We start from the raw sequence: 57,671 nt of genomic DNA on the forward strand, positions 1-57,671 counted from the left end.
AACGCTCCTTCTTCGAATACCATGCGCTGACGCGGCAACAGGCGCGGGCGCCGGGTTCGGTGCCCGATATCTATCACTTCGACGAAGGCCAGGCGCTGATCATCATGGAGTATCTGTCGCCGCACATTATCCTGCGGCGGGCGCTGATCGAAGGCCGGCAATTGCCCAACATCGCGACAGACATCGGCTTGTTCATGGCCCGCACGTTGTTTCGCGGCTCCGACCTGCATATGGCGACCAAGGACCGCAAGGCCGATCTGGCAATGTTCGCCGACAATGTCGAACTCTGCGACATCACCGAGAACCTGGTTTTCTCGGATCCGTATTTCGATGCCAAGATGAACCGGCACACCAGCCCGCAGCTCGATGGCATTGTCGCCGAGCTGCGCGCCGACCGCGACCTCAAGGTCGAGGCGCAGCGCATGAAGCACATCTTCGCTGCCAATGCCGAGACGCTGCTGCATGGCGACCTGCATTCCGGCTCGATCATGGTCACCGACACCGAAACGAGGATGATCGACCCCGAATTCGCCTTCTACGGGCCGATCGCCTTCGACGTCGGCATGCTGCTCGCCAATTTCTGGATGGCGTTCTTCTCGCAGCGCGGCCATGAACAGGACGGAAGCCGCGACGCCATGCGTGACTATCTGCTCGGCGTTACGGTCGAGACATGGTCGGTGTTTCGCGCCGAGTTCTCGCATCTGTGGCGAACCGAGCGTACCGGCATGCTCTACCAGAAGAGCCTGTTCGAAGATCAGGGCGACAGGCTTGGCGCCGAGCAGGCGCTAGACCACATGCTGCATTCGATCTGGACCGATCTGCTCGGCTTTGCCGGCGTCGAGGTTCACCGGCGAATTCTCGGCCTTGCCCACAATGCCGATTTCGAGACCATTGCCGATCCGGATCTGCGCGCCAGATGTGAGGCAAAGGCGCTGAAATTCGGCCGTCACCTCGCCGTCAACCGGCGCCAGATCCACAGCATCGACGAGGTCAACCGGTTGGCCGCGCTGATCGAACGGGAGAGCAGGATTTGAACGTCGGCGACCGCCACTACCGCACCATCTGGCCGAGTGACGACGGGCGTTCGGTGGAGATCATCGACCAGCGCTGGCTGCCGCATGATTTCCGCATCGAAAAGATCGATACCGTCGCCGGCATCGCCACGGCAATCCGCGACATGTGGGTGCGCGGGGCGCCGCTGATCGGCGTCACCGCGGCCTATGGCGTCGCCATGCAGATGGCCGACGATCCGTCGGATGCTGCACTCGACGCCGTCTGGGCAACCTTGCACGAAACGCGCCCGACGGCGATCAATTTGCGCTGGGCGCTGAACGAAATGCAGCGCTTCCTGCTGACGCTTCCCCTGGCAGAACGTGCCGCGGCTGCCTATCGGCGTGCCGGCGAGATCGCCGACGAGGATGTCGGCCTCAACCGCGCCATCGGCGCCCATGGGCTCGAAATCATCAAGGCGATCGCGGCGCGCAAGCAGCCGGGCGAACCGGTCAATATCCTGACCCACTGCAACGCCGGCTGGCTGGCCACGGTCGACTACGGCACCGCCACCGCGCCGATCTATCTGGCGACGGAAGCCGGCATTCCAGTCCATGTCTATGTCGACGAAACACGACCCCGCAACCAGGGTGCCCAATTGACCGCCTGGGAGATGGCCGGCCACGGCGTGCCGCATACGCTGATCGTCGACAATGCCGGCGGCCATCTGATGCAGCGCGGCCAGATCGACATGGTCGTCGTCGGCACCGACAGGACCACCGCCGACGGCGATGTCTGCAATAAGATCGGTACCTATCTCAAGGCGCTCGCCGCCGACGACAACGACGTGCCGTTCTATGTCGCGCTGCCGTCGCCGACGATCGACTGGACCGTGGGCGACGGGCTGGCCGACATCCCGATCGAACAGCGCTCGCCCGACGAGGTCTCACTGGTCTGGGGCAAGACCGCTTCCGGCGAGATCGCCCAGGTCCGCGTATCGCCGGAAGCCACGCCGGCGGCCAATCCGGCCTTCGACGTGACGCCGGCGCGGCTGGTCACCGGCTTGATCACCGAACGCGGTGTCGCTACGGCCTCGCGCGAAGGCCTGAGGGCGATGTTTCCCGAGCGCGGATGATCCGCTTTGCCGAGAGGGCGCTCCGGATTTGCCTGATCTCACGATTTCTTGAACACGGCACGGTTAAAAACGCCCGTTGCCTGTCCCACATGGACGGCCGTATGCGTAGCGGCGGGGCGGCGCCCAACGCTCGAAGCCGGGGTTGCCCACGGCTCGGCGAGTGAACCAGCGGGATACCGCGATGTCATTCAGACCGTTGCTTGGTGACGGACGGGTTCGGAGCCAGGACGAGAAGTCGGAGCCCCTGCAAACCGCGTCATGGGTCAGCTCCTCGATCGTCTTCGACAACCGGCGGTGGGCGTGCCGGGAGGCGGAGCTCCGCTGGACAGCCCCTCATCATCTGATCGTGCTGACCGAAGAAGGCGGCACGTCCCATACATCCATCCGGCACGAGGCACGATCCCTTTACGACGGAATGGATCGTCCCGGAGCCCTCACCTTCGTCCCGGCAGGCGCGGAACGACAGGGCTTCTATCGCGATGTAAACCTCTCCTATTCAGCCCTGTGGATCGATCCCGATATCGGGCTTCCCGGATGCGAACGCCTGAGGAACCTGCCTATACTGGTAAACAAGAAAGACGCGGTCGTCGCCACGCTGCTGAGTTCGCTTCGTGACGAGATGGCACTCGGCCACAAGCCAGACACTGCCTATGTCGAGCATCTGGTCGCCCTCGTCAGTCTCCGCGTGGCCAACCTGAGCCGGGAGCAACCGCGGTTTGTACGTCACGGCTGTCTCAGCCGCCGGGCACTTGGTCGCGTTCGGGATTACATCGATGCGCATATGAATTCCGACATTTCGCTAAGCGAGCTGGCAGCCGCCGCGGGCATGGCCGTCGACAGTTTTGCGCGTCGCTTCAAGGCGACGACCGGCCTTGCACCCTACGCCTATGTGATCGAGGAACGGGTGCGGCGAGCGGAGGCGCTGCTGCGCGAAACGGGTTTGTCGATCGGTGTCATTGCCTTTCGGCTCGGCTTCTCAAGCCAGAGCCACTTCACCACGACCTTCCGACGTCTGAGGGGCATGACGCCTCGTGCCTATCGGGTGAATTCTTCTCCAGAATCCTGATAGTGCCGCCGGTTTCTTGAAAGAAAGCCGCCGCCCGCACTCCCACCTCCAGTGTCGTTGGGTGACAGAACCCGAGGGTTCGCTCGGGTCAAGTTGCCGTCTGCGCTTCATTGCGGCTGGGAGATCATGCATGGCCAAAACGGACAACAGGAGCGGGCCGACGCGTCGGATGGTATTGGAAGGCGGTGTTGCGACCGGGGTGCTCCTGGCTACCGGACTACCGGTTGACGCCGAGCCGGTCGAGACCGTCACGGCGGCTGCATCGTCCTCGCCGCTACCGACGATGACGATGTCGTTACGGATCAACGCGAAGGATCTTGCCGTCGAGCTCGACCCGCGGACGACGCTGCTCGACGCCCTGCGCAACCATCTCGGCCTCACCGGCTCGAAGAAGGGCTGCGACCACGGCCAGTGCGGCGCATGCACGGTGCTCGTCGATGGGCGCCGGATCAATTCCTGCCTGACGCTTGCCGCAATGCATGAAGGCGACGAGATCACCACGGTCGAGGGCCTTGCCGAGGGTGACCGGCTGCATCCGGTCCAGGCCGCCTTCGTCGCCCGCGACGGTTTCCAGTGCGGCTACTGTACGCCAGGCCAGATCTGCTCGGCGGTTGGCATGCTGGGCGAGGCGCGGGCCGGCTGGCCAAGCCATGCGAGCGCCGACGTGGCAGCGGCTTCCGTCGCTCTCACCGATGCCGAGATCCGCGAGCGGATGAGCGGCAACATCTGCCGTTGCGCCGCCTATCCGAACATTGTCGCTGCAATCCGCGACGCGGCAGAGGAGGCATGAGCAATGCAGTCCTTCACTTATGAACGTGCGGCGAGTGCTGAGCAGGCGGCGGCCGCGGTTGCGGCCCGGCCGGACGCCAAGTTCATCAGCGGCGGCACCAACCTGCTCGACCTGATGAAGCTCGAGATCGAGCGCCCAGCGCATCTCGTCGACATCAGCCGGCTGCCACTTGATCGGATCGAGGAGACGGCGGAAGGCGGGCTTCGGGTCGGCGCCCAGGTCCGCAATAGCAATCTCGCCGCCGACCCGCGGGTAAGGTCGCGCTACCCGATGCTCACGCAAGCGCTGCTGGCGGGAGCGTCCGGACAGATACGCAACAAGGCCTCGACCAGCGGCAATCTCCTGCAGCGCACGCGCTGCCCCTATTTCTACGACCGCAACATGCCCTGCAACAAGCGCCAGCCGGGTTCGGGCTGCGCGGCACTTCAGGGCTTCAACCGCATGCACGCCGTACTCGGCGCGAGCGAAGCCTGCATCGCGGTCCATCCTTCTGACATGGCGGTCGCCATGTCCGGGCTCGACGCCAGGATCGAGACCGTCTCGCCCGGCGGCGAGACCCGTACGATCCCGATCGGCGATTTCCATCGATTGCCCGAGGCGACGCCCCAGGTGGAGACCGTGCTCGGCCACGGCGAAATAGTCGTTGCGGTTGCCCTGCCGCCACCACCGCCCGGCCAACAGGTTTACCGCAAGGTACGCGACCGTGCTTCCTACGCCTTCGCGCTGGTGTCCGTGGCAGCAATCGTCGAGAAAAGCGGCGACCGTATCCGAAGCGCTCGGATCGCCATGGGCGGCGTGGCAGCGAAACCCTGGCGCGCGACGGAGGCGGAGCGCGCGCTGGCAGGCGCGGCGGCGTCCGACGGTGCCTTTAGCGACGCGGCCGAAGCCGCGCTCGCCGGAGCCGTCGGGCATGGCGCCAATAATTTCAAGATCCCGCTGGCGAAACGGACGATGCGGCACACGCTCGCTGCTGCCGTCGAGAGTGCGTGAGGTGACACGATGACCGAGACGACGACCCCGAACAGCGGTTCCCAGATGCAGGCGACGAGCAGGAGATCAATATGAAACTCACGCGACGCGCCGTTGCCGCCGCGGGTGGCGGCCTTTTTGTTTCTGCCGCCGCAGCTTGGGGCGCCACATCCGACCCGGGAGCTCGTCACGGGCTCGAGGCCGCCGTCGACGCCTTCTTTGCCGGCTGGGCCTCTGGCGACTGGACGGCATTCCTTGATTGTTGCGATGAGACGATGACCTTCCAATTCCCTGTCGGCGAGCAACGAGGCCGACACGGACCGCCGGAAGGCAAGCGGGCACTCGCAGCCTGGACCGCCGCGCATCAAGCGCAGGGAAACAGGATCACGAAATCGACCGTCGATCTAAAGCTCTTCGCCGCCGACTGGGTCATTGTCTGCGATCGCGGGAGCGGGACAATCGGTGGCGCGCCCTACACTGGCCTGCATGCGATCTTCATGCGAGCCGGCCCAACAGGGAGGCTGGTCGAGTTTCGCGAGTATTTCGGCGAGATCGCCGCGTGAGTTCCGGCCGCCGCGCGACGAACATAAAGGTGCGAGGAAGCGGCGGCGTCGCGGCCTCGATGCTTCCGAACTCCAGATGAAAAATCTTTAGGTGACTTATGAACGAGACCATACCCGGACTGCCCGGCTCCGCCACCCATTCAAGGGTGAAACCTCGTGCCGATGTTGGCATCATCGGGCGGCCGATCGACCGCATCGACGGTCCGCTCAAAGTGACGGGCGGCGCCACATACGCTTACGAGAATGAGCTGGATGGTACAGCCTATGGCTACATTCTCGGCGCCTCCGTCGCCAAGGGCCGCATCGCCGAGATCGACACGGCCGAAGCCGAACGGGCGCCGGCAGTGCTGCTCGTCATGACGCACCGGAATGCGCCGGCCCAGCCGGATTTCGGCCCAACGGTCACGCCAACGGTGCCGGAGGTCTTCACGCGCCCCCGGCCCGCGCTCAACAGCGATCGGGTACGGTATTACGACGAGCCGGTCGCGCTGGTCGTTGCGGAGACGTTCGAGGCTGCACGCGCTGCTGCGGGCCTCATCAGAGTACGCTACGACGAGGAGCCGGGCCTCTACGATCTACCGGGATATATCGCCGACGCCTACGCGCCAAAGCGGACCAATGCCGGCTTCGAGACCGACAGCGTGGTCGGCGACTTCGAGCGCGCCTTTGCGACGGCGCCGATCAAGATCGATTCCACTTACGGGACCCCCTTCGAACATCACAATCCGATGGAGCCGCATGCGACGCTTGCTGCCTGGTCAGGCAACGAGCTGACGATCCGTACATCGGCGCAGACCCTCGCGAACTTCCGGGCCGGGGTCGCCAGCACGCTTCGCATCCCGCTCGAGCGAGTGCGCATCGTCAGCCCCTTCATCGGCGGAGGCTTCGGCTCCAAGCTGATTGCCCATGCCGACACGATCCTGGCCGCACTTGCAGCGCAGGTGCTGCAGCGCCCCGTGAAGATCGCGCTGACGCGACAACAGATGTTCGCCAATGCCGGTCATCGCGCAGAGATGGTCCAACAGGTACGTCTCGGCGCGGACACTGACGGGCGGCTCACCGGGATCGCACACGATGTCTGGTCCGCAACGTCCAGCTTCGAGGAGTACTGCGAACAAACGGCAGTTTTTGCGCGCTCGCTCTACGCGGCGCCGAACCGTCTCACCCGCCATCGCCTGGTTCCGCTGGACATCAACCGCGGCGAATGGATGCGCTCTCCCGGCGAAGCGCCCGGCATGCTGGCTTTCGAATGCGCCATGGATGAGCTCGCCGAGCGCGCCGGTCTGGACCCGATCGAACTCAGGATCCGCAACGAACCGGCACAGGATCCCGAGCGCGGCGTGCCGTTCTCCACCCGCAATCTCGTCGCCTGCATGGAGGAAGGCGCCCGCCGTTTCGGCTGGGAGCGGAGAAACCCGACACCGGGCCGAACTCGGGAGGGCCGCAAGCTTATCGGCCACGGCATGGCGGCGGCGATCCGTCCGAACTATATCGGCGCGGCGACGGCGCGGGTTGCGATCGACCGGGACGGTCGGGTGACGGCGCGGCTCGACATGACCGATATTGGGACCGGCACCTATACGATCCTGACCCAGATTGCCGCCGAGAGCCTCGGCCTGCCGATCTCGTCCGTCAAGGTGGAGCTCGGCGACAGCCGCTTCCCGCGTACCGCCGGCTCCGGCGGGTCCTGGGGCGCAGCAAGCGCGGGTTCGGCCTTGTATAATGCGTGCAACGTCCTCAAGAAACAGATCTTGGAGGCGGCGCAGTCGAACGAAGCCTCGCCGTTGCGCGGCGCGAACGCCACCGAGGCAAGCTTTGCCGACGGCGAGGTCAGGGTCGGCCAGCGATCGGCGAGCCTGGCCGATCTTATCCGAGGGATCTCTCCCGACGGGCTCGAAGCCGAAGGCTCCGTAGCCGCGGGCGCCACCACCCAGTCATACAAGACCTATTCGCAGCATTCCTATGGCGCGCATTTCGCAGAGGTCGCTGTCGATTGCGATACCGGTGAAATCCGCATGCGCCGGATGCTGGCTGTGATCGGCGCGGGCCGTATCCTCAACGCCAAGACCGCGCGCTCGCAAATCATCGGCGGCATGACCTGGGGGATCGGTGCAGCGCTGATGGAGCAGACGGTGCTCGACCCGCGCTACGGCCATTTCGTCAATCACGATCTTGCCGAGTATCATGTGCCGGTCAATGGCGATGTCCCCGATATGGAGGTCGCCTTCCTCGAGGAAGACGACGACAAGGCCAACCCGCTTGGCGCAAAGGGTCTCGGCGAGCTCGGCGTGTGCGGTGCGGGGGCTGCTGTCGCCAACGCCGTTTACAACGCGGCCGGCGTGCGAGTGCGTGAATTTCCCATCACCTTGGACAAGGTGCTGCCTGCCTTACCGGTGATCGCCATTTGACGCTCTCCTCCCTCGCCCTCAACGGTGACCAGGTCGAAACGGATCGCTATTTCTGCGCCATCGACGACGACGCCGGTGGTTGACAGCGCTTTCCGGCCCTTCCATACAAACGCCGTCAATGTTCTCAGGGCGGGGTGAAAGTCCCCACCGGCGGTAAGGGTCTCGGCCCAAGCCCGCGAGCGCTCTCCGGTTAGCCGGAGGGGTCAGCAGATCCGGTGTGATTCCGGAGCCGACGGTCACAGTCCGGATGGAAGAGAACGAAATGGAAGACGGTCCGCTTTCGCGGTTCGGACTCCGTATCGTGCGTCCTGATTCTGGTTCGAAACGGAAGGATGGACCCATGAATCAGCATTCCCACAACGACTATGAAACGATCCGCGTTGCCGTCATTCGCGCGCGTTGGCATGCCGATATCGTCGACCAATGCGTTGAAGCATTCGAGGCGGAACTGGCGGTTCTCGGAGAGAAACGCTTTGCCGTCGATGTCTTCGATGTGCCTGGCGCTTATGAGATTCCCCTGCATGCAAAGACGCTTGCCGTGACCGGCCGCTATGCCGCTATCCTCGGCGCCGCGTTCGTCGTCAATGGCGGCATCTACCGGCACGAGTTTGTTGCAAGCGCGGTCATCGACGGCATGATGAATGTGCAATTGTCGACTGGCGTGCCGGTGCTTTCGGCGGTGCTGACGCCGCACAACTACCATGACAGCGCGGACCATCACCGCTTCTTCTTCGAACATTTCAAGGTCAAGGGCAAAGAGGCGGCCAGTGCCTGCGTGCAACTGCTGGCAGCACGCGAACACATCGCGGCGTGAAACCTCCACCGCCGGGTGGAAATCCCGGTAAGGCGCTGTAGTATCTCACGAAGCAGGAGGATGCCGGTGCAGACCAAGAAGATCATCAATGACGGCAATCGCTCCGTCGACGAGATGCTGGAGGGTATTCTGGCCGCGCATCCGCGCCACCTCAGAAGCGCGGACGGCAGTCCGCGCGCCATTATCGCCCGCGACGGACCGCGCCCAGACAAGGTCGGCCTTGTCATCGGCGGCGGCTCGGGCCATGAGCCGACCTTCCTCGGCTTCGTCGGCAAGGGGCTGGCCGACGCCGCCGCGATCGGCAATGTCTTCGCTTCGCCGCCGCCGGACCCGATCCTCGAATGCGCCAAGGCGGCCAGCGGTGGCGCCGGCGTGCTGTTCATGTACGGCAACTATGCCGGCGACGTGATGAACTTCGACATGGCCGCCGAAATGGCGGCAATGGACGACATCGAGGTGCGCACCGTGCTGACCACCGACGATGTCGCCTCGGCGCCGCGCGACCAGAGGCAGAAGCGGCGCGGCGTCGCCGGCAATTTCTTCATCTTCAAGGCCGCCGGTGCCGCATGCGACCAGATGCTGTCATTCGATGAATGCGAGCGTATCGCCAGGAAGGCCAACGATCACACCTTCACCATGGGCGTGGCGCTGTCGCCCTGCTCGCTGCCGCAGACCCGCCGGCCCAATTTCGAGATCGGACCGGACGAGATGGAGATCGGCATGGGCATCCATGGCGAGCCAGGCATCGCGCGCGGAAAGTTGAAAACGGCCGACGAGATCACCGACGAAATGCTGGACAAGGTCCTCGACGAGATGGCGCCGGCGCGCGGCGATAAGGTCGCCGTTCTGGTCAATTCGCTCGGCTCGACGCCGCTGATGGAACTCTACATCATGAACCGGCGGGTCAAGCAGAGGCTCGACGAGATCGGCGTTTCCGTCCACGCGACCTGGGTCGGCAATTACTGCACCTCTCTCGAAATGGCCGGCGCCTCGGTGACGCTGATGCATCTCGACGGCGAGTTGCAGGCGATGCTCGACCATCCTTGCGACTGCGCCATGTTCCGCGCCGGCTGAGAAAGCATCATGACCTCGATCGATTCAGTCGGCTTGAAAAGAATGTTCGATGAGATCGCGGCGACGATCGACGCCGACAAGGACAGGCTCTGCCAACTCGACGGCGTCATCGGCGACGCCGACCATGGCATCGCCATGGCACTAGGCTTCACTGCTGCGCGCGATGCACTAGCGCAACTCGACCTCGCGGCGACCGAGCCGACGGCGCTGCTCAACACTGCGGCGAAATCCTTCCTCAACGCGGTGGGCGCCTCGTCAGGCCCGCTCTATGCGACCGCCTTCATGCGCGGTGCCGCCGCCGTCAAAGGCAAGGCAATTCTGGAGGACGCTGACATCATCGCCATGCTCCGGGCGATGGCGCAAGGCATCCAGGATCGCGGCAAGGCCGAGCTCGGCGAAAAGACCATGGTCGACGCCTGGCTGCCGGCGGCGCAAGCAGCGGGTGCCGCGCAGGAAGCCGGCAAGAGCCTGTCCGAGAGCCTGGAGGCTGCACTTGCAGCGGCTGAACGAGGTGCCGAGGCGACCAAGGACATGATCGCCGCCAAGGGCCGCTCATCGCGGCTCGGCGAGCGCTCGCTCGGGCATATGGACCCCGGCGCCGCATCGGCCGTGACGATCATCAGAGCGATGTGGAACAGTCTGGCTTAACCCCGCTTCGCCGCGTCGAGCCTGTCGATCGCCTGGACATTGCCGGCCGATGGTCCCTTCTCATCGAATTCCGATGCAAGCCATGCATCGACGATCGACTTGGCCAGTTCCGGGCCGATAACCCGGGCGCCCATGGTGATGATCTGGGCGTTGTTGGATTTTGCCGCGCGCTCGGCCGAATAGGTGTCGTGGGTGAGTGCGGCGCGAATGCCGGGCACCTTGTTGGCGGATATGGATACGCCGATGCCGGTGCCGCAAAACAGGATGCCGCGATCGTTTTCGCCGTCCAGGATGGTCTGCGCGAGCTTCTGTGACAGGTCGGCATAGTAGCCCGACTGGCTGAGGTCGCTAACCGTGAGGCCGGGCTTGGTAGCGAGGTGAGCGGCAATGACGTCGAGCAGCGGCTTGCCGGCGCTATCAGCTCCAATGGCAATTTTCATGTTCCGTTTCCTTCCTGTTTGATGATTCAGATCGCCGCCGAGGCGCGCTTGAGGATGTCGATATAGCCGTCCGCCTGCCAGGCCGAGCGGCCGATGAACAAGCCGTCGATGTTGGGCTGGCCGACCAGTTCGGCGGCATTTTGCGGATTGACGCTGCCGCCATAAAGCACCGGCGGCACCACCGGCAGCAGGTCGCGTGCGATTTTCTTGATTAGCGCCTGCTGCCTGTCGGCATAGTCCGAACTGGCCGGCACGCCCTTGTCGCCGATCGCCCAGACGGGCTCATAGGCAAACAGGATCGTCGCCGCCTTCGCCGCGCCTTCGAGAAACTGCAGCGCGCCGTGCACCTGCAAGGCCAGCACCGCAGCGGCCTGCCCGCTGTCGCGTTGAGCCAAGGTCTCGCCGACGCAGATGAGTGGCACGAGACCGTGCTTCACCGCCGCCGCAGTCTTCAGCCCGACAGCCTTGTCGGTCTCGCCGAAATGCTCGCGCCGTTCGCTGTGGCCGAGCTCGACCATGTCGAGCCCGCAGTCTTTCAGCATGGCCGGCGAGATCTCGCCGGTCCAGGCACCGGCGTCGGCCCAATGCATGTTCTGCGCGCCGACCTTGATGCGCGTCGGCGACAGCGCTTTCTTGACCTCGCGGATCGCCGTGAAGGGCGGGATGACGAAAGGCTGGATGCGCTCGTCGAAACCGGGGACGAACTCCGCCAGCGCCTCGGCGAAAGCCAACGCCTCGGCGAGCGTCTTGTTCATTTTCCAGCTGGTGCCGACCCAATAAACCATACGTGCCCTCCTATTCTGCGATCACTGTCAGCGAAACGCCGGCACCATCCAGCGCGGCGCGCATCTGCGGCTGCGGCTCGCGGCCGGTGAAGACCGTGTCAAAGGCCTTGAGATCTGTCAGGAAGTGCAAGGCAGTGCGGCCGAATTTCCCATGATCGACCAGCAGATATTTGCGCGCTGCTGCGGCCATCATCAGCCGTTTGGTCTGGACCACTTCCTGATCCTGGTGAAAGGCAGAGGCACCATGGATGGCCGATGACGACATGAACGCGACATCGGCGCGCAATGATTTCAGCGTGTCCTCGGCGAGCAGGCCGAAGAAGCCGTGAAACTTCTTGTTGTATTGGCCGCCGAGCGCAATCAGGTTGATGCCGGCAACGCCCGCCAAATCCTGGATGACAGCCAGATTGTTCGAGATCACCGTCAGCGGACGCAGATCGGCAAGCTGCCGAGCAACGCCGCCCGCGGTTGAGCCGTCGTCGATGATCACCGTCTGACCCGGTTCGATCATCGTCACGGCAGCGGCGGCGATGCGCTTCTTCTCGTCGCCGGCCAGCCGCTGGCGGTAGCGGAAATCGCTCTCGAAAAGGCTGCTCGGCTGGATCGAGGCGCCGCCGCGCACCTTGCGCAGGAAGCCGCTTTCCTCGAGCTCGTCGAGGTCGCGGTGGACAGTCATCTTTGACACGCCGAAGCGTGAGGCAAGATCGTCGACACTGGCGGTGCCGATGTCCATCAGAAAATCCATGATGCCTTGCCGACGGCCGTCGCTCTTCATTTCCGCGGCTTCCTCGTGCAATCCGGTTCCGAGATATAACAGCAAACGTTGCACAAGCCACCAATTTTTTGTGATAATGTTATATCTCTATGGGATGTCATGACGCTTCTGGTCGCGTCCTGTAACAAGAATTGCTGCCGGCCGAGCGCCCAGCGGTTGCGGTGCCGCGGAAATCCGGCCAGAAGCATCAGGGGCTCGACGACAACCGAACGGCCCGCAAACACTGGCTCGAAACCGGATACGGGAGACTACTGAGTGGCTCGCATCACACTGAGACAATTGCTCGATCATGCCGCCGAATACGGCTATGGCGTGCCTGCCTTCAACATGAACAATATGGAACAGGGCCTCGCCATCATGGAGGCAGCCGAGGAGACCAAATCGCCGGTTATCCTGCAGGCCAGCCGCGGCGCGCGAGCCTACGCCAACGACGTGGTGCTAGCCAAGCTGATCGACGCGCTGGTCGAAATCCATCCCGATATCCCGGTCTGCATGCATCTCGACCATGGCAACAACGAAGCCACTTGCGTCACCGCGATCCAGCACGGCTTCACTTCGGTGATGATGGACGGATCGCTGAAGGAAGACGGCAAGACGCCGGCCGACTACGCCTATAATTCCGGCATCACCCGCCGCGTCGTCGACATGGCGCATTGGGGCGGCGTCGCGGTGGAAGGCGAGATCGGCGTCCTTGGATCGCTTGAGATGGGCGGCGGCGAGCAGGAAGACGGCCATGGCGTCGAGGGCGTCATCAGCCACGACCAGCTGCTGACCGACCCGGTGCAGGCCGAACAATTCGTGCGCGACACCCGTGTCGATGCGCTGGCCGTCGCCATGGGCACCAGCCACGGCGCCTACAAGTTCAGCCGCAAGCCGGACGGCGCTGTACTGGCCATGAACGTCATCGAGGAAATCCACCGCCGTCTGCCGAGTATGCATCTCGTCATGCACGGCTCGTCCTCGGTGCCAGAGGAGTTGCAGGAGATCATCAACAAATATGGCGGCCAGATGAAGCCGACATGGGGCGTGCCGGTCGAAGAGATCCAGCGCGGCATCAAGCACGGGGTGCGCAAGATCAATATCGATACCGACAACCGCATGGCGCTGACCGGCGCAATCCGCAAGGTGCTGACCGAGAACCCGAGCGAATTCGATCCGCGCAAATATCTGACACCGGCAATGGCCGCGATGCGGAAGCTGTGCAAGGAGCGCTTCGAGCAATTCGGCACCGCCGGCAACGCACCGAAGATCAAGCCGCTGCCGCTGTCGGAAATGGCCAAGCGCTACAAGTCCGGAAGCCTCGATCCGAAATTTGGCTGACGTATTCCGGTTCTGAGCAGGAGCTGCCTCAGCTCCTGCTCATCCGATCATGCTCGCGGCAAGAGATCGGCCCTGCCGGTCTCGATAAATGGTGCCCAGTAGTCGACCGACTCGCGGATCATGGCGATGACCTGGTGGTCGACGGGCTCGCGCTCGCGGAACGACAATTCGAGGCAGATCTCGTTGTCGACGCCGCCGCCGCGACGCACCGTCTGAAGGAGCTTTTCCGGCGTGATACGGCCGTCGTTGTTGTAGGTCGCAGTGAACGGCCAATGGCCGCCCTTGTTCATCGACGACTGCTTGACGTGGATGATCGGCGATTGCCTGGGAAAGGCTTCGGCCCAGGCATAAGGGTCGGTGTCCGCCGGATTGCTCGAGGTCACGTCGCCATGGTCGATGTCGACCATCATCTTGAGCGGGACGGCCATGCCGGCCGCTTCGATCTCGCGCTGCAGTGCCCGGCAGCTTTCGATCGTATGGCCGAATTCGCGGCCGACCGACATCGGCTCCCAGAACAGGTAGGTCAAGCCGGCTGTTTTGGCATGCTCGGCGACCTCGCGCCAGCATTCCAGCGCGATGTCGAAAAGCCGCGCGCGACGCTCAGGATTGTCGTAATCCCGGTGGGTGAAGATCGCGAATTGCGTGCCCATGCCCGCGGCGCCGAGCTCGGCCGAAACTTCTGAAAAGGTCTTGAACCAGTCGACGTAGTAGCGCCGCACGTCGGCATCGGGATGGCCGAAATGATTGAGCCGGCCGTAAGGGCCGGTCATCGCGGAGGTCACGCGCACACCGGTGCGGTTGAGCGCGGTGCGAAACAGGCGGAGGAATTTCGAGATCGTCGCCGCCGGCCAGCCGGGATTGACGAATTCATGCGTGAGCTGCACGTCGCGGATGCCGATGTCGTAGGCGATCGTATCGATCAGGTCGTCCGGCTCGGCAAAGCGGTTGACCAGCGGATTGGTGTTGAGCGAAAGCGTAAAGGCCATCAGCCGGCCTTTGCCAGCCGGCTCGAGCACCAGTCCTCGAAGGCTTCTCTTTCCGCGGCGGACAGATGCAGGCCGTGCTTGGTGCGCCGTTCGAGGACATCGGCGGCGGTCTCGGCCCATTCATGCTCGAACAGGTAATTGGCTTCGCGCTCGAAAAAATCCTTGCCGAAGCGCCGGCCCAGTTCGGCGAGCGAGGTGGCCGCGCCGACCAGATCGCGCGTCCTTGTGCCGTAGAGCCTGCCGTAATGCTTGACCAGCGATGCCGGCATCCAGGGAAATTCATGGCCGAGGTCGCCCAGAAACTGCTCGAAATCGGCATTGGCGATATCGCCGCCCGGCAGGTGCCCTTTCGAGGTCCACGGCTTGCCCATTTTCGGAAAGAACGGGGCGATACGGTCGAGCGCGTGCTCGGCCAATTTGCGGAAGGTGGTGATCTTGCCGCCGAAGACCGAAAGCAGCGGCGCCTGCCCAGCCGGTGCGTCGAGTTCGAATATGTAATCGCGGGTCACCGCGCTCGGATTGTCGGCATTGTCGTCATAGAGCGGCCTGACGCCGGAAAACGAGTAGACGACATCGCTTCGTGCGAGCTGGCGCTTGAAGTAGCGATTGACTGCCTTGATCAGGTAATCGATCTCGCTCGCATCGGCGGTCACGTCTTCCGGCCGCCCGTCATAGGGAATGTCGGTGGTACCGATCAGCGCCAGATCGTTCTGGTAGGGATTGATGAAGATCACGCGCTTGTCGCTGTTTTGGACCAGATAGGCCTGCCGCCCTTCCCAGAATTTCGGCACAACGATGTGGCTGCCCTTGACCAGGCGCACGTTGCGCCTGGAATTCTGGCCGGCGACGCGGTTGATGACGTCGTTGACCCAGGGTCCGGCGGCGTTGATCAGCGCCCGTGCCCGGACTGTGGTCCTGACGCCGGTTCGACCGTCGCGCATCTCCACCGACCACAGGCCGTTTTCGCGACGGGCGGCTATGCAGGCGGTGCGGGTGAATATCCTGGCTCCGCGCTCAGCGGCGTCGAGCGCGTCGATGACGACCAGGCGAGCGTCGTCGACCCAACAGTCGGAATATTCGAAGCCGCGCTTGAAGGCGTCCTTGATCGGCGCGCCTTCGGGCGCGGTGCGCAGGTCGAGCGTACGCGTGGCCGGCAGCCGCTTGCGGCCGCCAAGATGGTCGTAGAGGAACAGGCCGAGCCGGACCAGCCAGGCCGGCCGGTCATCGGGGCTGTGTGGCAGCACGAAGCGCATCGGCCAGATGATGTGCGGCGCCGATTCCAGCAGCACCTCGCGCTCGATCAGCGCCTCGCGCACCAGGCGGAACTCGTAATATTCGAGGTACCGCAAACCGCCATGGACGAGCTTTCCCGATCGCGAACTGGTGCCCTCGGCGAGGTCGTCTTTTTCGCAGAGGATGACCGACAGCCCCCGGCCTGCTGCATCGCGCGCAATGCCGGCGCCATTGACACCGCCGCCGATGACGAAGAGATCGACGATTTCGCTGTCACTGCTCATCTCACCTTAGGCCCCACCGTCAGCATGGGTTGACCGGCGGCAGACCGGCGATGAAGCGGCGCACTTCCTCGGCCGCCTGCTCGGCCGCGTAGGTCACGGTGCGTACCGACGCGCCGGCGATATGCGGCGTCAGCGTCACGTTCGGCAGTTGCAACAGCGGCCAGTCGGCAGGCACCGGCTCGACGGCGAACGTCTCCAGCATAGCGCTGCCGATCTGCCCCGAGACGAGCGCCTCGTAGAGCGCATCGTAGTCGACCAGCGGTCCGCGCGCGGTATTGACGAAGATTACGCCGGGTTTCATCCGGGCGATGGCGTTCTTGCCGATCAGGCCGCGCGTCTCCTCGGTGACCCGGGAATGCAGCGTGACCACATCGGAGCGCGACAGCAGATCGTCCAGCGCAACCAGTTCGACGCCGGCATTGCGGTCCTCGGCGCTCAATTGCACATAGGGATCGCAAACCAGGATGCGGCAGCCGAAGGCGCGCAGCAGGCGAACCAGCCTGGTGCCGATATTGCCGTAGCCGATGACGCCGACGGTCATTTCGTTGAGCTCGCGGCCGGTGCGATCGGCGCGGTAGAGATCGCCGCGCCATTCGCCCTTGCGCAAGGCTTCGTGACCGACGCGGATCAGCCGCGTTTCAGCGAGAATGGCGCCGATGGTGAACTCGGCCACGGCGCTGGCGTTGCGGCCGGGCACATTGACCACGGTGATGCCGTGGGCCTTGGCGGCGGCCATGTCGATGTTGATCGGTCCGCCGCGCGAGACCGCAACCAGCTTGAGCGTGGGCAGGCGCTGCATCATGCTTTCGGAGAGCGGCGCAAGCTGGGTGACGAAGATTTCGGCGTCGCCGATGAAATCCACCACCTCGTCGGGATCGCCGAAATACTCCTTGACCTTGTCCAGACCAAGCGCGGCATTGCCGAATTGCATCGGCTCGTCGGGCCAAGCGGTCTCAATGCTGCGGATGTCGAGGTTGTCGCCGCAGGCCGCCTCGATTTTCTCGCGAAACACTTCCGGAAGCATGAAGCGGTCGCCGATGATCGCAATTTTCTTGGGCATGCTCTTCTCAATTCACGTCGGTTTGCCTGGACGCGGCCATCGAACGCCAGACCGGCCGCAGCGCCTCATGCGCCAATGTGTAGGACGGAGCCATCGCCTCATAGGCACCGGCAAGTTTCCGGTCGCTGGGCTCGGCCGCACGGAGCAAAGGCGTGACCCATTCACTGACGCAATCGTCCATCGATGCGTACTGGCCGACGCAGACCGCAGCAATCATTGCGGCGCCCGCAGCACCGGCCTCCTCGCGCTCGCTGGTGCGAATGTCGGCGCCGACCGCAGCACCCAGGATCTTGCGCAGAGCCGGGCTCCTGGCCGCTCCGCCGGTCAGGCGGATTTCCTTGGGCAGTGGCCCCATGGCGGCGTAGCAATCGCGTGCCGCGAAAGCCAGCCCCTCGAACACCGCGCGGACCATGTCGGCATAGCCGTGCCTGGACGAAATGCCGATGAAGCCGGCCCTGGCATTGGCATCGACGAACGGGCCGCGCTCGCCGGCCTCCGAGACATAGGGCTGGTAGAGCAGCGAGCCTGGCTCGGACGACGATATCCACTGGTCGACCAGCGCGATCATCTCGCCATTGGTCCGCGTAATACCTTGCGAGGCGAGAATGCCGGAGGCGAGGCCAAGGACCCAGTCGATATTGAGCGTTGCCGCCATGTTCGACTGCATCTGCGCAAAGACGCCGGGTGCCGGCATCGTCATCGTGTAGCCGGTTGCAGCCTCGTTGAGCAGAACCTCGTCCGGCGTTTCGGCAAGCCGCATATGCATTCCGGTGGAGCCGATGATCGAGCATCCCGGCTTGCGTTCGCGATCGAACAGGCCGGCGCCGAGCGCCGTGCAGGCGACATCGACATAGGCCAGAACGACCGGTGTGCCGGCGAGCAGGCCAGTCGCATCGGCTGCTGCCACCGACAGCGAGGTGCTTTGCCTGGTGCCATCGACGATGGGCGGCAACAGATGCCGGAGATCGGTGACGCCGAGTACCTCGAGCACATCATCGCAATAGCCGCGCGTGCGGAAGTCGCCGAAGGTGAAGGTGCCCTCGGACGGGTCGGTGGCGCGATGGCCGGTCAACTTGAAATAGAGCCAGTCCTTGCAGTGGAACGCCGTCGCTGCATTGACAAGCATCGCGGGCATGTGGCGCTTCATGAACACGAACTGCGATCCCTGCTGGCAGGCAGCGAGCCCGCTGCCGGTCTTTTCGAAGCGCAGCCGGTCCTCCGGCCGCGCGCGGATCTCCTCGACGACCGCGGCAGCGCGCGCGTCGAGCCACAGCCAGCCCTTGGCAACCGGCTCGCCATCCTTGTCGATCAGCCAGGTACCGTCGCCCTGCCCGGTCACGGCGATGGCAATGGTCCGGCTGGCGAGATCCGGCACCTTGTCGGCAAGCTCGCGCAAGGTCGTCGCGGTATCGGCCCAGGTGCGTGTCAGGTCCTGCTCGGCGCCACCGCCCGGCAGTGTCTCGTATTTATTGGGCAGCGCGGCGGACGCGATCTGCCTGCCCGCCGTGTCAAAGGCGACGGATTTTATGACAGACGTGCCGGCGTCGATGCCGATCAGCACATCCTGCATCAAGCAAGCTCCGTGCCGTGCGAAATGGCATTGCCGCTCGCCTGATCGAAGACGTGAAGGTTTTTCGGATCGATGCTGATCTTGATCGGCGCGCCAAGCTCCAAGCGGGTTCGGTCATGTTCGACCAGGACCAGCGAACCGCCGGCGAAATCGGCGGCGATATGGGTCTGGTCGCCGAGCCATTGATTGGCCGAAACCGTCGCCGGCACACCATCCTTCGAGCGGCGGACCGCATAGGGCCTGACGCCGATGACGACGCGCTGCCGGTTGAGCAATTCGTCGCGAACCGGGCCGCTGAACGCATCCTTGTCGTAGTCGAGCGAAAGCCCGTCGGGCAGCTTGAGACTGATCTTGCCGGCAGCCGTGCCGACATAGGCCTCGAAGACATTCATCGGCGGCTCGCCGACGAAGGTGCCGGTGAACAGGTTTGCCGGCCGCTCCTTGAGCCTGTCAGGCGTATCGAACTGCTGCAGCACGCCGCCCTCCATAACGGCGATGCGGTCGGCCAGCGCATTGGCCTCGGTCTGGTCGTGGGTGACCAGAATCGCGGTCAGGCCGCGCTCCTTGATGAAGTGCTTGATGCGGCCGCGCAGCACGGCGCGAAGCTGCGGCTCGAGCTGGCCCATCGGCTCGTCCAGCAGATGCAGGTCGGCCTCGCGGATCAGCGCCCGGCCGAGGCTGGCGCGCTGCTGCTGGCCGCCGGAGATCGAGCTCGGATAGCGCTCGAGAATGTCCTCGATCTCGAGCAGCTTGGCGATGTTGGCAACCTTTGCATCGACCGCACTCTTCGCCAGCCTGGCGGCCTTGAGGGCGAAGGCCATGTTCTCGCGCACGGTCAGCGGCGGGTAGAGCGAATAGCCCTCGAAGGCCATTGCGACGTTGCGCCTGACCGGCGGCAGCATGTGCACCTTGCGGCCGGCAACCGAGATGCTGCCGCGCGAGACCTCTTCGAAGCCTGCGATCATGCGCAATGTCGAGGTCTTGCCGCAGCCGGACGAGCCGAGCAGCGCCACGATCTCGCCCTTGGCGATTTCCATCGTCAGGTTCTTGACGGCGTGTACGCCACGGTCGATCGGACCGTAGAACTTGTCGACGCCCGAAATGGTGATTGCGGTCGGGCTCATGCCGCTTCTCCGCTGCGCAAATTGACGACGTTTTTCGAGCCGATGCGCTCGCCGCTTGTGCGATCGAACAGCAGGGCGCTTTTGCTGTCGACGGCGATGTAGACCTTGCCCTCGGATTGGCCCGGTGTCCCGGAAGGACGCGAAACCAGGATTTCACGGCCGCGCACGGTGCGCACCAGCGTGACGATCTTCTCGTTGAGCGGCGTCTCGGCCTCGACCGTCACCGGGATGGCGCCGGGCGTGCGTTCATCGACAAACGCCAGCGCCTCCGGCCGCAGCCCGATCACGCAGTCGCGGCCGACCGCCGCCTCATGCGCGCCGGCGAGATGGACCTGGACGTTGGACAGGCCGACATAGATGCCCTTGGCGTCCCGCGCCGGCTTGACGTCCAGAAGGTTGATGGTCGGGTCGCCGAACAGCCGGGCAATCTCGACATTGGCCGGCTCGCGATAGATCTGCTCGGGCGTGCCGAGCTGTTTGACGACGCCCTGCGACATCACCGCGATGCGGTCGCCGAGCGCCATCGCTTCCTTGTAGTCCTGGGTGACGTAGATGACGGTCGCGCCACGATCCGCCAGCAGTCTTGGCAATTCCAGCCGCATTTCGAAGCGCAATTTGGCATCGACGTTGCGCAAGGGATCATCGAGCAGCAGCAGCGGCGGCGAGCCGACCAGGGCGCGGGCAAGTGCGGTGCGTTGCTTCTGGCCGTTGGACAGCGCCCGTGGCTTGTGGCTGAGCACATGGCCGATTTTCAACAGCTTGGCGACGCTCTCGACGCCGGTCTTTATCGTGCCTTGCGATGAGTGCTTCGCCTGCAGCGGCGTCGCAATGTTATCGAACGCCGTCATATGCGGGAACAGCGCGAAGTTCTGAAATGCCATGCCGACGCCGCGGAACTCGGCGTCGAGATCGGTCATGTCCTCGCCGCCGATGAGTATCTTTCCCTCGTCGGGGTCGATGACGCCGGCCACCAGCCGCAGCAGCACGGTCTTGCCGGCGCCGGACGGCCCGAACAGGACCAGCGTTTCGCCGTCGGCGACGGTTAGCGACAGATTGTCGAGAACAGTCTGGCTTTTATAGCGCTTGACGATGTTTCGCAGTTCGAGGCTTGCCATCGGACTATCCTTTCACCGCGCCAAGCGACAGGCCTTCGACGAGATAGCGTTGCGCATAGAGCGCGAGCGCCAGCGTTGGCGTGATCGACAGCACGATCGCCGCCGAGATCTGGCCATACTGGATGCCCGAGGAGGTGATGAAGGCAAGCGCGCCGACCGTCACCGGCTGCTTGTCGGCCGAGGCGAGCACCAGCGCAAAGACGAAGTTGTTCCAGGCAAAGATGAAGGCGAGCAGACCGGCAGCGGCAATGCCTGGGCCGGCGAGCGGCAGCGCGATCTTGCGGAAGGTGGCAAACCAGGAATGTCCGGCGATGCGGTAGGCGTATTCGATGTCGGCGGGAATGTCCTCGAAATAGCCGCGCACGATCCACAGGATCAACGGCAGGCAGATCAGCTGATAGACCCAGATCAGCCCGATATAGGTGTTGGCCAGCCCGAGCTTCTGGAAATAGAGGGTGAGCGGCAGGAGCACCAGCAGCGCCGGCGCAAACCGGAACGACAGCAGCGTAAAGGCAATGTCCTCCGAGCCGCGGAATTTGTGCCGCGCAAAGGCGTAGGCCGCCGGAACGCCGAGCAGCAACGCGACGGCAACCGAGGTGACCGACAGGAAGACGGAATTCCAGAGGTTGCGCATGAAGGCGATGTCGAGCGTGCCGGCCGCCGTCATCAGCTTGCCGGTGATCAAGGCAGTGTAGTTGGCGAGCGTCGGCTCGAAGACAAGCTGCGGCGGAATCCGCAGGATTGTCTCGTTGGTCTGGAACGACATCATCAGGATCCAGACGATCGGGAACATGAAGAAGATCACGACCAGCGCCAGGGCAATGCCGCGCAGGATGCGTTCGAGAAGCGAGGTGTGTTCCACGCCAGCCTCCTATGCCTGGCCGCGGGCGCGTTCGCGCAGCCGCAGCCAGTTCTTGATGAAAATGTTCGAGAGGAAATAGGTGATCGCCCACAGGATGATCATCAGTGCCGCCGAGCGGCCGACATTGGTCGACTGGAAGAAATTGAGATAGGCCTCGACCTGGAACACGGTCAGCGTGTCGCCCGGACCGCCCTGCGTCATGGCGTAGATGATGTCGAACTGCTGGATGGAATCAAGCAGGCGGAACAGGGTCGCCGTCAGGATGTAGGGGGTCAGCATCGGCAGTGTGATGCGGAAGAAGACGAAGCTGCGTGGCACGCCGTCGAGTGCTGCCGCCTCGAAGGGCTGCGTCGGCAGGCTGCGCAGGCCTGCAAGCAGCAGGATCATGATGAAGGGCGTGTAGACCCAAATGTCGACGAGCACGACGGTGAGCAGCGCCGTCGACGGAGACGAGGCCCAGCGGAAATCCTGCAACCCGATCAGGCTGGCGAGATAGCTGAGCACGCCGAAACCGGGATTGGTCATCAGCTTCCACATCAGCGCGGCGAGCGCCGGCGCCGTCATCAGCGGCATCAGCAGCATGATCGAGATGAAGTTGTTCAGCGTCGAGCGCTTTTGCAGCAGCATGGCGATGCCGAGACCGAGAAGCAGTTCAAGCACAACGGTGATGCCGGCGTAGAGCAGCGAGATCTCCAGCGTGTTCCAGAACTTCGGGTCGGTGAAGAAGGAGATATAGTTGTCGCCCCAGTTGAACTGCCGCGCCCAGGGTTGGCTCAACCGGTAGCGCTGGAACGAATAGACCACCGACGTCAGGAACGGGATCAGGATGCCGATGCAGACCAGCAGAGCCGGCAGGCTGAGGAGATAGGGCAGCACCCGCTTGCTGATCCTGAAGCCCGACGGCCTGTTTCTTTGTATTGTCGCCGCAGTCATCGGCTGCTCCGTCATCCTGTTGCTTCGCCGTCCCGGCCGCCCAAGGGAGCAAGGCGGCCGGTCGGGCGAGCAGGCGGCACCTTTCGGGACCGCGTCGCAAACGTATCACATCTCAAAGGCTGGCCCGCGGACGGATCAGCCTTGGCCGCGGCTTAGCCGAGCCCGGCTTCCTTGAGCTGGCTGTTGATGCTCTCGGCCAGCTTGTCGAGGCCCTCGTCGACCGGCACTTCCTTGGCCACCATCTTCTGCAGCGTCGCCGCCCATTCGGTGGTGAGATCGAAGAACAGCGGCTGCGGGGTGAACTTGATGCTGGCGCCTGGCGCCGAGACGTCGAACATCTCGACATAACCCGGATAGCTCTTGTTCAGCTTCTCGCGGAACATCTCGTCGTTCCAGACCGACTGACGAACCGGATTGACGAAGTCCATCTTGGTCGCACCGAACAATGCATGCTCGGGTCCGGATGCCCATTGCATGAAGTACCAGGTGGCGTCCTTGTCCTTGGAGAAGTTGGACATCGACAGCGACCAGATCCAGATATTGGGCGTCGGTGCCTTGGCGGCGGGATTGGCCTTGAACGCCGAGAAGGCGAGCTTGCCGGCCATCTTGTTATCGCCGCCATTCATGAAGTAGCCAAGGATGTCGGCGTCGTAAATCATCGCCGAAGCACCTGCACCGAGATCGGTGCCGACCTGGTACCAGGTGTAGGTCGACCAGTCCTTCGGGCCGCTCTCCTGGATCATCTGGACCCACTGCTTGTGGAAAGCCTTGGATTCGGCGGTGTTCATCGCGGCCGACAGCTTGCCGTCAGCCGAGACGTTCAGGTCCTTCTGGTCGAAATTGGCGTAGGCCGACAGGAAGCCCGGGTGGATCGTTGCCCAGGAGCGCGAGCCGCGCACGCCGATGCCGTAGACGCCACCGCCGACGTCCTTGGTGAGCTTCGCCGCCGTAGCGACCATCTCATCCATATTGCCGGGAACGCTGACGCCGACCTTGTCGAACATGCCCTTGTTGTAGGTGATGTTGTTCTGCTCGAAGCCCCACGGAATGCACCATTGCTTGGCGTCCGCCGAACCGAGCGCGCCGCCCGGCTGGCCGTTCCAGGCGCAGGAGTTCTTGACGCCTGGCAGGAAGTCGTCCCAGGCATATTTCGGGTTGGTCTTGGCCGGATCCTTGATCCATTCGTTGAGGTCGGTGATCCAGCCGGCCGGACCGTAGGTCCAGGTCATGTAGGCGCCGGTCATGAAGGCATCGTATTCGGGCGAGCTGGCCGACAGCGCGGCGGTAACCTTGTCGAAATAGACGTCTTCCGGGAATACGTCATAGACGACTTCCATGCCGGTCAGCTTCTTGAAATTGTCGAGGTTGGCGATCATCGCATCGGCGTAAGGATGCTTGTTGAGCAACAGCTTGATGGTTTTGCCCTTATGCGCCTGCCAGTCGAAATCAGCCGCCAGGGCGCGGGTCTGCCCGAAATTGAGCAGTGTGCCGGCGGTGCTGGCGGCAAGGCCCATTGCACCGAGGCCCTTGATCAGCCCACGGCGGTCGACTTGTCCACGCAGGAATGCGTCGATGAGGTCTTTCTCTTTCTCATGCATTTCTCTTCTCCTCCACAGGGTAGTTTCAACGAAATGGTTGCCGGCTACCCGACCGGCGTCTGTTCCACGAGCGATCGCGCCGTCCGCTCGTCGGTTATCAGGCCTTTGAGATAACGGCCCTCCAGCACTGACTTGATGGCGCGAACCTTCACCTTGCCGCCGGCGACGGCGACAATCCTGCGGTTGCTGATGTCTTCGCGCGCCAGTGCCAGCGCCCGGTCGGAAAGCGTCGTCGCAACGGCCTTTCCGGCATCGTCGAAGAAATGGCCGAGCAGTTCGCCGACACCGCCGTTGCGGCGGATCTCCTCCATCTCGCCCTTCTCGATCATACCGGTGGCGACAAGCGAGGCCTCACGTTCGGCGGTGCCGATGCCGGCGATGAGCAAGTCGGCGGACTTGGCGAGGTCGAAGACATCGCTGACGCCTTTCTGCCCGAGCAACACTGTTCGATCCTCGACCGTGTTGGCGAACATCGGTACGGGCATCACATAGGCCTCCGCACCAGTCCGCTCGGCGACGCGGTGGATGACGTCATGCGGATTGGCCGAGAACTTGCGCGTCAGGCCGCCAAGCAGCGAGACGAAACGGATCCTGCCGGCCGATATGCGCGGCAGATATTCCACGCAGGCGGCAAGCGTGCGGCCGTGGCCGACGCCGATCAGCGCCTCTTCGCCGCGTTCGATCTCGCGCTTGAGAAACTGCGCGCCAGCAATGCCGAGCGCCTTGAGCGGCAGGTCTTCGGCATCGAAGTCCGGAACCACCTCGCAGTAGTCGAGGCCGTACCGGCCGGACAACTCATCCTCAAGCTGCACGCATTCGGAGACTTCGCCGTCGATGTAGACTTTGACCAGGCCTTCCTGATTGGCCTTGGTGATCAGGCGATGCGCCTTGAGACTGGTCAGGCCAAGCCGTTTGGCGACTTCCGACTGGGTCAGGCCGCCGGCATAGTGAAGCCAGGCGGCACGGGCTGCCATGCCGGTCTCATCGTCGCGCAGCAGGCCGTTGCCAAAACCAACCATTTCCGCCCTTTGATATTTTTATCAGTTGCTGCAAAATTTTTCACAAGGCGTCGCCCGAGTCAAGCAACCGCTGCGTTTAAATCTCCGGCCAGGAGCTTGCCGGCCGGGGCCGAATAGGGGCCGCGCTAACCAACGGGCAAGAAACAACACCGACCGCGCACCATTTAAAACGTTTGCAATTTCGCTTGAAGTGATTACAAACGTTTCAAACTTCGTTCGGGAGGAACGATGCCGGCCCGCGTTACCACCCTCAAGGAACTTGCTGCGCAGCTCGGCCTGTCGATTACCACCGTTTCGCGCGCCCTTGCCGGTCACGAGCAAATTGCCTTGAAAACGCGCCAACGTGTCGCCGAGGCTGCGCATCAGGCCGGCTATGTGCCGAACACCGCAGCCCGCACGCTGGTCTCCGGCCGCAGCGGCTTTGTCGGCATGGTGCTTCCGATCCGCGGCCCCAATCTGGTCGATTCCTTCCTCGGCGAATTCGTCACCGGGCTCGGCGAAGGGTTGGTTTCGCACGGCTCCGACCTGATCCTGGCCGCAGCGGCGCAAGGCCAGTCGGAACTTTCCGTGCTTCGCCATGTCGTCGAATCCGGACGCGCCGATGGGGTCGTCGTCACCCGCATCGCCGAGGTCGACGAGCGGCTTGCCTATCTGCGTCACCGCAATTTCCCGTTCGTCGCGCATGGCCGGCTGCTCGACGGCGACTTTGCCTACCATTGGCTCGATACCGATGGCGCGCACGCATTCGGCGAGGCCTTCGACATGCTCTACGATCTCGGACACCGCCATTTCGGCCTGGTGACGATTTCCGAGCCGATGACATTTCGCCATCTCAGACAGGACGGGCTCGCCGCCGCGATCGCCCGCCGGGGCGATCCGTCCGTCAGGCTCGATGTGGCGACGGCGCCGCGTTTCGATCGCGGTGCCCGCATCCAGGCAATCAACCGGCTTCTGCACGCCACCGAGCGGCCGACGGCGATTGTCGCGCTGTTCGACGAGCTGGCGCTGACTGTGATGGAAGAGGCGGGGCGCGCCGGACTTGCCATTCCTCGCGACCTTTCGGTGATCGGCTTCGACAACATAGCCGCCTCCGCCTATGCGCCGCCGGGGCTGACCACTTTCGACGCCTCGATCCGCCGGTGCGCGCGCGAGATCGGCGAGATGCTGCTGACCGTAATCGGCGACAGGCCGGACGCGCCACTGACGCGGCTGGTCCGGCCGACACTTGTCTCGCGGGCAAGCCATGGCCCGGCACCCACAGGACGGAACTGACGCCTTAGCGGCGCACAACCAGGGAGGAAGACGACGATGAATGCGTTGAGGACATTGGCAGGTGCGGTGCTGGCGTTGTCGCTTGCTGCCGGCGCAGCACAAGCCCAGCAGGTGTTGTTCTGGTCGACACAGGCGCGACCAGTGGAAGAGACACAGAAGATGCGCAGCGAAGTGCTGAAGGGGTTTGACGGCCAGGTCGACTATCAGGTCGCCGAGGACGGGCCCTGGCTCACCCGCCTTCAGGCCGAACTGCAGGCCGGCTCCGGCACCATAGGCGTGCTCGGCGGCCTGCACGGAGACTTCTCCACCGTCGGCGCGAACCTTGTCGATCTCTCTGGCGTCGATCTCGGTGGCGTCAAGGTCAACGAGACCTACAAGAAGCTCGGCATGCTCGGCACCGGCGAGCAGAAGTACCTGCCATGGATGCAGGCCACCTTTCTGATGGCGGCCAACAAACAGGCGCTGCAATATCTGCCGGCCGGCACCGATCTCAACACCATCACTTATGACCAACTGATCGAGTGGGCGAAAAACATCGCTGAAAAGACCGGTTCGCCCAAATTCGGTTTTCCGGCCGGCCCGAAAGGGCTGAAGCACCGTTTCTTCGAGGGTTTTCTCCTTCCATCGTATACCGGCTCGATGGTGACGAAGTTCCGCTCGGCGGAGGCCGAGACGGCGTGGAATAAGTTCAAGGAATTGTGGCAATACACCAACCCGAATTCGACCAACTATGCCTTCATGCAGGAGCCGCTGCTGACCGGCGAAGTCTGGGTGGCATTCGATCACGTGGCGCGCCTCGCCGACGCCTTCAACCAGAAACCCGACGAGTTTGTCGCCTTCCCGGCGCCGGCTGGCCCGGCAGGCCGCGGCTACATGTCGGTGGTGGCCGGTGTCGCTATCCCGAAGACCTCGCCTGACATGGACAAGGCCAAGGCGCTGGTCGCCTATATGCTGAAACCGGAAACCCAGATCGCGACGGTGAAGGCGACAAACTTCTTCCCCATCGTCGACGTCAAGCTGCCCGACGACATGCCGGCCTCGGTGAAGGCCTTCAGCCCAGTGATCGCCACCATGACCGGAGCTCCCGATGCGTTGCCGGCGCTGCTGCCGATGGGACTTGGCGGCCTCGGCGGCAAGTTCAACCAGGTCTACACCGACAGCTTCGAGCGCATCGTGCTCGGCGGCGAGGATGTGCACGGCGTGCTCGACGAACAGGCGACGGCGCTGAAGGCGATCATCGACCAGGCGAAGGCGCCATGCTGGGCGCCCGACAAGCCCTCGCAAGGCGCCTGCCCGGTCGATTAAGAATCCTCCCGGGCGTCCGGATTTCCAGCGCGCCGGGCGCCCACCCCTTTTGAAGCTTCGAATAGAGAGAGCGCTCCATGCACAGCAAGGCCCTGCCCTATCTGCTGCTGACGCCGGCGACGCTGTTCCTCTGTGTCTTTTTCCTTTACCCGTTCGTGTTGGTCGCCTTCGAGGCGTTCACCCGCGACGGCGGCTTTACGCTCGACAATTTCCGTACCATGGCGGGCAGCTGGAAGTTTCCGGTCACTGTCCGCAATACGCTGCTGCTGAGCGCCATCGTCGTGCCGATCCAACTGGTGATGGCGCTGCTGATGGCAACGGTGGTGTCGCGGCTTGAAACCGGGCGCAGCGCTGCGCTTTACATCTTCGCTATTCCGCTCGGCATCTCCGATCTCGCCGCCGGGCTGATCTGGCTCGCCATCTTCGACCAGTCCGGCTTCCTGAACACCTTGCTCTCCAATCTCGGCGTCATCGACAGGCCGGTTATGTTCCTCGGCTACCAGAGCAAGCTGACGATCTTCATCGCCGTGGCGCTGGCTGAGATCTGGCGCGCGACCGCCATCATGATGGTCATTCTGGTCGCCGGCATGGGGCTGATCCCCCGGGAATACTACGAGGCGGCGGAGGTCTTTGGCGCTAGCCCGTGGAAGCGCTTCATCAAGATCACGCTGCCTCTGCTGCGCCCAAGCCTGCAGACCTCGATCATCCTGCGCGTCATCCTTGCCTTTGAGGTCTTTGCCGTGGTTGCAGCACTCGGCGGCACCAATCTGCCGGTGCTGATGGGCGAGACCTACAATTGGCAGTTCACGCTGCAGGACCACAATGTCGCCGCCGCCATGGCGCTGTTCATCCTCGCCATCTCGATCGGCTTCACGCTGTTCTTCCTGCGGGTGCTGCGTGTGCCGAAGGAGACTCGCATATGAGCACTGTCGCGGAGCTCTCGATCGCCGCGCCTGAGGCCCGCAAAGCCGGCAACTGGTTGCTGGTCGCAACGGTCATCCTGCTTTGCGTCTGGGTGCTGCTGCCGATCTATCTGTTGATCGTCAACGCGCTGTCGTCGCCGGAAGAGGTGACCGCCTTTCCCAAGCGCTTCTTCCCGTCATTCGATTTCGGCAGCCTTTCTTTCTTCATCAATTTCGCCGGCGTCGCCAAGGCGCTGTGGAACTCCGTTCTCGTCGCCACGCTGACGATGCTCCTCTCGATCGGCTTCGGCGCACCCGCGGGCTACGCGCTGTCGCGCTTCGAATTCCCGGGCAAGGAAACGTTCCGTTTCCTTGTGCTGATGACCCGCGCCTTCCCGCTGCCGCTGCTGGCGCTGCCGCTGGCGGTGATGTTCATCCGCACCGGCCTCGACGACACCGCGATCGGGCTGGCGCTGGTCCACACCACGCTGGCGCTGCCGTTTGCGGTGCTGATCACCTTCTCGCTGTTCTCCGGCATTCCCGTCGAGCTGGAGGAGGCGGCCTGGACGCTCGGCTGCACGAGATTGCAGGCATTCCGAAAAGTCATTCTGCCGCTGGCGCTGCCGGGCATCGCGGCGTCGGCGGTGTTTGCCTTCACCATCTCCTGGAACGAGGTGTTTGCTGCCGCAGTGCTCACCATAGAGAACCGGACGCTGACTGCCTTCCTGTTGCAGAGCCTCGGCGAATCGCCGCTCTACCTCAAATTTGCCGGTGGCGCGGCACTGGTCATTCCGGCGCTGATCTTCATCTTCGCCGTTCGCAAATATCTGTTCGCCATGTGGGGGATCGCCAACCGATGACGCGCACAAAAGAGAACGCCGATGGCTGAGATCGTCATCAAGCAGGTGGCAAAACGTTTCGGCGGCTTCACAGCGCTGCATTCGATCGACCTGACCATCGCCGACCAGGAATTCATGGTGCTGCTTGGCGCCTCGGGTTGCGGCAAGACCACGCTGCTGAGGATCGTCGCCGGGCTGGAAACGCCAAGCCAGGGCGAGGTCTGGATCGGCGGCCGTCGCGTCGACCATCTGCCGCCGCGCGAACGCGGCATCGCTATGGTGTTCCAGAATTACGCCGTGTTTCCGCACCTGACGGTATTCGAGAATATCGCCTTCGGCCTGCGCATGAAGAAGCTGCCGCAGCAGGAGGTCGACGGGCGCGTCAACCGCACCGCCGAGCTCATGCATATCGAACAGCTTTTGAAGCGCTATTCGGGCCAGCTTTCCGGCGGTCAGCGCCAACGCGTGGCTGTGGCCCGGGCCCTGGCGATGGAGCCTGACGTGATCTTGATGGACGAGCCGCTGTCCAACCTAGACGCGCTGCTGCGGCTCGAAATGCGCGCCGAGCTCAAAGGTGTGCTCGCGGCGTCCAAGACCACCACCATCTACGTTACCCACGACCAGGTCGAGGCGATGAGCCTCGCCGACCGCATCGCCGTCATGCATCAGGGCCGTATCGTCCAGGCCGCCTCGCCGGTAGAGGTCTACCGCAATCCGGCGGCCCGCTTCGTCGGCTCCTTCATCGGCAACCCGCCGATGAATTTCATCCCGGCGACGAAGACGGCCGACGGCAGTTGGACCGTCGCCGGGCTGACGCTGCCCGGCCCCAAATCGGACAAGCAGACGATAGAATTCGCCATTCGCCCCGAGGATGTGGACGCCGGCAACGAAGGTATTAACGCCACCGTGCGCGTTGTCGAGCCGCTCGGACCGCACACGCTGGTCACCTGCGACGTCGAGGGCGGCCTGTTCCGCGCCATCCTCGAATCGAATGCCACGGTCGCCGTCGGCGATCACTTGCGGCTTTCGCCCAAACCCGATCGCGTCCGCTGGTTCGATCCCGAAACCACCAACGCCCTTTGATCCCCTTCGATTCTGAAAGTACGAACGCCCCGATGATATCTCTTGCTGTCGACGAAACCATCGCCCGCGCCGTCGAGGTGCTCAGGGAAAATGACCAAGGCACCTATACCATACCGACCAAGGGGCTCTACCCGTTTCAGTGGAACTGGGATTCCTGCCTGACCGCGCTCGGCCTTGCCCACTATGACGAGGCGCGCGCCTGGACCGAGATCGACACGCTGTTCGCCCACCAATGGCCAGACGGCATGGTGCCGCACATCGTCTTCCATGTCTGGAGCGACGGCTATTTCCCCGGGCCGGAGGTCTGGCGAACCAACCGCCCGACTGCCACCTCCGGCATCACCCAGCCGGCGGTCGCCGGCTTTGCCGTGCGCCGCTTGTTCGACCAGGCCAAGGACAAGGCCCTGGCGGCCGATCGCGCCCGCGCGCTGTTGCCGAAAATCGATGCCTGGCACCGCTGGTTCTACGAAAATCGCGACCCGGACGGCGAAGGGCTGGTCGCCATAATCCACCCATGGGAGTCCGGCCGCGACAACTCGATCGACTGGGACGAGGCGTTCGAGCGCGTGCCGACCGAAGGCGTCGAGCCCTACACCCGCCGCGACATCCTGCACGCCGATCCGGCGCATCGTCCAACCAAGGCACAGTATGACCGCTATGTCTGGCTGTTGCAGCATTTCCGCGGGCTTGGCTGGGATAATGCCCGGCTGCACGATGCCTCGCCATTCCAGGTCGTCGATCCCGGCTTCAACGCCATCCTGATCCGTTCCGCCGCCGACCTTGCCGATCTCGCCGAGGCACTTGGCGAAACCGAAATCGCAGAAGCCAATCGCGCCCGTGCCGAAAAGGGGCTTTCGGCAATGGAACGGCTGTGGAGCGACGCGCATGGCCAGTACATTTGTTTCGACCGAGTGGCCGGAAAGCATGTTGACAGCGCGTCGGTCGGCGGCATTCTGTCGGTATTTTCGGCCATCCCGGAAAGCCGGGCAGCGACCATCGCTGCAACGATCGAGCGCATCGCCGGCAAAGCGCGTTACATCGTCCCGTCGCACGATCCTGAGGATGGGCGCTTCGACCCAAAGCGCTACTGGCGCGGCCCGGTCTGGCTGGTGGTCAACTACATGATCGCCGACGGCCTTGCCGCCGCCGGCCACAGCCAAATCGCACAACGGATCACGCAATCCAGTCTCGAGCTGATCGCCGAGAGCGGTTTTGCCGAATATTACGATCCCCTCAGCGGCGAGCCGCTCGGCGGCAATCGCTTCACCTGGACCGCGGCAATGGTGATCGAGTTCCTGAAGGGCAGAGCCTGAACGCTTCCGCCTAGGCCGCCGGCTACCAAAGCCCGTTCTGTCTGCCGAATAACAGTCGACCCCATTTGCGTCTGAGGCATGTCCCGGCCCATCAAAACAGGGCCAAGGCATGCCAATCTTCACCATGCCAGAGCTATAATAATTCTTCACAAACCGCTATCTATACTGCGTCGGGGCGGGGAGAAGCGCGGCTTGGAATTCGATCTGAAAACCATTGAGGCGCTTGCTCCCGATCAGGCGTCGCTGAGCGCCGCCTCCAAGCTCACCAAACGAACGAACTGGCCGCGGCTCGAAAAGCATGAGCAGCAGGCGCTCATCTGGGGCGAATGCCAGGGCTCCGGCTCCAATCCTTATCGAGTGGTGGTCGACACGGGTGATCACGGCTACAAATGCACCTGCCCTTCGCGCAAATTCCCATGCAAGCACACTCTGGCCCTGATGTGGATTGCCGCCACCGCGCCAGCCAGTTTTGCCGCTGCCAATACCACGCCGGAATGGGTGAATGACTGGCTTGGCCGACGCAGGAAGACAACGCCACAGCCGGCGCAACCGGTACCCGGTGCGGAAGCCAAGCGCATCGGCGAAGCCTCACAAGCCGACGAGAGCACCGCCATTGAAGACATCGCGGCGCTGGAGCGTCGCGAGGCGGCGCAGCGCAAGCGGGCGGAAAGCACACGAGAAGCAGTGTCGGCTGGGCTCGATGAGCTTGACCAGTGGATTGCCGACCAGTTACGGCTCGGTCTGTCCGGGTTTGTCGACGCCAGCAGCGACCGTTGCCGGCGGATTGCTGCGCGGCTGGTCGATATGAAGGCAGCCGCGCTCGCCGGCCGTATCGACGAGATTCCGTCGCGGCTGATGGCGCTGCGCAGCGAGGAACGGTCTGATGCGGCAATCCGCGAGCTCGGCAAGCTCGTGCTGCTGGCCAAGGCGTGGCGGTCGGAGCCCGACGACCCCGAGCTGAAGCGCCTCGTATCAACGTCGGAACCCCGCGAACAGGTTCTCAGCAGTCCGGATGCAAGACAGGTTGAAAGCCTCTGGGAAGTTCTCGGCGAGAAGATCGAGAGCCGCCGCGATGGTCTGGTCAGCCATTCGACCTGGCTGCTCGATTTGAAAAGCGCCACCCCGCAATTTGCCGTGCTGCTCGACTTTTTCCCGGCTTCGGCCGGGCGCCGGTCCAACGCTTTTGCACCAGGCGACCGTTTCAATGCCCGACTGGTGTTTTATCCATCACGCCTGCCGCTCCGCGCCCTCGTGGTGGAGCGCATGGGGGAGGTTGTGCCCGGCGCGTGGCCCGATTTTGCTTTTGGCACCGCGAAGGATCCGCTCGCCACGCATGCTTCCCATCAGGACGCCGCGCCCTGGATCGCCGATTGTCCCCTCATGCTGCCGCCCGGTGCTATCCTGCTCGACGATCGGGGCACGGCATGGTGGCAGGCGGAGGATGAACCGCAGGGGATCGCCTTGCCGATCGCCGGCGCGGTAGATCAAACCTTGCTCGGCCTCGACCTTGCAGCCACGGCAGCGCTCTGGAACGGCGCCCGGCTTGAGCTTCTGGCGGCGCAAAGCGAGTTCGGGAGGCTTGATCTGGCGTGAACGAAAGCGAGCAAACAGGCCTGGCGGCAATGCGCGATTGCTGGATCACCGGCGGTGCTACGTTCGATCTGGCTCCGGCCGGATGGAAGGCAATCGCCGGCGGTGCAAGTCCCGACGAACAGGAGCGCCGGCTCCTGGCAATCGCAGCACAAGCGCTCGACGTCGCGCTGCGGCCGGCCGCGCCGACGACACTCAAGCGTCGTCCGCCGCTGCCCAGACTTGCCCTGCCCATTCTGCCGGCACGATTTCGGCCGTTGTTGAGAGCCGCTCTGAAGCACGCCGCCGACGCGAGGCGAAAGGCACGCGTGGCGGCGCTCGTCGCCAGCCGCGGCTTTGTGCTCCATCCCATGGACTGGATGCCCTCGGATCAGAACAGCCCTGACGTCTACGCACCATGGGTAGACTGGCAAGCAAGCATGAACGGGGAAAGGCTTGCCCCACAAGAGAAACTGACTGCGGAAAACTGGGATGAGTTCTATCCCGCCGCGCGACGCTTGGCCCTTGCCGATATGCGCCGTACTGACCCGACATCGGCTCGAATGTTGATCGAAGCCAAGGCGTCGGGCGAACCGGCGGAAGTCAGACTTGCGCTGGTCGAGCTTATGCGCTTCGGCCTGAGTGCCGAGGACGTGCCTTTCCTGAAAAGCCTTTCCGCCGACAGGTCCGGCAAGGTGCGCGAACTGGCTGGCCGGCTGCTGGCAAGATTAGGAGAGCACGTTCGCCCGAGCGACGGTGGACCGGACGATCCCGTAGCCGAACTCGCCGCCTTTATCACTGAAGGCAGATCGGGCTTCATCCGCCGCCGGACGATCTACACTCCAGCAAAACTAAAATCCCAAGCGCAGGAGCAACGCCGCGCCGAACTGTTCGAGATATGCAACCTCGTCGAGGTTGCCGAACGGTTCAACACTACGGAAGCCGAATTCATAGGAGGCTGGCAATTCGGTGCCGACAATAAAGCCGACATCCTGATCGCACGAATGGTCGCCGCCTCAGGGAGCGAAGCCGCCCTTACGCAGATGGCGGATACACTTATCGCCGAAGGCGGCAAACCGGCGCTGTTCGTGCTTCACCTCATGCCGCGCCTGGACAGCCGCAGAAAGCGTGTCCTCATCAGGCTGATCCTCAAGGAGACAACTTATCTTGGCATGATCAACCTGGCGGAAGGCATCGATGTCGACTGGCTGGAATGGGACGACCTGACGAATGGACAGGCGCTCGCCGCACTGCGTTCCGCCGCCGGCGGAAAAGACGACGCCGCGCGGCGGGGTCTCGACGATGTACTGGAGACGATCGGCTTCCTTGCCACCGCGACCACGGCAGCGAAATTGATCGACGACATGGTCGCGGCGGGCGTGCCGCCCGCGGCTCCTTCACTCGGGCTTCTACGTCTCAATGCATCACTGGCGGGGCCTGGAAGCAACACATGACCAATCCGGAGAACAGCAAAATGAACGCAGCCATCCGCGTCCCGGTCGAGCAGGCCTACGCTTCGGAATTGCAGGCGCTGGCGCGCGATGACGACCGGCAGAGGCCTGCCGGCTGGAGCCTGTCGCCACAGGCTGTGCTGACCTATTTGCTAGGCGGGAAGGCCGGTGACGGCACCTTGGTAACGCCAAAATATGTCGGTCGCCGCCGGTTGATGGAAACCGCGGTAGCGACGCTCGCCACCGACCGTGCACTCTTGCTGCTCGGCGTTCCCGGAACCGCCAAGTCCTGGGTGTCTGAACATCTTGCCGCCGCCATCATGGGCGACTCGACGCTGATCGTGCAGTGCACGGCCGGCACCGACGAGAACCAGATCCGCTATGGCTGGAACTATGCGCAGCTACTGGCAAAGGGCCCGAGCCAGGAAGCGTTGGTGCCGACGCCGCTCTACCGAGCCATGCAGAACGGCAAGCTCTGCCGGCTGGAGGAACTGACCCGCATGGGCTCAGACGTGCAGGACACGCTGATCACCGTGCTTTCCGAAAAGATGATGCCTATCCCGGAATTGAACACCTCGATCTACGCCCAGCGCGGCTTCAACATTATCGCCACGGCAAACAACCGCGACAAAGGTGTCAACGAGCTCTCCTCGGCGCTCAAGCGTCGCTTCAATGTCGTGGTGCTGCCATTGCCGGAAGACATGGCCGAAGAGGTGGCGATCGTCTCCAAACGGGTCGACGAGATGGCTGGCGGACTCGACCTGCCGGTGCCGAAAAATGTCGGCGAGGAGATCGCCCGTGTGCTGACCATTTTCCGCGAATTGCGCTCCGGCGCGACTGCCGACGGCAAGGTGACGCTGAAGACGCCTTCCGGCTCGCTGTCGACCGCAGAAGCGATCGCCACGATGGTTGGCGGGCTCAGCCAGGCGGCGTGGTTCGACAGTGGCAAGCTCGGCGCCGAAGGTCTCGCCGCCAGCCTTGTCGGCGCGATCGTGAAGGATCCGGTACAGGACAAGGTGGTGCTGGAGGAATATCTGGAAACCGTGCTCAAGAAGCGGGCCGACTATGCCGGCTATTACGCGGCGCTGAACGCAGCGATCTGACGCCATGGGCCACGGCGACATTGCCTATTTCGGGATACGCCATCACGGGCCGGGTTCCGCCGACAGCCTGGTGCAGGCACTGAAGGATTTGAACCCGGTCGCCGTGCTGATCGAGGGGCCGATCGACGCCTCTGAGCTTCTGCCCATGCTGGCCCGCCCCGAAATGCAGCCGCCTGTGGCGCTCCTTTGCTATCCGGAGGACGATCCGGCTTCGACAAGCTTCTGGCCTTTTGCCGAGTTCTCGCCCGAATACCAGGCGGCGCTTTGGGCTGTGGGCAATAAGGCGACGTTGCAGTTTATCGACCTGCCGTCATCGGCACGGTTCACCACTGCTGCGATCGGTGGCGCGGAGGACACCGATGCGACCGAAGCTACCCAAGCCCCCGAGGATGGTGACGCGGCTCCGCTTCCGCGTGATCCGATAGCCATGCTGGCACACGCCGCCGGTTATGAGGACGGCGAAAGCTGGTGGTCGGACATCATTGAACAGAACCCGGAACCCGGCCCCATATTTGCGGCCATCGCCGATGCGATGACGACACTGCGGAATGGTGAGGGTCCGATCGCGCAGTTCGAAGCCAAGCGCGAGGCGCATATGCGGCTCGAAATCGCCAAGGCGCGTAAGCAGTTCGACGGGCCGATCGCCGTCGTCTGCGGGGCATGGCATGTGCCGGCGCTGCAGGCCACCCACACTCAGAAAAACGATCAGGTCCTGATCAAGGGAATTGCCCGGCGCAAGAGCACAATGACATGGGCACCGTGGACGGGACCGCGCCTGGCGCGGGGATACGGCTATGGCGCGGGCGTCGTCGCACCGGGCTGGTGCAAGCATCTCTGGCGCACGCGCGGCCGGCGCGATGCGGCGACCCTGTGGCTTGCGACGATCGCCGCCGTGCTGCGGGCGAAGGGTCACCTGATCTCGACCGCTTCGTTGATCGAAGCGGAGCGGCTCGCCCGGACGCTAGCCGCGATTCGCGAACGACCGAAACCCGGATTTGAGGAATTGCGCGACGCCGCGATCGCCGCCCTCTTCAACGGCGAAGCGTTGCTGTGGGGGCTGGTCGAGGCCGAGCTGCTTCTGGGTTCGGACGTCGGCGAAATTCCGCCCGACACACCGCTGGCGCCACTGATCGAGGATCTGCAGCGTAGCCAAAAGGCGGCGCGCCTAAAACCCGAGGCGCTGGAGCGGGAACTGTCGGTCGACCTGCGAAGCGAGAGCGGGCTGTTTCGCTCGACATTGCTGCATCGGCTGCACGTGCTTGGTGTGCATTGGGGCAGACTGACCGATGCCGGTCGCAGCCGTGGCACCTTCCGCGAGCGGTGGACCCTAGCGTGGGAACCGGAATATGCCGTTCGTCTGGTCGAGAACCTGATCTACGGGCCGACCATCGAAAAGGCTGCCAATGGCCGCCTGATCCAGATGATCGAAACGGCGGCGACGCTCGATACGCTTGCGGCACTGGTCCAGAGCGCCATCACTGCAGGCCTGTCGGAAGCATCGACTGCCGGCCTCACGGCGTTGGAGGCACGCGCGGCGCGCAGCAGTGAATGCCTGGAGATCCTGGCGTCGGTGCCGCCGCTCGCCGACATTGTCCGCTACGGCGAGGCCCGCAAAACGCAAACGGACCGGCTGTCCGGCCTCATGGAGCGGCTGATCGTCGAAGGTGCGATCGCGCTTCCCTACGCTGCGCGCGATCTGGATGAGCAGGCCGCCGCGACACTGGTTGGTGCGATGCGCAAGGCCGATGAGGCGATCAGGCTGGTCGAACCCGGCCAAGACGTGCTGGACGGATGGCGCAACGGGCTGGCGGCCGTACTGGAGGCGTCACGGTCGACGGCGCTGCTGGCCGGGTGCGCCGCACACCTGCTGTATGAAGCTGGTCGCCTGTCCGCCGAAGCCGCTGCCGGGCTGCTCGGGCGACGCCTGTCACCGGGGACGCCTGTCACTGACGCGGCCGGGTTCTTCGAAGGCTTCTTCAGCACAGCCGGTCAACGGCTGATTTATGACGAGGGTCTGCGCGGTGCGGTCGATGGGTGGCTCAGATCCCTGGACGAAGATGCTTTCATCGCGCACCTGCCGTTGCTGCGCCGCGTCTTTTCCAATCTGGATCGCATGGAACGCCGCCGGCTGATCGAAGCGGTCCTCGGCCGCGCCGCGCGCTTGCCGGCTGGCCTGACGCCGACGCCGGATGGCGGCGAGGCATGGCGCCGGCACCTGGGGCTGCTTGGACCATTGCTCAACGGAGAAACCGGCAATGGATGACGAGGCCGAAATGAACGAACCCGGCCCGCTCACTGCCGATGGCGGAAGGGAGCGCCGCTGGCGACTGGCGATCGGCGCCGATGACGAAACGTCTGGGGCACTTTCCAGCGACGACAAACGGCTTTCGGCGGCACTCGACGCTCTCTACGGCGACGGCATTAGCGCCGCTTCTGCCGACCCACGCAAGCGGCGTGGCGGCCTTGGCCGGTCGGCGCCGCGCGTTGCACAATGGATGAGCGACATCCGCTCCTTCTTTCCGGCGCAGGTCGTCCAGATCGTCCAGAAGGACGCCTTCGAACGGCTGGACCTGAAGCAGATGCTGATGGAACCGGAATTCCTCAAGGCGATCGAGGCGGACGTCAATCTCGTCGCCGACCTGATTTCGCTGCGCTCGGTCATGCCGGCCAAGACCAAGGACATTGCCCGGACGATCATTGCCGATATCGTCGGCAAGCTGATGCAGAAGCTGGAGCAGAAGACCGCCGAGGCGATACGCGGCGCTCTCGATCGATCGAGACGCACCAACCGCCCGCGTGCACGCGATATCGACTGGCAGCGCACTATTTCGGCGAACCTTCGCCACTATCAACCCGAGCATAGGACCATCGTGCCGGAGAAACTGGTCGGCTTCATGCGCAAGCAGCGCCGGCTTGTCGATCTGGATGAGGTCGTTCTCTGCGTCGACCAGTCCGGCTCGATGGCAAGCTCGGTGGTCTACGCCTCGATCTTCGCGGCTGTGATGGCCTCGCTGCCGGTTGTGCGCACCAAGCTTGTCTGCTTCGATACGGTGATCGTCGACCTGACCGAAGAGCTCAGCGATCCCGTCGAGGTGCTGTTCGGCGTGCAGCTTGGCGGCGGCACCGACATCAATCAGGCGGTCGCCTATTGCGCCGACCGTATCGAACGGCCCACCAAGTCGCATCTGGTGCTGATCACCGATCTCTATGAAGGCGGTAATGGCCAGGAACTGCTGCGGCGACTGGCAGCGCTGGTTCGATCCGGCGTAAATGTCGTCGTGCTTCTGGCGCTGACCGATCAAGGCCGGCCCGGCTACGATCCAACAATGGCAGGCTCGGTAGCAGCCCTTGGTATTCCCGTCTTCGCCTGCACGCCGGATCTGTTTCCGGACATGATGGCTGCGGCCTTACGCCGCGACGATATCGGAGCATGGGCGGCAGGCGCCGACATCAAGGTGGTCCGCGCCGAAACGCAGGCGTCGAGCCACCCATCACCAACTGCCACAGTTTGACAAAACGCGGTCCGCGCCTATGGTCGACCTGTTACAGGAGCGGTGCATGGCGACAGCAACCGACTGCATTTTTGGCGGGTTTTCCGCATGTTTTCTTTCCAGCGAAATTCGCGTCAAGCCGCTCCTGCAATCCTCAGCGGTCTTCGCGTGCGTTGCATCGATATCTGCGCGCCAATAGCATCCGTGAGCGCCCTCTCCTCGCGAACCGCCGAACTTCTGTCGCGACTTGAGGGTCGGCTGGATCGGTCGGCGATCGTCTCGGCAGATGAGGCCGGGCCGCGTTACAGGGAAGACCCCGACGGCAAGACCGGTGCGCGGCCGGAGGTCGTGCTGCGACCGCGCACTGCCGGCGAGGTGTCGGACATACTGCGCCTGTGCAATGAGGCGGGGCAGAGGCTTGTGGTCCAGGGGGGCCGGACCGGGCTTGCCAGCGGCGCTCGCATCCAACCCGGCGAAGCTGTGCTGTCGCTGGAGCGCATGACTTCCGTTGAAGCTCTCGACCGCGAGGCGGCGACCATCATCGCCGAGGCCGGCGCGCCGCTGCAAGCGGTGCAGGAAGCCGCCGATGCGGCCGGCTTGCTGTTCGGCGTCGACATCGGAGCGCGCGGCACGGCCACCGTCGGTGGCAATGTCGCCACCAATGCCGGCGGCATCCGTGTGCTGCGCTACGGCATGTACCGGGCGCAGGTGCTTGGGCTGGAAGCGGTGCTTGCCGACGGCAGTATTCTGACCTCGCTCAAGGGTTTGGCGAAGGACAACTCCGGCTACGATCTCAGCCAATTGTTCATCGGCAGCGAAGGCACGCTCGGCGTGGTCACACGCGCATGCCTGCGGCTGCATCCGAAGCCGGCCACCGAGATCAACGCCTTCTGCGCGCTTGCTTCGCTCGACGCGGCGATCACGTTGCTTGCGCTGCTCAGGCGGAAGCTCGGGCCCTTGCTGTCGGCCTATGAGGTGAATTTCGCACCGCTCTATGGCGCCATGATCGCCGGCATGGAGGCGCCGGCGCCGCTGCCCGCCGGCTCGCCCGTCTATGTGCTTGCCGAGATACAGGGCAGCGAGCCCGACCGCGACGGCGAACGTTTTGCCGCGGTGCTGATGCAGGCGGTTGAAGATGGCGTGATCGACGACGTGGTCGTCTCGCAATCGCCGCGCGAATTCCGGGCGCTCTGGGCGGTGCGAGAAGAGGCCAACCGTTTCCTGTTTTCGATGGCAGGCCTGATCGGCGTCGATATCAGCATCCCACTGGCGAGAATGGCGACTTTCCTGGGCGAAACAGAAGCCGCCATCAGGGCCGTCGACCCTGGCGCCGACATCTACGTCTTCGGCCATCTCGGCGATGGCAATCTGCATTATCAGGTCCGCACCGCGGATCCGGCGGCCGCATACGGCATCGTGTACCGCGGTGTTGCCACCGCCGGCGGTGGCGTTTCGGCCGAACATGGCATCGGCCTCGACAAGAAGGAATGGCTGCACCTTGTGCGCAGCGACGCCGAGATCGCGGCCATGCGCCGCCTGAAAGCAGCCTTCGACCCGAACAACATCCTCAATGCCGGGCGCATCTTCGACCTGGCGCCGGGCTGAAATCGAAGGCCGGTAGCGCTGGCCGGATACTGTCTCTATCTGGTCGCGCTCTTCAATTCCGCATGCGCAACCGCAATGCGGGCAGCAAGCGCGGCGTTGTTGCGGACCAGCGCGATGTTGGCCTTCAGGCTGCGGCCTTGCGAAAGCTCATTGATGCGTGCGAGCAGAAATGGCGTTAGTTCCTTGCGCCCGATGCCGCGCTTCTCGGCCTCAGCCACGGCCGCTGCGATCGTGCCGTCGATGAACGCCGGATCGAGCGCGTCCGCTTCGGGGATAGGGTTGGCGACGAGAATGCCGGTGCCGGATTCCATCTCGTCATGCAGCAGCATGGCTCGCGCGATCTCGTCGGGCGTGTCGAGGCGATGATCGGCCTTGAGCCCGCTGGAGCGGGTGTAGAAGGCCGGAAAATCGTCGCTCCGGTATGCGATCACCGGCACACGCTGGGTCTCCAGGTATTCCAGCGTCTTCGCAATATCGAGGATCGACTTAACTCCGGCGCAGACGACGGTCGTGCCGGTTTGGCCGAGTTCGGTCAGGTCGGCGGAGATATCGAAAGTGGCTTCGGCGCCGCGATGCACGCCGCCCACGCCGCCGGTCGCAAAAATGCCGATCCCGGCTAAAGCGGCGATCCGCATCGTCGCCGAGACGGTGGTTCCGGCCGAGCCGCCGCGCACCATGATGGCGGCGAGATCGCGCCCGGAAGCCTTGACCACGCCCTTTGCCGCTGCCAGCTCTTCCAGTTCACGGTCGTCGAGGCCAACCTTGATCTTGCCGGCGACCACTGCGATCGTGGCGGGCACGGCGCCGTTTTCACGCACTACGGTCTCGACACCACGGGCAGTTTCCAGATTGGCCGGATATGGCATGCCGTGGGTGATAATCGTCGATTCCAATGCCACCACCGCGCGGCCTTCATCAAGCGCAGCAGCGACTTCATCGTTCAGGTGGACAAGGAAAGGTTTCATATCATCTCGCTTTCAGGCAGGAATGCGGTACATGCCGGCGGCAAGGAAGCGCGGCGACAGATCGGGATGGACGCTGGATTCGCTCTCGGTGGTCAGTGTGGCAAGCAGCGCGCCGGTGCGCACGGCATGAGCGACCGGCTCACCCGAAAGCACCTTGTACAGTGTGCCGGCGATCATCGCGTCACCGGCGCCGGTGATATCGACGGGCTGGGCCGGGACGGAGTGCATGGTCGTCACACCGCTCTCGGTCGCAACGGCAAATCCATGCGCGCCCACGGTCACGATCACCTCGCCGGCGCCGGCCGCGCGCAGCGCTGCCGCTGCTTCCTCCGGCGTCAGCCGCCTGTCGGCATCCGTCATGCCGAGCATCGTATTGGCCTCGTCATGATTGGTGAACAGAAGATCGATGCCGGTCAGGTCCTTCGGCAGGCGCGCTGATTTCGGCGCCGATACCGTGTCGACTGCGAGCTTGAAGCGCGCACCCTGCTTGCGCGACATCAGTGCTGCGAGGGTCGCGGCCGGCAGATTGCAGTCGATGAACACCCATGTCGCCGAAGCCAGATGCGGCCAGAAGCGGTCAAGATAGGACGACGAAAACAGATCGAAGATCTCCATGTCGGCAATGCCGAGCACGAGGTCGTTGTTGCGGTCGAGGATGGCCGCGTATTCCGCCGTCGGCCGTTCCGTGGTGGTGATGACCTGGCTGACATCGGCGCCGAGGTCGCGCAGATGCCGCACCAGTGAGCGGCCGGTTTCATCGTCGCCGACGATCGAGACGAAGCTTATGTCGACGCCGAGGCGGGCAAGGTTTTCGGCGACGTTGCGGGCAACCCCGCCGAAGCTGCGATAGCCGTCGACCGGGTTCGACGTCTCGAAAATCAGATCCTTCTTGGCGTGGTATTTGCGGTCGAGCACCGCGCCGCCGACGCAGACCATGCGCTTGGACGTCGGCAAGACGTAACCACGGCCGAGAATGTATCCCTTGTTGACGAGTTGCACGATGTGGGCCGCGACCGTCGAGCGGGCGATGCCGAGTACCGTTGCTATGTCCTGCTGGCCGGCGAATGGGTTCGCCTCAATGAGGTCGAGAACCGCTTGTTCCTGTGCTCCAAGGTCGTCCATTGTCTCGGCCGTCAAATTCGAGGCTGAACGCTTTCGCAACAACAGATGACATTGTCAACATTTGTTTCGACCGGCGGCATTTGACCAATCGGCGCTCCCGCGACTCTCTGCCAGCCGGACGAAGAAAGCGGGTGAGCACATTGAAGAAAGCTATTTCACCAAGGAGGCCGAAAGTTGCTCTTGTCGGCGTGCAGCGCCAGGGAGGAACTGAGGCCTTAACGCGAGACGGCGAAGAGCGCTAAGCCTTCAGCACTGAGACGGCCAATTCGCTGTTGTGGACGTATTCGTTGGCGTCAGGCTGCTTCTGCACGAGCAGGATGAACAGCAGGTCGGTCAGCGTCAGTTGTGCATCACGCGCAGTTATCGATGACGAGCGCGCGCGCTCTTCATCGGCGATCGTGTGGAGGCGAATGTCGGCAACCCGGTTCAGCGGATTGTCGCGAAGTCCGGTGACGGCGATAACGGTGGTGCCACGTTTGCGGGCAAGTTCAGCTATCCGCAGGGTTTCGATGCTCGCCCCGGAATAGGAGAGCGCGAACAGCACGTCACCTCGTCCAAGCGTCGAGACATTGGCCATTTGCACATGGCTGTCGCTGTCGTGCAGCACGTTGCGGCCGAGCTTCATCAGCTTGTAGGAAAAATCGCGCGCCACCAGCGAGGATGCGCCGACGCCGGCCAAATGAATGCGGCGCGCACCGTTCAACGCTTCGAGGGCCTTGCCGATTTCCTGCTCGGTGTTGGCCGCGACGGTCTGTTGCATCGACAAGAGCTTGCTGCCGATCAGCTTGCGCAAGATGACCAGATAGCTGTCGTCGACCTCGATCGAACCGTGGATCATGCCGGCCGGCACGTGCCATTCCTGCGACTTTGCCTCACTGACGGCGAGCTTAAGCTCCTGATAGCTGGAATAGCCGAGCTTCTGGCTGAACTTGACGACGCTCGACTGGCTGCGGCCGATCTCGGCGGCAAGCGCCGCCGTCGACAGGCGGAGCATCTGGTCGGGATTATCGACGATATACCGACCGATCTCGCGGTCGCCGGGCGCCATGACTTCGAGCTTGGCCTCGATCTTCTTCAGGACGGACATGCGTTCCTCCATTGCCTGTCATCGACAATGCCAAGCCAAGGAATAAATTATTCCGTCTCTGATTGACAGCCAAGAATGAACCATCAAATCTCGACTGGTGCGGTTGCGGCCCAGCCTTCGGGCATGTCGACGATTCGGACATGAAAGATCGTAGACTCGCCGACAGCTCGGGATTAGGTCAGAGCCATGGACAAATTGCGGATCGTCGGCGGGCACAGGCTTGAGGGCGCGGTGACGATCTCCGGCGCCAAGAACGCGGCCTTGCCGCAAATAGCGGCGGCGTTGCTCAGCCCCTATCCGCTGCAGCTGACCAACCTGCCTGAGGTGACGGATGTCGACAACATGCTTGGCGTCGTCGGCCTTCATGGGGCCGAAGTCACCAGATCGGCGCATGCCGCCACAATCGATACCAGTGCTGCCGCTTCCAGGGAGACAAGCTACGATACCGTCAGGCGCATGCGCGCGACGGTGCTGGTTCTCGGTCCACTGCTTGCCCGCTTCGGCCATGCCCGGGTCTCGCTGCCTGGCGGCTGCGCGATCGGCGCACGGCCGGTCGACATGCATGTCGCCGCACTTGCCGCACTTGGCGCCGATATCGCGATCGAAAACGGACTGATCGTCGCGTCTGCGCCGGGCGGACTGAAAGGCGCGCGCATCGTTTTGAGCTCGCCGTCGGTCGGCGCGACCGAAACGGCGATGATGGCGGCGACGACGGCAAACGGCGAGACCGAGATCCTCAACGCGGCCCGCGAGCCGGAGGTGGCCGATCTTGCCGCCTGCCTGAACGACATGGGCGCGCGGATCGAGGGCGCCGGCACGCACCGCATCCTGATCGGGGGCAGCACAGACTGGCGCGCCGCCACGCACGACATCATCCCGGACCGGATAGAGGCCGGCACCTATGCCGTCGCAGCGGCCATCACCGGCGGTCAGCTCGAGCTGACCCACGCGCGGCTCGAGCACATGGCATCCGTCGTCCAGCTGCTCGAAGCAGCCGGTGTGAAAATATGGCCGGGCGACCGCGGGCTGATCGTATCGAGAGACGGGCCGCTCAAGGCGGTCGACGTGACGACGGAGCCCTATCCGGGCTTTCCGACCGATCTCCAGGCGCAGTTCATGGCGTTGATGTGCTGTGCCGAGGGCGCTTCGCTGTTGCGCGAGACGATCTTCGAGAACCGCTTCATGCATGTGCCTGAACTGATGCGGCTCGGCGCCAATATCAAGCTGCAAGGCACCATGGCGCTGGTGCGCGGAGGCGAGAAGCTGAAGGGCGCGCAAGTGATGGCGACCGACCTGCGCGCCTCCGTCTCACTGGTGCTGGCAGCGCTGGTGTCGGAGGGCGAGACGACGATCAATCGCGTCTATCATCTCGACCGCGGGTACGAGCAGTTGGACCGCAAGCTCCGGCTGTGCGGCGCCCAGATCGAACGAATAAGGCAATGAGTGCCGGTGGGGCGTCTCCGCATTATTTCCTGGGCGTCGATGGCGGCGGAACCGGCTGCCGGGCGCGTATCGAAGACGAGGCAGGAACCGTGCTCGGGCAAGGCCTGTCGGGCCCGGCGACAACGCGACTCGGTATAGAGGTGGCCTGGGCCTCGATTGCCAAAGCCTTTGGCGCGGCGATCGAAGAGGCAGGGTTCGCGGCGGCGGAAATCGCCAGTATCCGCGCGGGTATCGGTGTTGCCGGCATCGGCCGTAAGGGTGCGCTCGAGGCGTTTCATGGCATCGAACAACCCTTTGCGAGCATCGACTTCCTCAGCGACGGCGTCGCGGCTTGCCTTGGCGCGCATTCGGGTCAAGACGGCGCCATCGTCATAGCCGGGACCGGTTCGATCGGGCTCGGCTTTGTCGAAGGACGCGACCTGCGCGTCGGCGGCTACGGTTTTCCGATTTCCGACGAGGGCAGCGGCGCCGATCTCGGACTGAAGGCAGTGCAGCTTGCCTTGCGAGCCCATGACGGCCGGCATGAGCGGACGGCGCTGCTGGCCGAGGTGATGCAGCGCTTCAAGGACGATCCATTCGAGGCGGTGGCCTGGATGGACCGCGCCAGCGCGACGGACTATGCCGCCATGGCGCCGATGGTGATCCGCCATGCCGACCAGGGCGATCCGGCCGGTCGGCGGATCGTGCAAGGCGCTGCCGAGCAGATCGACACCTTCGTGCGGGTGCTGTTTGAAAAAGGCGCGCCGCGGGTTACGTTGCTCGGAGGGTTGTCCAGCCCGCTTGAGCCATGGCTCGCTCCCGACGTCCGCCGACGGCTGAAGCCGGCCGACGGCGATGCGGTTTCGGGAGCCATAATCCTGGCCAGAAAATCCCTCTGCCGCCAGTGATGCCTTGCTCGGCAAGGAATATAATATTCCTACTTTCTGTTGACAGAGGGAATATCGAATTCTAAAAAGTTAACGAAACAGAACCGGCGCAGCCGGTACGGAGCCGACGGCCAGGTGCAGGCACTGGACGCCGCTTGCCGCGGGCATCACAGTCCTGCTCGCAGTCGCACTTGAAAGTAAGCGAAGTGGTCGAACAAGGGTTGATGTCGGAGCTGGAGCGGCTGGTTTCCGAGGACCGGAACCCGAAAACCATGGACATCGATCTGTTGCCGACCCTCGAGGTGCTGCGCAAGATCAATGACGAGGACAAAGGCGTTGCGGCGGCCGTCGAGAAGGTCATCCCCGATATTGCTGCGGCCGTGGACCGGATCGTGAGCGCGTTCCAGAACGGTGCACGCCTTGTCTATATGGGGGCTGGCACCAGCGGCCGGCTCGGCGTCCTCGACGCCTCGGAATGTCCGCCGACCTTCGGCGTACCCGAGGACATGGTGGTGGGCCTGATCGCCGGCGGCGTCGACGCGCTGGTGCACTCTGCGGAAGGCGCTGAGGACGATCCGAAACAGGGAATAAAGGCGCTGCAGGACATCAAGCTGACCGCTGGCGACGTGGTGGTCGGCATCGCTGTCAGCGGACGCACACCTTATGTCATCGGTGGCCTGACCTATGCCAAGGAAGTGGGAGCCACCACCGTGGCGTTGTCCTGCAATCCTCGATCGACCATTGCGGGCATTGCCGATATTGGCATCTCTCCGGTGGTTGGCCCGGAGGTCCTCACCGGCTCGACCCGGCTGAAATCGGGAACCGCGCAAAAGCTGGTGCTCAATATGCTGTCTACCGCCAGCATGATCCGCATCGGCAAGAGCTATCAGAACCTGATGGTTGACCTCAATCCAAGCAACAAGAAGCTTGTCGCAAGGGCGGTCAGGATCGTGATGCAGACGACCGGCTGCGCGGCACAGCAGGCACGACAGGCACTCGACCAGACCGGCAATGATGTAAAACTGGCAATCCTGGTGACGATCACCGGCATGGGTGTCGAAGAAGCACGTAAGGCGCTTGCCAACGCGGGAGGTTTCCTGCGCAAGGCGATAGGCGAAAAGACGGTGTAAGACCGCATGGATACTGGGCCGATGTTCCGGGGCGTGTGTCCCTTTGAAGCGGTCCGGGGAACTGCAAGGCATCTGGTTTAACAATAATGGGAGACGACAATGGTACGGCACATTGGCAAGAAACTGCTTTCCGGCATGACGCTCGCGGCAATGGTTGGCATCGCCGCGCTACCGGTGCAGGCGAGTGCGGCGACGCTGCATATGGCGTGGTCGCAGGACGCCACCGGTCTTGATCCGCACAAGCAGACGGCATTCTCCTCACTGCGGCTGCTGGAGCTGATCTACGAACCGCTGGTGCGGCTCGACGCAAACCTGCAAATCACGCCCGCGATTGCCGATTCATGGCAGTTCTCGCCGGACGGCAAGGAGCTGAGCTTCAAGCTCAATCTGAAAGCAAAATTCCAGAACGGCGCCGCCGTAACCTCGGCCGACGTCAAGGCATCGTTCGAGCGCATACTTGACGAGAAGACGGGTGCTGCGGCGCGCGCCAACTTTCTCTCGATCGCCAGCATCGACACGCCCGATCCCGCCACCGTCGTGTTCCACCTCTCGCAGCCGGACGTGCCGATCCTGACGGCGATGAGCGACGTCAATGCGGCGATCGTCCCGGCAAGCGAAATCGCGGCCGGCTCGATCGGCACGACAACGATCGGCTCGGGTCCGTTCAAGCTCGAAAAATGGGATCCGAATTCCAAGGAAGTGCTTGTCGCCAACAAGGACTGGGCAGGCGGCGCGACCGGCGTCGACGGCATCGATATCAGCGTGCTGCCGGACGAGACGGCGATCCTGGCGGCGATGCGCACCAAGCAGATCGATTTTGCCCTGCTCAACGATCCGCTTGTCGCCACGCTGGTGCCCAAGGAAGCCAGCCTGCAGTTGAACCGCGTGCCGGTGCTTGCCTATCACGTGCTGCAGCTCAATCCCTCCCGCAAGCCGATGACCGAACTCAAGGTGCGTCAGGCGATTTCCTGCGCCATCGACCGGCAGGAAGTGCTGGACACCGCCTCGCTCGGCGAAGGCAAGGTCACCGGCCCGCTGACCATCCCGGCACTGGCGACCGATCCGAAGCAGTTGTTCTGCTATAAGCGCGACATTGAGAAGGCCAAGCAGTTGATGGCCGAAGCCGGCTATGCCGACGGCTTTTCGGCGACCGTGATCGGCGCCACCGGCGAGCCGCCGACGGCAGCGGCGGAAGCCCAGGTCATCCAGTCGCAGCTCGCAGAAATCGGCGTCAAGCTCGACATCAAGATGATGGAGCTCAACGTCTATGTCGACGCCTGGCTGAAGGGCGATTTCGACATGGCCGTCGCGCTGAACGGCGGCAGGGCCGATCCCTACACTATGTACAACCGCTACTGGACCAAGACGGGCAATCTGCAGAAGGTGGCGAACTATATCGACGACACGCTGGACAGTCTTATGCAGAAGGGCCGCACCGAGACCGACCCGGCAGCGCGCAAAGCGATCTTCGCCGACTTCGAGAAGCACATCACTGAGATGTCGCCCTGGATCTGGCTCTACACGTCCTACAGCTACACGGCACAGCAGAAGAATATCGCAGGATTCGAACCGGTGCCGACAGGCTCGCTGTTCAGCCTCGCCAAGGTGACGATCCAGTAGCTGCTTTGATGCCGGACGAGAGGATATTCTTCGCGTGAACTATCTGATGCGGCGACTGGCGACCTTCCCTCTCGTCCTGCTTGGCGTGTCCATCGTGGTGTTCCTGGCGATCCGGATGGTTCCGGGCGATTCGATCACGGCAATGCTGGGGACCGAAGCCGGCCTGCTGACGCCGCAGCAGCGCGATGCGCTTGCAGCTTATTTCGGCATCGACCAGCCCTGGTTCGTCCAATACTGGCGCTGGCTGCTTGGTCTTTTCCAAGGTAATCTCGGCATTTCGTCCACCTATGGCAGGCCGGTGCTCGACGTCATCCTCGAGCGTTTCCCGCTAACGTTGGAACTCGCCCTGCTGTCGATGGTCATCGCCCTGCTTGTCGGCATGCCGGCGGGGATCTTTGCCGCCACCCATAACGAAAAGCTGTCCGACCTCGGCGTGCGCGTTGTCGCAATGATCGGGCAGTCGACGCCGAACTTCGTCCTTGCCCTGCTGATCATCTACACGCTGTCGGCGGGGTTTGGCGTTTTGCCGGCGATGGGCGAGTTTTCGCCGCTGTGGCAGGATCCGCTGCGCAATCTCGGCCAGCTGTTGCTGCCTGCGGTCACGCTTGGATTTGCCTTCGCGGCTTCGGTGACCCGCATATCGCGTTCGGCGATGCTCGATGTGCTCAGCGACGACTATGTCAGGACGGCGCGCAGCAAGGGCGTTTCGGCGCGCGGCGTCATCTGGCGGCATGCCTTGCCCAACGCGCTCATCCCGGTCGTGACGCTGAGCGGCATAGAGTTCGGCTACCTCCTGGGCGGAGCTGTCATCGTCGAGCAGATCTATGCGCTGCCCGGTCTCGGCCGCATGGTGCTGGATGCCATCCTGCAGCGCGACTACGCGCTGGTGCAGGGAAGCGTGCTGTTCATCGCCTTCAACTTCATGATCGTCAATCTCCTCGTCGACCTCGCCTATGTCGCGCTCGACCCGCGTATCCGGCTAAGCGAGCACTGATGGCGACATTGCGGGCTATATTTGCGCATCCCAGCGGCCGCATCGGCGGTGCGATCGTTGCGCTTTATCTGCTGCTTGCCGTGCTTGGCATGCTGGGGCTGACGCCGCACAATCCGCTGACGCAGCACCGGGTCGAACGGCTGCATGTGCCTGATAGCACCTACTGGATGGGCACGGACCTATTCGGCCGCGATGTCGCAAGCCGGCTGATGACCGGGATCGGCCAGTCCTTCATCGTGGCCTTCTTTTCGGTCGCCGTCGCGACACTGGCCGGCACCGTGCTCGGGCTGGCGGCAGCCTGGTTCGGGCGCCGCTGGGACGGCCTAGTGATGCGCATCATGGACGTTGTGCTGGCGTTCCCGGCGATCCTGCTGGCGCTGCTGATCGTCGCGGTTGCGGGACCGGGAACCTTGACCAGCGTCATTGCCATCGCCATCGTCTACACACCGATCTTCACGCGCGTCGTGCGAGGTCCGGCTCTGTCGCTCAAGGCGCGCGAGTTCGTCGACGCGGCCCGCACGTTCGGCAGCAGTGCGGGCTATATCGTAACACGGCATCTGCTGCTCAATCTGGTGGCGCCACTGACGGTTCAGGTGACGCTGGCGCTGGCCTGGGCACTGCTGACCGAAGCCGGCTTAAGCTTCCTCGGACTCGGCACGCAGCCGCCCGCCGCGTCGCTCGGCCTGATGCTGAGCGACAGCCGCAATCTGATGGAGACAGCTCCCTGGCTGATGATCTTCCCGGGCGTGGCGATCATGATCGGCATCCTCGGTTTCAACCTGCTCGGCGATGCGTTGCGCGATGTCCTCGACCCGAAGATGCGGAGATCGATCGCATGATCCCGCTGCTGTCCGTCAGCGGATTGCGCGTCGGCTTCGGTCGCAACCCGCAAGCCAATGAGGTCGTGCGCGGCGTCAGCTTCGATCTCGCCGACGGCGAAACGCTGGCCATCGTCGGCGAAAGCGGCTCGGGCAAATCGGTTACGGCGCTGTCGATCAATCGCCTTGTCGATTATGGCGGCGGCCGCATCACCGGCGGGTCGATCAAGCTGAGGCGGGCCGACGGCAGCACCTTCGACCTGACCGCCGCAGCCGAGCCGCAATTGACGAAGATCCGCGGCGGCGAAATCGGCATGATCTTCCAGGAGCCGATGAGCTCGCTCAATCCGGTGCTGACCATTGGCTGGCAGATCGAGGAATCATTTCGCCTGCATCGCGGCCTGACCGGACGACAAGCAACGGCGGCGGCCAAGGACGCGCTCGACCGCGTCCGTATTCCGGACGCAGCGAGGCGGTTGAAATACACGCCCAACCAGCTGTCGGGCGGCATGCTGCAGCGGGTGATGATCGCCATGGCGATTGCGTGCAACCCGCGCCTGCTCATTGCCGACGAGCCAACGACGGCGCTGGATGTTACGGTGCAGGCGCAGATCATGGCGCTGCTCGCCGAATTGAAACAGGAAACCGGGATGTCGATGATCTTCATCACCCACGACATCGGTCTGGTTGCAGGCATCGCCGACAAGGTGATGGTGATGCAAGGCGGAGAAGCTGTCGAGCAGGGCGCATTGAACCAGATATTGGACGATCCGCAGCATCCCTATACGCGGCATCTGCTACATGCGGTTCCGCATTTCGCCGGCGGCAGCGCGACACGCAGGGACGCGCAACGCGAAAAGCAAAAAGCTGCCGAGCCGGCGCTGAAGGTCGATGGCCTCGTAGTGCGATTTCCGGTCAAGGGTGGGTTTTTCAGCCGCGCCAGCGGTGCCGTGCACGCGGTGGACGGTGTGGATTTCGAGCTAATGCCGGGCGAGACATTGGCGGTCGTCGGCGAGAGCGGTTCCGGAAAGTCCACCACCGCCCGCGCGATTCTGGGGCTGGTGCGCTCGACGCGCGGCACAATCTCGGCCAGCGCGCGCAAGGCCGCCGCCGGGCAGAGCGCCCTTCCCGTGCAGATGGTGTTCCAGAATCCCTATGGCTCGCTCAATCCCAGACTCACCGTCGAAAATCTCCTCGCAGAGCCGGTGATCGCTACCGGCGGACGGATAACTGCTGAAACGCGAGCGAAAATGGCCGCGCTGCTGAAACGCGTCGGCCTTCCGGAAAACAGCCTGCAGCGCTATCCGCACGAATTCTCCGGCGGCCAGCGGCAACGCCTGTGCATCGCTCGCGCGCTGATGCTCAATCCTTCGGTTATCGTCCTCGACGAAGCGGTTTCGGCGCTCGATGTGTCGGTGCAGGCCAGGGTGCTGGAGCTTTTGGTCGAGCTGCAGCGTGAATTCGGGCTGGCCTATCTGTTCATCTCGCATGACATGGCTGTCGTCGAGCGGATCGCCCATCGCATCGCGGTCATCTATGCCGGCCAGATTGTCGAGATCGGCGATGCCAGATCGGTGCTCTCGGAGCCGAAGCACTCCTATACCAAACAGCTTATCGCGGCAGTTCCTACTATAGACCGGCGGCATGAACGTTTCGAGCTGGACACGCGCCAGGTCCCCTCGCTCGTGCGTCCGCTGGGGTTTGAGCCGGGCCCGGCCAATTGGCAGCAATTCGGGCCGGATCATAGAGCACGGGTGGAAGTGTGATGATTGTCGCCCAAGAATATGAAAGGCCGGAGGGACAGCCCCATCGCTGCCTTCCGAACGGAGGCGTAGTTGATCGACCATGATCTCTTCTCCCGCGCATTCGCCCCGCTCGAAGCGGCCGTGGCCGCATCGCGCATTCCGGGCGGCGTGCTCGGCATAGTTGACGGGGACGGCGAACGCATCGTCCGGGCAATCGGCTCAGCCCAAGTCGTGCCCAAGATACGGCCGATGCATGTCGGGACATGGTTCGACCTGGCATCCCTGACCAAAGTCATCTTCACCACGTCGCGTATCCTGGCGCTGGCGGAAGAAGGCGTCGTCGACCTCGACGCGCCGCTGATTTCCGTCCTGCCCGACCTTCGCCAATATGACGAAAAAGCCTGGGAACGGAACGTAACGTTTCGCCAGTGTCTCGGCCATCAGACACCGTTTCCCGCCGTCGCGCCAATCTACACCTATGGGCGTGACCCCGAGCTGCTGCGCGCGTTCATCCTGCAGCGCGAATGGCAGGCTGGCGAGCCGGTCTATTCCGATATCAACTTCATCCTGCTCGGCTTCGTCCTGGAACGCCTGTCTGGCAAGACCATTCGCGACATAGATCCCGGTCCGGGCTTCGCGTTCTCCGCCGAACCGGATCAAGCGGCGGCGACCGAAGACTGCACATGGCGCCATCGCGTGCTCTGCGGCGAAGTCCACGACGACAATTGCTCGGCCTTGCAAGGTGCCGGTCACGCCGGCCTGTTCGGAACGGCGGCTTCGGTCCTCGACTTTGCGCAAGGGCTGCTGGACGGGACCGGCGCGTCGCAGCGTTCGATCGCGCTGATGCGCACGCCCTTGTCGGCAACCCGCACCCATGGCTGGGAGCGACCCTACGAAGGCTGGTCCGGCGGCCGGCTGTGCAGCCCCGAAACCATCGGGCATACCGGCTTTACCGGTGTCGGGCTGTGGGTCGACTTCGACAAATGCAGAGCCTGGACCTTGCTCACCAACCGGATCCATCCGACACGTCATTTCAACAGCGGGATCGCAGCGCTTCGCCAAGCGGTCGGCGATCTCGTTAACGGAGCCTGACAACCATGATTGCGAAAAATGGCGAACCAATGTGGGCCGTCGGCCTGATGACCGGCACCGTGCTGGACGGCAATATCGACGTCGCGCTGATCAAGACCGACGGCGAACGGATCGTGGATTTCGGCACCTACACGCTGGCCCCCTACCCGCAGTCGATCCGGGCCTTGCTGGAAGAGACGTTGCGCCAGGCAAGGAGCTGGAATTTCACAGGGCCGGAACCGGCAATCTTCCACGAGGCAGAGGAGGCGCTGACGCGCGCCCAATCCGCCGCGGTCAAGGATCTTGTCGAAAGTCACGGTCTGACCATGGCCGATATCGGCGTCGTCGGCTTCCATGGCCAGACCGTGCTGCACCGTGCCCCGCAAGTGGGCCGACTGGGCCAGACCCGCCAGCTTGGCGACGGCGAGCTGATGCATGCCATCCTTGGCACCAGGGTCGCCTATGACTTCCGCTCGGCCGACATGCGCGCCGGCGGCCAGGGCGCGCCGCTGTCGGCCGCCTATCACGCCGCGCTGCTGCGCGAAGCCGACGCCACCGGCGACACGGCGGTGCTCAATCTCGGCGGCGTCGCCAACATCACCTGGTGGGACGGCACGGACAATGTTGTTGCCTTCGACACCGGGCCCGCCAACGCACCGCTGAACGATTTCATCAAATCGAAGGGGCTCGGCGAAATGGACCGCGACGGCGCCCTTGCCCGCGCCGGCACGGTCGACGAGGCACGGCTGGCCAAGCTCCTGCAGCATCCGTATTTGACCAAACCCTACCCGAAATCGCTGGACCGTTTCGATTTCGGCGCCTCGATGGCGGACGGAATGAACGCCGAGGATGGCGCAGCCCTGCTGACGGCCTTCACCGCGGCCGCCGTCGGCAAGGCGCTCGATCTTCTGCCGCGCCGGCCGAAGCGGCTGGTGGTCAGCGGCGGCGGGCGCCACAATCCAACGATCATGGCCATGCTTGCCAGCCGCGCCGGTGTCGAGGCCGTGCCGGCCGAGGTGATGGGCTGGAAGGGTGATGCGGTGGAGGCGGAGTGTTTTGCGTTCCTGGCAGTGCGCGTGCTTAGGGGCTTGCCGATCAGCTTCCCCAGCACGACCGGCGTGCCGCAGCCGATGCGCGGAGGGCGGCTCGCCGGCTAGTCGTGCTTCAGGTTCTTCTGTAAGAAGATGCGGCTGCGGCCAATGGGAAAGTCGGCGAGCGCACCGAACGGCCGGTAGCCGTGGCGCTCATAGGCCTTGGCGGCCTTGGGATTGAACGTGTCGATCCAGGCGCCGTGGCAGTCGCGCGCGATCGCCTCCCTCTCGGCCGCCTGGAGCATCCTGCCGGCCATGCGGTGACCGCGCAGTTTTTCATCGACCCAGAGCCATTGCACATAGAGCCAGCCCCAGGCTGTATATCCCGAGATGCCGGCGACAATAGCGCCGTGCTCATCGCGCACGAACACGGCCAATGCCTTCCTGCAGGAGGCGCCGACATCACTGTCGTTGAACGCCGCAAGCCGCTCTCCGAGAAAAGCCAGCTCGTGCGGCAAGGGATCGGCGGTTGTCTCAAGCGTTGTATTGTCCATCCACCAAGCATCTATCGAAGGACGGGACCGAGAAGCAAGCCTTGCTGCGCTATAGCTTCGGCGAACGCCACGCCGCTGCCGCAGCAGCGATCAGCATGAGCAAAGCTGCAATCACCGCCGATGCCGCAAAACCGAACGTGGAATAGAGCGGTCCGAACGCGGTGGTGCCTACGAACACCGCAAGATAGGTCACCGCGCTGTTCAAACCCATGATCGTGCCGCGACGTGCAGGGTCGAGCGCCGACAGGCGCATCACCAGGACGTTCAGCCCGAAATGATTGGCAAGGCCCCAGACGGCTATCATCGCTATAGTCAGATGGAAACTACTGCTCGCCGCGGCAATCGCGACATAGACGGCCGCGACGAGCAGGTACGCAAATGGCATGACACGCCGCGCGCCCAGGCGATCGATAACGCCGTCAAGAAGTGCCGCCGCGCCAAAGCCGGCGCCATAGGCGAGCGCGGCAAGCCCATTGGCACTGACCGGCCGTCCCAAGCCGTTGTGAAGGTGATCGCCAAGATAGCCGTAGATGCCGTAGAACGCGGTCATGAAGGCGGCGCAGGCAACCAGAAGCGGCACGATGCCCGGAACGCTCAAGGCGCCCAGTGGCGTCGGCGCCGGACCGCTCTTCCTGACATCGCTGAGCGACGTCAGAGACAGGCTGGCCAATGCGAGTGCTGCGAGCACCGCGACCGCCGCGAAAACGGCGCGCCAATGTACCAGATCGGCAAGTACGGCCGACAGCGAAACGCCGGCGACCATGCTCAGCGTCCAGCCGGTCAGCACGACGCCTATGGTGCCGCTTTCACGGCCGGGCGGCGCAATCGCGGCGGAGCTGGCATAGATTGCCGGCATGGCGACACCTGCAGCGATGCCGGCGAGAAGCTGGGCCGCGACCAGCGCCGTCACTGTCGGCGCAGCGGCGCTGGCGACGAGCGCTATCGCCAGCAGCAGCAACGCCCCTTGCAGCATGCGGCGGGCGCCAAGCCGATCGATATAGCGCGCCAGGAACAAGGCGCTTGCCGACGTCCCGAGCCCGAACGCGGCCGACGCGATCATAACCGCCGGCACGCTTGTGCCGAAGGACGCGGCCACCGCCGGCGCGATCGGACCGAGCACCAGCGAGTTCGAGCCGATCACGGCAATGCACCCCGTCAGCAGGTAAGCGAGTGCCGGGATTGGCGGCTTGGGGGCCGCTGCGAATGTGGTGACTTGATCAGTGTTCGACATATGGCAATACTGGCCGTATTAAATTCTGCATCAATCGGGAATTTCATTATGGATGAAGAAACAGATGGCATTCCGCAGAACAGGCCCGCCGCCCGCGATATCGATGCAACCGACCGAAAGATATTAGGCGTTCTGGTCGACGACGCCACGATCAGCTATGCCGAGCTCGGCGACCGCGTCGGCCTTTCACCGCCGGCAGCCCATGAACGCGTCAAGCGCCTCCGGCGCAGCGGCACCATCCGCAACACCGCGGCCATCATCGACCCCAAGGCGGTGCGCAAGCCGCTGCTCGCCTTCGTCCATATCGATACCAAGGGGTGGGGAAAGACGCCGGAGCTGATGGCGATCTCCGAGCACCCCGAAGTCGAGGAGATCCATTCGGTGGCCGGCGACACATGCATGCTGATCAAGGTCCGCACCGAGGACACGCGGGCACTCGAAGGCCTGCTGTCGCGCCTCTACGAAACGCCTGGCGTCACCTCGACCCGAAGCTATGTGGT

The 57,671-nt window shown here is 63.7% G+C and carries 51 protein-coding genes and 1 riboswitch (2 of these 52 running past the window's edge); of the genes, 33 read left to right on the forward strand and 18 right to left on the reverse strand.

Annotated features, from left to right (window positions below):
• The 10 genes from mtnK to dhaL form a co-directional block, all read left to right on the forward strand.
• A protein-coding gene (gene mtnK / locus NKI16_RS11975; protein ID WP_352839619.1) for an S-methyl-5-thioribose kinase crosses the window boundary here: on the forward strand, positions 1-1,034 show its 3' portion. The gene continues 238 nt to the left of window position 1, outside the view; 1,034 of the gene's 1,272 nt are visible here — the last part of the coding sequence; its start codon lies off the left edge, out of view; its stop codon occupies positions 1,032-1,034.
• Positions 1,031-2,125 carry an S-methyl-5-thioribose-1-phosphate isomerase gene (gene mtnA / locus NKI16_RS11980; RefSeq protein WP_352455228.1) on the forward strand — a complete coding sequence of 365 codons (1,095 nt, stop codon included), beginning with the start codon at positions 1,031-1,033 and terminating at the stop codon, positions 2,123-2,125. The genes mtnK and mtnA overlap by 4 nt, the downstream gene beginning before the upstream one ends.
• 181 nt (positions 2,126-2,306) lie before the next feature.
• Positions 2,307-3,191, forward strand: a complete 885-nt coding sequence (locus NKI16_RS11985; RefSeq protein WP_031211585.1) for a helix-turn-helix domain-containing protein — start codon at positions 2,307-2,309, stop codon at positions 3,189-3,191.
• Between the two features lie 130 nt (positions 3,192-3,321).
• The gene (locus tag NKI16_RS11990; RefSeq protein WP_352575587.1) at positions 3,322-3,981 is read left to right on the forward strand and encodes a 2Fe-2S iron-sulfur cluster-binding protein; all 660 of its coding nucleotides are present in this window, start codon (positions 3,322-3,324) and stop codon (positions 3,979-3,981) included.
• Positions 3,982-3,984: 3 nt separating this feature from the next.
• Positions 3,985-4,971: an FAD binding domain-containing protein gene (locus NKI16_RS11995; protein WP_352922790.1), complete on the forward strand. Its 987-nt coding sequence runs from the start codon at positions 3,985-3,987 to the stop codon at positions 4,969-4,971.
• 71 nt (positions 4,972-5,042) lie between these two features.
• On the forward strand, positions 5,043-5,513 hold the full coding sequence (locus NKI16_RS12000) for a nuclear transport factor 2 family protein (RefSeq protein WP_352839624.1): 471 nt from the start codon (positions 5,043-5,045) through the stop codon (positions 5,511-5,513).
• Positions 5,514-5,611: 98 nt separating this feature from the next.
• On the forward strand, positions 5,612-7,921 hold the full coding sequence (locus tag NKI16_RS12005; RefSeq protein WP_352569348.1) for a xanthine dehydrogenase family protein molybdopterin-binding subunit: 2,310 nt from the start codon (positions 5,612-5,614) through the stop codon (positions 7,919-7,921).
• A gap of 116 nt (positions 7,922-8,037) precedes the next feature.
• A riboswitch (FMN riboswitch) is annotated at positions 8,038-8,184 on the forward strand.
• A gap of 77 nt (positions 8,185-8,261) precedes the next feature.
• Positions 8,262-8,735, forward strand: coding sequence for a 6,7-dimethyl-8-ribityllumazine synthase (locus tag NKI16_RS12010; protein ID WP_023676012.1), 474 nt, complete (start codon positions 8,262-8,264; stop codon positions 8,733-8,735).
• 66 nt (positions 8,736-8,801) lie between these two features.
• Positions 8,802-9,809, forward strand: a complete 1,008-nt coding sequence (locus NKI16_RS12015; RefSeq protein WP_352569347.1) for a dihydroxyacetone kinase subunit DhaK — start codon at positions 8,802-8,804, stop codon at positions 9,807-9,809.
• A gap of 9 nt (positions 9,810-9,818) precedes the next feature.
• Positions 9,819-10,457 (forward strand): dihydroxyacetone kinase subunit DhaL, encoded by a 639-nt coding sequence (dhaL, locus tag NKI16_RS12020; protein ID WP_352569345.1) that lies wholly within the window; start codon positions 9,819-9,821, stop codon positions 10,455-10,457.
• Here dhaL and derI read toward each other — a convergent pair.
• From derI to NKI16_RS12035, 3 genes are read right to left on the reverse strand one after another with little or no spacing between them, the layout of a single operon-like run.
• Positions 10,454-10,897 (reverse strand): D-erythrulose-4-phosphate isomerase, encoded by a 444-nt coding sequence (gene derI, locus NKI16_RS12025; protein ID WP_023676015.1) that lies wholly within the window; start codon positions 10,895-10,897, stop codon positions 10,454-10,456. The two genes, dhaL and derI, sit on opposite strands and share 4 nt — an antisense overlap.
• A 26-nt stretch (positions 10,898-10,923) precedes the next feature.
• Positions 10,924-11,682 (reverse strand): triose-phosphate isomerase, encoded by a 759-nt coding sequence (locus NKI16_RS12030; protein ID WP_352569344.1) that lies wholly within the window; start codon positions 11,680-11,682, stop codon positions 10,924-10,926.
• A gap of 10 nt (positions 11,683-11,692) precedes the next feature.
• On the reverse strand, positions 11,693-12,457 hold the full coding sequence (locus NKI16_RS12035; protein WP_352569343.1) for a DeoR/GlpR family DNA-binding transcription regulator: 765 nt from the start codon (positions 12,455-12,457) through the stop codon (positions 11,693-11,695).
• 255 nt (positions 12,458-12,712) lie between these two features.
• On the opposite strand from NKI16_RS12035, the gene fba reads away from it, so the two are divergent.
• Positions 12,713-13,777, forward strand: a complete 1,065-nt coding sequence (gene fba, locus NKI16_RS12040; protein WP_352569342.1) for a class II fructose-bisphosphate aldolase — start codon at positions 12,713-12,715, stop codon at positions 13,775-13,777.
• A gap of 47 nt (positions 13,778-13,824) precedes the next feature.
• Here the strand turns inward: fba and NKI16_RS12045 are convergent, their stop codons facing one another.
• The 10 genes from NKI16_RS12045 to NKI16_RS12090 all read right to left on the reverse strand — a co-directional run bounded on the left by NKI16_RS12045 (position 13,825) and on the right by NKI16_RS12090 (position 25,561).
• Positions 13,825-14,763 (reverse strand): sugar phosphate isomerase/epimerase family protein, encoded by a 939-nt coding sequence (locus tag NKI16_RS12045; RefSeq protein WP_352569446.1) that lies wholly within the window; start codon positions 14,761-14,763, stop codon positions 13,825-13,827.
• Complete coding sequence (locus tag NKI16_RS12050) at positions 14,763-16,280, reverse strand: glycerol-3-phosphate dehydrogenase (protein WP_352569341.1); 1,518 nt, start codon at positions 16,278-16,280, stop codon at positions 14,763-14,765. The genes NKI16_RS12045 and NKI16_RS12050 overlap by 1 nt, the downstream gene beginning before the upstream one ends.
• Positions 16,281-16,299: 19 nt before the next feature.
• A complete protein-coding gene (locus tag NKI16_RS12055) occupies positions 16,300-17,340 on the reverse strand; it encodes a 2-hydroxyacid dehydrogenase (protein WP_352569340.1) in 1,041 nt (346 codons plus the stop codon).
• A gap of 7 nt (positions 17,341-17,347) precedes the next feature.
• Complete coding sequence (locus NKI16_RS12060) at positions 17,348-18,910, reverse strand: FGGY-family carbohydrate kinase (protein ID WP_352569338.1); 1,563 nt, start codon at positions 18,908-18,910, stop codon at positions 17,348-17,350.
• Positions 18,910-20,034 (reverse strand): ABC transporter ATP-binding protein, encoded by a 1,125-nt coding sequence (locus NKI16_RS12065; RefSeq protein WP_352569337.1) that lies wholly within the window; start codon positions 20,032-20,034, stop codon positions 18,910-18,912. Before NKI16_RS12065 ends, NKI16_RS12060 begins: the two co-directional genes overlap by 1 nt.
• Positions 20,031-21,149, reverse strand: coding sequence for an ABC transporter ATP-binding protein (locus NKI16_RS12070; protein WP_023676024.1), 1,119 nt, complete (start codon positions 21,147-21,149; stop codon positions 20,031-20,033). The genes NKI16_RS12065 and NKI16_RS12070 overlap by 4 nt, the downstream gene beginning before the upstream one ends.
• Positions 21,150-21,153: 4 nt before the next feature.
• Positions 21,154-22,011 carry a carbohydrate ABC transporter permease gene (locus NKI16_RS12075; protein WP_023676025.1) on the reverse strand — a complete coding sequence of 286 codons (858 nt, stop codon included), beginning with the start codon at positions 22,009-22,011 and terminating at the stop codon, positions 21,154-21,156.
• Positions 22,012-22,020: 9 nt separating this feature from the next.
• Positions 22,021-22,944, reverse strand: a complete 924-nt coding sequence (locus tag NKI16_RS12080) for a carbohydrate ABC transporter permease (protein WP_352452414.1) — start codon at positions 22,942-22,944, stop codon at positions 22,021-22,023.
• Positions 22,945-23,096: 152 nt separating this feature from the next.
• Positions 23,097-24,542, reverse strand: a complete 1,446-nt coding sequence (locus NKI16_RS12085) for an ABC transporter substrate-binding protein (RefSeq protein ID WP_023676027.1) — start codon at positions 24,540-24,542, stop codon at positions 23,097-23,099.
• A gap of 44 nt (positions 24,543-24,586) precedes the next feature.
• The gene (locus NKI16_RS12090) at positions 24,587-25,561 is read right to left on the reverse strand and encodes a sugar-binding transcriptional regulator (RefSeq protein WP_352569336.1); all 975 of its coding nucleotides are present in this window, start codon (positions 25,559-25,561) and stop codon (positions 24,587-24,589) included.
• A 228-nt stretch (positions 25,562-25,789) separates the two neighbouring features.
• Between NKI16_RS12090 and NKI16_RS12095 the strand changes: the two genes are divergently transcribed.
• From NKI16_RS12095 to NKI16_RS12150, 12 genes are all read left to right on the forward strand, one after another.
• Entirely contained in the window at positions 25,790-26,833 is a 1,044-nt protein-coding gene (locus NKI16_RS12095; protein ID WP_352569335.1) for a LacI family DNA-binding transcriptional regulator, read from the forward strand.
• Positions 26,834-26,869: 36 nt separating this feature from the next.
• Positions 26,870-28,138 carry an ABC transporter substrate-binding protein gene (locus NKI16_RS12100; RefSeq protein ID WP_352569334.1) on the forward strand — a complete coding sequence of 423 codons (1,269 nt, stop codon included), beginning with the start codon at positions 26,870-26,872 and terminating at the stop codon, positions 28,136-28,138.
• A gap of 77 nt (positions 28,139-28,215) precedes the next feature.
• Positions 28,216-29,061 (forward strand): carbohydrate ABC transporter permease, encoded by an 846-nt coding sequence (locus NKI16_RS12105; protein ID WP_023676031.1) that lies wholly within the window; start codon positions 28,216-28,218, stop codon positions 29,059-29,061.
• Positions 29,058-29,900 carry a carbohydrate ABC transporter permease gene (locus tag NKI16_RS12110; protein ID WP_023676032.1) on the forward strand — a complete coding sequence of 281 codons (843 nt, stop codon included), beginning with the start codon at positions 29,058-29,060 and terminating at the stop codon, positions 29,898-29,900. The genes NKI16_RS12105 and NKI16_RS12110 overlap by 4 nt, the downstream gene beginning before the upstream one ends.
• A gap of 21 nt (positions 29,901-29,921) precedes the next feature.
• Positions 29,922-30,962, forward strand: a complete 1,041-nt coding sequence (locus NKI16_RS12115; RefSeq protein WP_023676033.1) for an ABC transporter ATP-binding protein — start codon at positions 29,922-29,924, stop codon at positions 30,960-30,962.
• Between the two features lie 32 nt (positions 30,963-30,994).
• Positions 30,995-32,275, forward strand: coding sequence for an amylo-alpha-1,6-glucosidase (locus tag NKI16_RS12120; RefSeq protein WP_023676034.1), 1,281 nt, complete (start codon positions 30,995-30,997; stop codon positions 32,273-32,275).
• A gap of 192 nt (positions 32,276-32,467) precedes the next feature.
• Complete coding sequence (locus NKI16_RS12125; RefSeq protein ID WP_023676035.1) at positions 32,468-33,868, forward strand: SWIM zinc finger family protein; 1,401 nt, start codon at positions 32,468-32,470, stop codon at positions 33,866-33,868.
• Between the two features lie 305 nt (positions 33,869-34,173).
• Positions 34,174-35,298 carry a DUF5691 domain-containing protein gene (locus tag NKI16_RS12130; RefSeq protein WP_352569333.1) on the forward strand — a complete coding sequence of 375 codons (1,125 nt, stop codon included), beginning with the start codon at positions 34,174-34,176 and terminating at the stop codon, positions 35,296-35,298.
• A gap of 20 nt (positions 35,299-35,318) precedes the next feature.
• Positions 35,319-36,398 (forward strand): ATP-binding protein, encoded by a 1,080-nt coding sequence (locus NKI16_RS12135; protein ID WP_352922799.1) that lies wholly within the window; start codon positions 35,319-35,321, stop codon positions 36,396-36,398.
• Positions 36,399-36,402: 4 nt separating this feature from the next.
• A complete protein-coding gene (locus NKI16_RS12140; protein WP_352796138.1) occupies positions 36,403-38,661 on the forward strand; it encodes a DUF5682 family protein in 2,259 nt (752 codons plus the stop codon).
• Complete coding sequence (locus tag NKI16_RS12145) at positions 38,654-39,910, forward strand: VWA domain-containing protein (protein WP_023676039.1); 1,257 nt, start codon at positions 38,654-38,656, stop codon at positions 39,908-39,910. Before NKI16_RS12140 ends, NKI16_RS12145 begins: the two co-directional genes overlap by 8 nt.
• A gap of 183 nt (positions 39,911-40,093) precedes the next feature.
• The gene (locus NKI16_RS12150) at positions 40,094-41,494 is read left to right on the forward strand and encodes an FAD-binding oxidoreductase (protein ID WP_023676040.1); all 1,401 of its coding nucleotides are present in this window, start codon (positions 40,094-40,096) and stop codon (positions 41,492-41,494) included.
• Positions 41,495-41,529: 35 nt separating this feature from the next.
• Here NKI16_RS12150 and NKI16_RS12155 read toward each other — a convergent pair whose 3' ends face one another.
• The 3 genes from NKI16_RS12155 to NKI16_RS12165 all read right to left on the reverse strand — a co-directional run bounded on the left by NKI16_RS12155 (position 41,530) and on the right by NKI16_RS12165 (position 44,668).
• Positions 41,530-42,459: a pseudouridine-5'-phosphate glycosidase gene (locus NKI16_RS12155; RefSeq protein ID WP_352691214.1), complete on the reverse strand. Its 930-nt coding sequence runs from the start codon at positions 42,457-42,459 to the stop codon at positions 41,530-41,532.
• 12 nt (positions 42,460-42,471) lie between these two features.
• A complete protein-coding gene (locus NKI16_RS12160) occupies positions 42,472-43,581 on the reverse strand; it encodes a carbohydrate kinase (protein WP_352575544.1) in 1,110 nt (369 codons plus the stop codon).
• Between the two features lie 238 nt (positions 43,582-43,819).
• Positions 43,820-44,668, reverse strand: a complete 849-nt coding sequence (locus NKI16_RS12165; protein ID WP_352575542.1) for a MurR/RpiR family transcriptional regulator — start codon at positions 44,666-44,668, stop codon at positions 43,820-43,822.
• A gap of 186 nt (positions 44,669-44,854) precedes the next feature.
• Between NKI16_RS12165 and murA the strand changes: the two genes are divergently transcribed.
• The 9 genes from murA (at position 44,855) to NKI16_RS12210 (ending at position 55,512) form a co-directional block, all read left to right on the forward strand.
• Entirely contained in the window at positions 44,855-46,111 is a 1,257-nt protein-coding gene (murA, locus tag NKI16_RS12170; protein ID WP_352575540.1) for a UDP-N-acetylglucosamine 1-carboxyvinyltransferase, read from the forward strand.
• Positions 46,108-46,998, forward strand: a complete 891-nt coding sequence (locus NKI16_RS12175) for a glucosamine kinase nucleotide-binding domain-containing protein (RefSeq protein ID WP_352455258.1) — start codon at positions 46,108-46,110, stop codon at positions 46,996-46,998. Before murA ends, NKI16_RS12175 begins: the two co-directional genes overlap by 4 nt.
• Before the next feature lie 185 nt (positions 46,999-47,183).
• Positions 47,184-48,107 (forward strand): N-acetylmuramic acid 6-phosphate etherase, encoded by a 924-nt coding sequence (murQ, locus tag NKI16_RS12180; RefSeq protein ID WP_352455307.1) that lies wholly within the window; start codon positions 47,184-47,186, stop codon positions 48,105-48,107.
• Between the two features lie 99 nt (positions 48,108-48,206).
• On the forward strand, positions 48,207-49,727 hold the full coding sequence (locus NKI16_RS12185; RefSeq protein WP_352569323.1) for an ABC transporter substrate-binding protein: 1,521 nt from the start codon (positions 48,207-48,209) through the stop codon (positions 49,725-49,727).
• A 34-nt stretch (positions 49,728-49,761) separates the two neighbouring features.
• Positions 49,762-50,721 carry an ABC transporter permease gene (locus NKI16_RS12190; RefSeq protein ID WP_352569322.1) on the forward strand — a complete coding sequence of 320 codons (960 nt, stop codon included), beginning with the start codon at positions 49,762-49,764 and terminating at the stop codon, positions 50,719-50,721.
• Positions 50,721-51,560, forward strand: a complete 840-nt coding sequence (locus NKI16_RS12195; RefSeq protein ID WP_352569321.1) for an ABC transporter permease — start codon at positions 50,721-50,723, stop codon at positions 51,558-51,560. The genes NKI16_RS12190 and NKI16_RS12195 overlap by 1 nt, the downstream gene beginning before the upstream one ends.
• Complete coding sequence (locus tag NKI16_RS12200) at positions 51,557-53,305, forward strand: ABC transporter ATP-binding protein (protein ID WP_352569320.1); 1,749 nt, start codon at positions 51,557-51,559, stop codon at positions 53,303-53,305. Before NKI16_RS12195 ends, NKI16_RS12200 begins: the two co-directional genes overlap by 4 nt.
• Positions 53,306-53,374: 69 nt before the next feature.
• Positions 53,375-54,376, forward strand: coding sequence for a serine hydrolase domain-containing protein (locus tag NKI16_RS12205; RefSeq protein ID WP_352922805.1), 1,002 nt, complete (start codon positions 53,375-53,377; stop codon positions 54,374-54,376).
• Positions 54,377-54,381: 5 nt separating this feature from the next.
• Positions 54,382-55,512, forward strand: a complete 1,131-nt coding sequence (locus NKI16_RS12210; protein WP_352922808.1) for an anhydro-N-acetylmuramic acid kinase — start codon at positions 54,382-54,384, stop codon at positions 55,510-55,512.
• On the opposite strand, the gene NKI16_RS12215 is transcribed toward NKI16_RS12210, so the two are convergent.
• A complete protein-coding gene (locus NKI16_RS12215) occupies positions 55,509-55,940 on the reverse strand; it encodes a GNAT family N-acetyltransferase (protein ID WP_352922810.1) in 432 nt (143 codons plus the stop codon). The genes NKI16_RS12210 and NKI16_RS12215 overlap by 4 nt on opposite strands.
• Positions 55,941-55,989: 49 nt before the next feature.
• Positions 55,990-57,171, reverse strand: coding sequence for an MFS transporter (locus NKI16_RS12220; protein ID WP_352922813.1), 1,182 nt, complete (start codon positions 57,169-57,171; stop codon positions 55,990-55,992).
• Positions 57,172-57,219: 48 nt separating this feature from the next.
• Here NKI16_RS12220 and NKI16_RS12225 point away from each other — a divergent pair, with 48 nt between their 5' ends.
• Positions 57,220-57,671 carry the 5' portion of an Lrp/AsnC family transcriptional regulator gene (locus tag NKI16_RS12225; protein ID WP_023676055.1) on the forward strand. It continues 88 nt past the right edge of the window, so the window shows 452 of its 540 coding nt (coding positions 1-452); the start codon lies at positions 57,220-57,222; the stop codon falls past the right edge of the window.

It is taken from the genome of Mesorhizobium sp. M0698 (assembly GCF_040320455.1).
Lineage (GTDB): Bacteria > Pseudomonadota > Alphaproteobacteria > Rhizobiales > Rhizobiaceae > Mesorhizobium.

Excerpts from the sequence above, each read along its gene's own strand:
- NKI16_RS12045 (WP_352569446.1), bottom strand. The coding sequence starts at position 14,763 with ATGGCCTTTACGCTTTCGCTCAACACCAATCCGCTGGTCAACCGCTTT.
- NKI16_RS11995 (WP_352922790.1), top strand. The coding sequence starts at position 3,985 with ATGCAGTCCTTCACTTATGAACGTGCGGCGAGTGCTGAGCAGGCGGCG.
- NKI16_RS12065 (WP_352569337.1), bottom strand. The coding sequence starts at position 20,034 with ATGAGCCCGACCGCAATCACCATTTCGGGCGTCGACAAGTTCTACGGT.
- NKI16_RS12055 (WP_352569340.1), bottom strand. The coding sequence starts at position 17,340 with ATGCCCAAGAAAATTGCGATCATCGGCGACCGCTTCATGCTTCCGGAA.
- NKI16_RS12080 (WP_352452414.1), bottom strand. The coding sequence starts at position 22,944 with ATGACTGCGGCGACAATACAAAGAAACAGGCCGTCGGGCTTCAGGATC.
- murA (WP_352575540.1), top strand. The coding sequence starts at position 44,855 with ATGGACAAATTGCGGATCGTCGGCGGGCACAGGCTTGAGGGCGCGGTG.
- NKI16_RS12010 (WP_023676012.1), top strand. The coding sequence starts at position 8,262 with ATGAATCAGCATTCCCACAACGACTATGAAACGATCCGCGTTGCCGTC.
- NKI16_RS12100 (WP_352569334.1), top strand. The coding sequence starts at position 26,870 with ATGAATGCGTTGAGGACATTGGCAGGTGCGGTGCTGGCGTTGTCGCTT.
- NKI16_RS12175 (WP_352455258.1), top strand. The coding sequence starts at position 46,108 with ATGAGTGCCGGTGGGGCGTCTCCGCATTATTTCCTGGGCGTCGATGGC.
- NKI16_RS12210 (WP_352922808.1), top strand. The coding sequence starts at position 54,382 with ATGATTGCGAAAAATGGCGAACCAATGTGGGCCGTCGGCCTGATGACC.
- NKI16_RS12120 (WP_023676034.1), top strand. The coding sequence starts at position 30,995 with ATGATATCTCTTGCTGTCGACGAAACCATCGCCCGCGCCGTCGAGGTG.
- NKI16_RS12085 (WP_023676027.1), bottom strand. The coding sequence starts at position 24,542 with ATGCATGAGAAAGAGAAAGACCTCATCGACGCATTCCTGCGTGGACAA.
- NKI16_RS12195 (WP_352569321.1), top strand. The coding sequence starts at position 50,721 with ATGGCGACATTGCGGGCTATATTTGCGCATCCCAGCGGCCGCATCGGC.
- NKI16_RS12090 (WP_352569336.1), bottom strand. The coding sequence starts at position 25,561 with ATGGTTGGTTTTGGCAACGGCCTGCTGCGCGACGATGAGACCGGCATG.
- NKI16_RS12005 (WP_352569348.1), top strand. The coding sequence starts at position 5,612 with ATGAACGAGACCATACCCGGACTGCCCGGCTCCGCCACCCATTCAAGG.
- derI (WP_023676015.1), bottom strand. The coding sequence starts at position 10,897 with ATGAAAATTGCCATTGGAGCTGATAGCGCCGGCAAGCCGCTGCTCGAC.
- NKI16_RS12050 (WP_352569341.1), bottom strand. The coding sequence starts at position 16,280 with ATGAGCAGTGACAGCGAAATCGTCGATCTCTTCGTCATCGGCGGCGGT.
- NKI16_RS12185 (WP_352569323.1), top strand. The coding sequence starts at position 48,207 with ATGGTACGGCACATTGGCAAGAAACTGCTTTCCGGCATGACGCTCGCG.
- NKI16_RS12200 (WP_352569320.1), top strand. The coding sequence starts at position 51,557 with ATGATCCCGCTGCTGTCCGTCAGCGGATTGCGCGTCGGCTTCGGTCGC.
- NKI16_RS12060 (WP_352569338.1), bottom strand. The coding sequence starts at position 18,910 with ATGCAGGATGTGCTGATCGGCATCGACGCCGGCACGTCTGTCATAAAA.
- NKI16_RS12110 (WP_023676032.1), top strand. The coding sequence starts at position 29,058 with ATGAGCACTGTCGCGGAGCTCTCGATCGCCGCGCCTGAGGCCCGCAAA.
- NKI16_RS12215 (WP_352922810.1), bottom strand. The coding sequence starts at position 55,940 with ATGGACAATACAACGCTTGAGACAACCGCCGATCCCTTGCCGCACGAG.
- NKI16_RS12155 (WP_352691214.1), bottom strand. The coding sequence starts at position 42,459 with ATGAAACCTTTCCTTGTCCACCTGAACGATGAAGTCGCTGCTGCGCTT.
- NKI16_RS11990 (WP_352575587.1), top strand. The coding sequence starts at position 3,322 with ATGGCCAAAACGGACAACAGGAGCGGGCCGACGCGTCGGATGGTATTG.
- NKI16_RS12035 (WP_352569343.1), bottom strand. The coding sequence starts at position 12,457 with ATGAAGAGCGACGGCCGTCGGCAAGGCATCATGGATTTTCTGATGGAC.
- NKI16_RS12000 (WP_352839624.1), top strand. The coding sequence starts at position 5,043 with ATGAAACTCACGCGACGCGCCGTTGCCGCCGCGGGTGGCGGCCTTTTT.
- NKI16_RS11985 (WP_031211585.1), top strand. The coding sequence starts at position 2,307 with ATGTCATTCAGACCGTTGCTTGGTGACGGACGGGTTCGGAGCCAGGAC.
- NKI16_RS12145 (WP_023676039.1), top strand. The coding sequence starts at position 38,654 with ATGGATGACGAGGCCGAAATGAACGAACCCGGCCCGCTCACTGCCGAT.
- NKI16_RS12140 (WP_352796138.1), top strand. The coding sequence starts at position 36,403 with ATGGGCCACGGCGACATTGCCTATTTCGGGATACGCCATCACGGGCCG.
- NKI16_RS12115 (WP_023676033.1), top strand. The coding sequence starts at position 29,922 with ATGGCTGAGATCGTCATCAAGCAGGTGGCAAAACGTTTCGGCGGCTTC.
- NKI16_RS12165 (WP_352575542.1), bottom strand. The coding sequence starts at position 44,668 with ATGTCCGTCCTGAAGAAGATCGAGGCCAAGCTCGAAGTCATGGCGCCC.
- NKI16_RS12095 (WP_352569335.1), top strand. The coding sequence starts at position 25,790 with ATGCCGGCCCGCGTTACCACCCTCAAGGAACTTGCTGCGCAGCTCGGC.
- NKI16_RS12070 (WP_023676024.1), bottom strand. The coding sequence starts at position 21,149 with ATGGCAAGCCTCGAACTGCGAAACATCGTCAAGCGCTATAAAAGCCAG.
- NKI16_RS12105 (WP_023676031.1), top strand. The coding sequence starts at position 28,216 with ATGCACAGCAAGGCCCTGCCCTATCTGCTGCTGACGCCGGCGACGCTG.
- dhaL (WP_352569345.1), top strand. The coding sequence starts at position 9,819 with ATGACCTCGATCGATTCAGTCGGCTTGAAAAGAATGTTCGATGAGATC.
- NKI16_RS12030 (WP_352569344.1), bottom strand. The coding sequence starts at position 11,682 with ATGGTTTATTGGGTCGGCACCAGCTGGAAAATGAACAAGACGCTCGCC.
- NKI16_RS12160 (WP_352575544.1), bottom strand. The coding sequence starts at position 43,581 with ATGGACGACCTTGGAGCACAGGAACAAGCGGTTCTCGACCTCATTGAG.
- NKI16_RS12220 (WP_352922813.1), bottom strand. The coding sequence starts at position 57,171 with ATGTCGAACACTGATCAAGTCACCACATTCGCAGCGGCCCCCAAGCCG.
- NKI16_RS12135 (WP_352922799.1), top strand. The coding sequence starts at position 35,319 with ATGAACGCAGCCATCCGCGTCCCGGTCGAGCAGGCCTACGCTTCGGAA.